General features: G+C 60.2%; 38 protein-coding genes. 17 read left to right on the forward strand and 21 right to left on the reverse strand.

From position 1 onward, the window contains the following. Positions 1–40 precede the first annotated feature (40 nt). The 3 genes from MHY87_RS18065 to MHY87_RS18075 all read right to left on the reverse strand — a co-directional run bounded on the left by MHY87_RS18065 (position 41) and on the right by MHY87_RS18075 (position 10,172). Positions 41–1,351: an HlyD family type I secretion periplasmic adaptor subunit gene (locus MHY87_RS18065; protein ID WP_239353965.1), complete on the reverse strand. Its 1,311-nt coding sequence runs from the start codon at positions 1,349–1,351 to the stop codon at positions 41–43. A gap of 15 nt (positions 1,352–1,366) precedes the next feature. After that, positions 1,367–3,106 (reverse strand): type I secretion system permease/ATPase, encoded by a 1,740-nt coding sequence (locus MHY87_RS18070; RefSeq protein WP_239353966.1) that lies wholly within the window; start codon positions 3,104–3,106, stop codon positions 1,367–1,369. A 136-nt stretch (positions 3,107–3,242) separates the two neighbouring features. Continuing rightward, a complete protein-coding gene (locus MHY87_RS18075; protein ID WP_239353967.1) occupies positions 3,243–10,172 on the reverse strand; it encodes a peroxidase family protein in 6,930 nt (2,309 codons plus the stop codon). 459 nt (positions 10,173–10,631) lie between these two features. Here MHY87_RS18075 and MHY87_RS18080 point away from each other — a divergent pair, with 459 nt between their 5' ends. From MHY87_RS18080 to MHY87_RS18095, 4 genes are all read left to right on the forward strand, one after another. Next, positions 10,632–12,011 carry a sensor histidine kinase gene (locus tag MHY87_RS18080; protein WP_239353968.1) on the forward strand — a complete coding sequence of 460 codons (1,380 nt, stop codon included), beginning with the start codon at positions 10,632–10,634 and terminating at the stop codon, positions 12,009–12,011. Next, complete coding sequence (locus tag MHY87_RS18085) at positions 12,001–12,666, forward strand: response regulator transcription factor (RefSeq protein WP_239353969.1); 666 nt, start codon at positions 12,001–12,003, stop codon at positions 12,664–12,666. The genes MHY87_RS18080 and MHY87_RS18085 overlap by 11 nt, the downstream gene beginning before the upstream one ends. A gap of 225 nt (positions 12,667–12,891) precedes the next feature. Beyond that, positions 12,892–13,638: a response regulator transcription factor gene (locus MHY87_RS18090; RefSeq protein ID WP_239353970.1), complete on the forward strand. Its 747-nt coding sequence runs from the start codon at positions 12,892–12,894 to the stop codon at positions 13,636–13,638. Between the two features lie 88 nt (positions 13,639–13,726). Further along, the gene (locus tag MHY87_RS18095) at positions 13,727–14,638 is read left to right on the forward strand and encodes a hypothetical protein (protein WP_239353971.1); all 912 of its coding nucleotides are present in this window, start codon (positions 13,727–13,729) and stop codon (positions 14,636–14,638) included. Between the two features lie 68 nt (positions 14,639–14,706). Here the strand turns inward: MHY87_RS18095 and MHY87_RS18100 are convergent, their stop codons facing one another. The 4 genes from MHY87_RS18100 to MHY87_RS18115 form a co-directional block, all read right to left on the reverse strand. Then, a complete protein-coding gene (locus tag MHY87_RS18100; protein ID WP_239353972.1) occupies positions 14,707–15,216 on the reverse strand; it encodes a single-stranded DNA-binding protein in 510 nt (169 codons plus the stop codon). A gap of 220 nt (positions 15,217–15,436) precedes the next feature. Beyond that, positions 15,437–15,712: a hypothetical protein gene (locus MHY87_RS18105; protein ID WP_239353973.1), complete on the reverse strand. Its 276-nt coding sequence runs from the start codon at positions 15,710–15,712 to the stop codon at positions 15,437–15,439. A gap of 30 nt (positions 15,713–15,742) precedes the next feature. After that, entirely contained in the window at positions 15,743–16,105 is a 363-nt protein-coding gene (locus MHY87_RS18110) for a hypothetical protein (RefSeq protein ID WP_239353974.1), read from the reverse strand. 56 nt (positions 16,106–16,161) lie between these two features. Continuing rightward, on the reverse strand, positions 16,162–16,767 hold the full coding sequence (locus tag MHY87_RS18115) for a hypothetical protein (RefSeq protein WP_239353975.1): 606 nt from the start codon (positions 16,765–16,767) through the stop codon (positions 16,162–16,164). 290 nt (positions 16,768–17,057) lie between these two features. On the opposite strand from MHY87_RS18115, the gene MHY87_RS18120 reads away from it, so the two are divergent. Genes MHY87_RS18120 through MHY87_RS18130 form a run of 3 tightly spaced genes read left to right on the forward strand, consistent with a single transcriptional unit; the run spans position 17,058 to position 20,178 of the window. Further along, positions 17,058–17,354 carry a hypothetical protein gene (locus MHY87_RS18120; RefSeq protein ID WP_239353976.1) on the forward strand — a complete coding sequence of 99 codons (297 nt, stop codon included), beginning with the start codon at positions 17,058–17,060 and terminating at the stop codon, positions 17,352–17,354. Next, positions 17,354–19,183, forward strand: coding sequence for an AAA family ATPase (locus MHY87_RS18125; RefSeq protein ID WP_239353977.1), 1,830 nt, complete (start codon positions 17,354–17,356; stop codon positions 19,181–19,183). The genes MHY87_RS18120 and MHY87_RS18125 overlap by 1 nt, the downstream gene beginning before the upstream one ends. Then, positions 19,180–20,178 carry a metallophosphoesterase gene (locus tag MHY87_RS18130; protein ID WP_239353978.1) on the forward strand — a complete coding sequence of 333 codons (999 nt, stop codon included), beginning with the start codon at positions 19,180–19,182 and terminating at the stop codon, positions 20,176–20,178. The genes MHY87_RS18125 and MHY87_RS18130 overlap by 4 nt, the downstream gene beginning before the upstream one ends. Here the strand turns inward: MHY87_RS18130 and MHY87_RS18135 are convergent. Further along, positions 20,175–20,825 (reverse strand): hypothetical protein, encoded by a 651-nt coding sequence (locus MHY87_RS18135; protein WP_239353979.1) that lies wholly within the window; start codon positions 20,823–20,825, stop codon positions 20,175–20,177. The genes MHY87_RS18130 and MHY87_RS18135 overlap by 4 nt on opposite strands. A 365-nt stretch (positions 20,826–21,190) precedes the next feature. Between MHY87_RS18135 and MHY87_RS18140 the strand changes: the two genes are divergently transcribed. Further along, positions 21,191–21,859: a trna delta -isopentenylpyrophosphate transferase gene (locus MHY87_RS18140; protein ID WP_239353980.1), complete on the forward strand. Its 669-nt coding sequence runs from the start codon at positions 21,191–21,193 to the stop codon at positions 21,857–21,859. Between the two features lie 203 nt (positions 21,860–22,062). Here the strand turns inward: MHY87_RS18140 and MHY87_RS18145 are convergent, their stop codons facing one another. After that, complete coding sequence (locus tag MHY87_RS18145; protein ID WP_239353981.1) at positions 22,063–23,952, reverse strand: glycosyltransferase; 1,890 nt, start codon at positions 23,950–23,952, stop codon at positions 22,063–22,065. A gap of 158 nt (positions 23,953–24,110) precedes the next feature. Between MHY87_RS18145 and MHY87_RS18150 the strand changes: the two genes are divergently transcribed. Both MHY87_RS18150 and MHY87_RS18155 read left to right on the forward strand, forming a co-directional pair. Then, a complete protein-coding gene (locus MHY87_RS18150; protein ID WP_239354001.1) occupies positions 24,111–24,908 on the forward strand; it encodes a transporter substrate-binding domain-containing protein in 798 nt (265 codons plus the stop codon). A 93-nt stretch (positions 24,909–25,001) separates the two neighbouring features. Next, positions 25,002–26,723, forward strand: a complete 1,722-nt coding sequence (locus MHY87_RS18155) for a lysine--tRNA ligase (RefSeq protein ID WP_239353982.1) — start codon at positions 25,002–25,004, stop codon at positions 26,721–26,723. Positions 26,724–26,787: 64 nt separating this feature from the next. Here the strand turns inward: MHY87_RS18155 and MHY87_RS18160 are convergent, their stop codons facing one another. Then, entirely contained in the window at positions 26,788–27,420 is a 633-nt protein-coding gene (locus MHY87_RS18160) for a helix-turn-helix transcriptional regulator (RefSeq protein ID WP_239353983.1), read from the reverse strand. A gap of 156 nt (positions 27,421–27,576) precedes the next feature. Between MHY87_RS18160 and MHY87_RS18165 the strand changes: the two genes are divergently transcribed. Then, complete coding sequence (locus MHY87_RS18165; protein ID WP_239353984.1) at positions 27,577–27,921, forward strand: DUF952 domain-containing protein; 345 nt, start codon at positions 27,577–27,579, stop codon at positions 27,919–27,921. Further along, positions 27,918–29,003 (forward strand): quinone-dependent dihydroorotate dehydrogenase, encoded by a 1,086-nt coding sequence (locus MHY87_RS18170; RefSeq protein WP_239353985.1) that lies wholly within the window; start codon positions 27,918–27,920, stop codon positions 29,001–29,003. The genes MHY87_RS18165 and MHY87_RS18170 overlap by 4 nt, the downstream gene beginning before the upstream one ends. Positions 29,004–29,041: 38 nt before the next feature. Here MHY87_RS18170 and MHY87_RS18175 read toward each other — a convergent pair whose 3' ends face one another. The 3 genes from MHY87_RS18175 to MHY87_RS18185 all read right to left on the reverse strand — a co-directional run bounded on the left by MHY87_RS18175 (position 29,042) and on the right by MHY87_RS18185 (position 31,903). Then, positions 29,042–30,169, reverse strand: coding sequence for an acyltransferase family protein (locus MHY87_RS18175; RefSeq protein WP_239353986.1), 1,128 nt, complete (start codon positions 30,167–30,169; stop codon positions 29,042–29,044). A gap of 123 nt (positions 30,170–30,292) precedes the next feature. Then, positions 30,293–31,627 carry an MATE family efflux transporter gene (locus tag MHY87_RS18180; protein WP_239353987.1) on the reverse strand — a complete coding sequence of 445 codons (1,335 nt, stop codon included), beginning with the start codon at positions 31,625–31,627 and terminating at the stop codon, positions 30,293–30,295. A gap of 15 nt (positions 31,628–31,642) precedes the next feature. Then, entirely contained in the window at positions 31,643–31,903 is a 261-nt protein-coding gene (locus MHY87_RS18185; protein ID WP_239353988.1) for a DUF6460 domain-containing protein, read from the reverse strand. A 96-nt stretch (positions 31,904–31,999) separates the two neighbouring features. On the opposite strand from MHY87_RS18185, the gene MHY87_RS18190 reads away from it, so the two are divergent. Further along, complete coding sequence (locus MHY87_RS18190; protein ID WP_239354002.1) at positions 32,000–32,941, forward strand: alpha/beta hydrolase; 942 nt, start codon at positions 32,000–32,002, stop codon at positions 32,939–32,941. Between the two features lie 69 nt (positions 32,942–33,010). Here MHY87_RS18190 and MHY87_RS18195 read toward each other — a convergent pair whose 3' ends face one another. The 4 genes from MHY87_RS18195 to MHY87_RS18210 all read right to left on the reverse strand — a co-directional run bounded on the left by MHY87_RS18195 (position 33,011) and on the right by MHY87_RS18210 (position 37,033). Then, positions 33,011–33,682 (reverse strand): response regulator transcription factor, encoded by a 672-nt coding sequence (locus tag MHY87_RS18195; RefSeq protein ID WP_239353989.1) that lies wholly within the window; start codon positions 33,680–33,682, stop codon positions 33,011–33,013. Positions 33,683–33,816: 134 nt separating this feature from the next. Continuing rightward, positions 33,817–34,269, reverse strand: a complete 453-nt coding sequence (locus MHY87_RS18200) for a secondary thiamine-phosphate synthase enzyme YjbQ (RefSeq protein ID WP_239353990.1) — start codon at positions 34,267–34,269, stop codon at positions 33,817–33,819. A gap of 2 nt (positions 34,270–34,271) precedes the next feature. Next, positions 34,272–35,993, reverse strand: coding sequence for a cisplatin damage response ATP-dependent DNA ligase (locus MHY87_RS18205; RefSeq protein ID WP_239353991.1), 1,722 nt, complete (start codon positions 35,991–35,993; stop codon positions 34,272–34,274). Continuing rightward, entirely contained in the window at positions 35,990–37,033 is a 1,044-nt protein-coding gene (locus MHY87_RS18210) for a ligase-associated DNA damage response exonuclease (protein WP_239353992.1), read from the reverse strand. The genes MHY87_RS18205 and MHY87_RS18210 overlap by 4 nt, the downstream gene beginning before the upstream one ends. A 75-nt stretch (positions 37,034–37,108) precedes the next feature. Between MHY87_RS18210 and MHY87_RS18215 the strand changes: the two genes are divergently transcribed. Continuing rightward, the gene (locus MHY87_RS18215; RefSeq protein ID WP_239353993.1) at positions 37,109–38,038 is read left to right on the forward strand and encodes a methyltransferase domain-containing protein; all 930 of its coding nucleotides are present in this window, start codon (positions 37,109–37,111) and stop codon (positions 38,036–38,038) included. A 3-nt stretch (positions 38,039–38,041) separates the two neighbouring features. Here the strand turns inward: MHY87_RS18215 and MHY87_RS18220 are convergent, their stop codons facing one another. Then, on the reverse strand, positions 38,042–38,860 hold the full coding sequence (locus MHY87_RS18220; protein ID WP_239353994.1) for an SDR family oxidoreductase: 819 nt from the start codon (positions 38,858–38,860) through the stop codon (positions 38,042–38,044). 140 nt (positions 38,861–39,000) lie between these two features. On the opposite strand from MHY87_RS18220, the gene MHY87_RS18225 reads away from it, so the two are divergent. Next, positions 39,001–41,661, forward strand: a complete 2,661-nt coding sequence (locus MHY87_RS18225; protein ID WP_239353995.1) for a ligase-associated DNA damage response DEXH box helicase — start codon at positions 39,001–39,003, stop codon at positions 41,659–41,661. Then, positions 41,658–42,359: a ligase-associated DNA damage response endonuclease PdeM gene (gene pdeM, locus MHY87_RS18230; protein ID WP_239353996.1), complete on the forward strand. Its 702-nt coding sequence runs from the start codon at positions 41,658–41,660 to the stop codon at positions 42,357–42,359. The genes MHY87_RS18225 and pdeM overlap by 4 nt, the downstream gene beginning before the upstream one ends. 4 nt (positions 42,360–42,363) lie before the next feature. Here pdeM and MHY87_RS18235 read toward each other — a convergent pair whose 3' ends face one another. The 3 genes from MHY87_RS18235 to MHY87_RS18245 form a co-directional block, all read right to left on the reverse strand. Further along, a complete protein-coding gene (locus tag MHY87_RS18235; protein ID WP_239353997.1) occupies positions 42,364–43,128 on the reverse strand; it encodes a TIGR02186 family protein in 765 nt (254 codons plus the stop codon). Further along, complete coding sequence (locus MHY87_RS18240; RefSeq protein WP_239353998.1) at positions 43,125–44,054, reverse strand: sulfite exporter TauE/SafE family protein; 930 nt, start codon at positions 44,052–44,054, stop codon at positions 43,125–43,127. The genes MHY87_RS18235 and MHY87_RS18240 overlap by 4 nt, the downstream gene beginning before the upstream one ends. 101 nt (positions 44,055–44,155) lie before the next feature. Beyond that, positions 44,156–47,200: a hypothetical protein gene (locus tag MHY87_RS18245; protein ID WP_239353999.1), complete on the reverse strand. Its 3,045-nt coding sequence runs from the start codon at positions 47,198–47,200 to the stop codon at positions 44,156–44,158. A gap of 367 nt (positions 47,201–47,567) precedes the next feature. On the opposite strand from MHY87_RS18245, the gene MHY87_RS18250 reads away from it, so the two are divergent. Then, positions 47,568–47,978, forward strand: a complete 411-nt coding sequence (locus MHY87_RS18250; RefSeq protein ID WP_239354000.1) for a MerR family DNA-binding transcriptional regulator — start codon at positions 47,568–47,570, stop codon at positions 47,976–47,978. Positions 47,979–48,717 lie beyond the last annotated feature (739 nt).

Genomic DNA, 48,717 nt, shown 5'->3' on the forward strand with positions numbered 1-48,717 from the left:
GGGACGCACACAGCCCGGGCAGACCTCAGGGGCGAGCGCCTTACTCCTCCCGGAACGCCCGAACCGCATGATCCACAACAGGCTTCGTGAGATACGACAGCGCACTGCGCGAGCTGGTTTGGATCAGGCCTTCGACCGGCATCCCCGGCACCAGCCGCAAAGCGCCCAGCCGCTCGCGCTCGCCCGGCGCCAGCGCCACCCGCACCGGATAATAGCGCTCCCCCGAGCGCGCATCGGTCACCAAATCCGCCGCTATCAAAACTACCGTGCCCATCAGCTCCGGCGTCGAGCGCTGCGAGAACGACGTCAGCCGCAGCACCGTGCGCAGGCCCGGCCGGACCTGGTCGATGTCCTGCGGCGAGACCTTCACCTCAACCGACAAATCGTCCGTCTCTGGCACAATCAGCATCATCGCCTCGCCCCCGCCAATCACACCCCCAACCGTATGCACAACAGACTGATGAACAACACCACTCTGAGGGGCGCGGATCTCGATCCGCTTCAACTGATCCAGCGCCGAGACCTTCCGCTCCACCAGCTCCGCAATCTTCGCCTGGACTTCACGCAGCTCCTGCGAGACTTCGCTCCTGAGATCCTGATCGATCTGGATGATCTGAAGCGAGGTTTCACTGATCCGTCCCTTAGCTTGCGCAACATTCGAGATGAGCTGACCGTGCTCGCCACGCAGACGGGTCTCCTCGCGTTTCAGTGCCGTGACGCGGGTGATGGGCACTAGGTTCTTGCGCCAGAGTTGATCGACACCGATGAGCTCGTCCTGGATGAGTTTGATCTCGTCGGCTTTCGCTGTGGCCTGAAGCTTGAGGCCATCGATCTGCTCCTGAAGCTGAGAGATGCGTTCCTTAAGCTGTGCCTGTTGCCCTGCCCGTGCCGCACGGCGCGTTTCGAACAGATGAATTTCGCCCTGGATGAGGCTTGCGAGCTCGATTTCATGCAGGCGCTCTTTCAGCTCAGACGGAAATGAGACACGCTCCAGGCTGTCGCGTTCCGCCTGCAATCGGCTCTGCCTTGCCGCCAGCTCGTCCAAGCTTTTGGCCACCATCGCGAGATTGGCACGCGCGATCGTCTCATCGAGCCGCACCACCACATCGCCGGCGCGGACATGGCTCCCATCTCGGGCAAGGATCTCGCCGACGACACCACCCGTGGGATGCTGGACCTTCTTGACGTGGCTTTCGACGACGATGGAGCCGGGAGCGACGACTGCTCCGGACAACTCCGTGACCGCCGCCCAGCCGCCAAGACCCCCGACGAGAAAGAGAGCGGAGGAAAGACCCAGCAACGAGTAAAAGCGGATGGCGGCCCTAGCGTTTGGCTTCTTCGAGGAGTTCATGGCGTGCTCCTTGGTCTAAACGGCTTTCAACGGTGCATTGACAGGTGCCCGCGGCTCGGCTGGCTGAGGTGCAGGCACGGAGCGCAAAACTTTGCTGAGGATCTCATCTTTCAAGCCGAAGCTCTGGACGCGTCCTTCCGACATGACGAGCACATGATCGACGCCGGCAAGGGCGCTTGGACGATGGGCGATGATGATGACGATGCCTCCGCGCGCGCGGATGTTCATGATCGCTGCGGTCAAGGCCTGCTCGCCTTCGTTGTCGAGATTCGAGTTAGGTTCATCGAGCACGACGAGGAAGGGGTCGCCATAAATGGCACGGGCGAGAGCGATACGCTGCCGCTGTCCGCCTGACAGTGTCGCTCCGAACTCACCGACCTGCGTCTCGTATCCGTCCGGCAGCTGGAGGATCATCTCATGGACATTGGCCGCTTTGGCGGCAGCAAGGATGGATTCGGATTTCGGGTTGGGATCAAAGCGCGCGATGTTCTGCGCTACGGTCCCGGCAAAGAGTTCGACGTCTTGCGGCAGATAGCCGATATGACGTCCAAGATCCTCCGGCAGCCATTGCTCGATGGCCGCTGCATCGAAGCGAACCTTGCCGCGCCATGCGGGCCAGACGCCCACGATCATGCGCGCAAGAGACGATTTACCCGAGGCGCTTGGACCGATGATGCCGAGCCCGCTGCCTGCATTCAGATCGAATGACACATCCTGGACGGCGAATCTCTGTCCGCCGGGGGCGCCCGTTCCCGCGTTCTCGAGAGACAGAAGCATGCGGGGGGCGGGAAGCTTCAGAGGGGCCTCCGCACGAGCATCGAATTCCAGAACGCTCTTCAATCGGCGCCAGCCCTGACGGGCGCTAACGAAGCCTTTCCAGTTGGCAATCGCCAGTTCGACAGGTGCCACAGCTCGGGAGGTGAGGATGGAGCTTGCGATCATGATGCCGCCGGTCGCCTGACCATCGATCACGAGATAGGCGCCGAGTGCGAGAACCGCCGACTGCAGCATCATACGCAGCACTTTCGACAAGGCTCCGAAGCCGCCTGCCACGTCCGAGGTACGCTGCTGATAGGATAGGTAGCGCGCATTGGCGTCGCTCCAGCGTTGCCCAATCCATTGGGCCATCCCCATGGCGTGAACGACTTCTGCATTGCGGTGCGCCCCTTCGGAAATACCGTTCCGTATCAGGGCTGCGCCAACGGCTGCCTTGGAGGCTTCGCGCGTCAGGAGCTCGGTCAGTAAGGTGATTACGACGAGAAGGCAGGCGCCGCCGAGCGCAACGGCGCCAATCCATGGATGGAAGGCGAAGCAGATGAAAAGGTAGAGCGGCATCCATGGAAGATCGAAGAGTGCGGAGGGGCCGCCGCCAGCGAGGAATGCTCTCAGTTGGTCGAGATCCCGCAATGGCTGCTGTCCATCACCGTCGCTCTTTCCTTTGAGAGGTGCGTTGATCTGGCCTTGGAAAACCTGCTGACTCAGGTCTTCATCGAGGGCCGCTCCAACACGGGCGAGGATACGGCCGCGAACCATCTCAAACAGGCCCTGGAAGAGATAGAGCACAACGATGATGATGGAGAGGCCGACCAGGGTTGGAATGCTTCGGCTCGGAAGCACCCGGTCATAGACCTCCATCATGAAGATCGAACCCGAAAGATAGAGCAGATTGATCAGCCCGCTGAGGATGGCGACACCCAGAAAAGCGCCGCGGCAGGAGGCCATGATGCTGGGACGTTTCTTGAATGAGCTGATCATCGCGTTTGCCTCAGAGAATTGCGTCGCTTCGGTGTTTCGCTGCTTCGGAAAATGCGCCTTGGCTTTCAAGGGATGATCCCGCCGGGAGGAGAGGGGGCTTCTCCCGGCGGGGCCAAACGATCTCAACGAGCCTGCATCAGAAGATGAAGTCGTTGCTGTCGAGATCGGATGCGTTGACACCCTTGAGGACGAGGATGTCAGAGCCGTGCTTGAGGATCGTATCGTGGCCCGACTGCGTGATGGAGAGATCCGAGATGCCATCGACGCCACGGAGTTGCCTCGCGTCGATCACGTCCTGGTCATGGCGGAAGTCCGTAACCGTGTCTCGTCCGCCACCTTTCTGGAAGACGAAGGTATCCGCTCCCAAACCGCCGCTGAGCTTGTCGTTACCGGCGCCTCCCTTGAGCACATCCTCGCCCCGGCCACCCTTGAGCTCATTGTGTCCGGCATTCCCGACGATGAAGTTGTCGAGGGTATTGCCGTGCCCTTTGATGTTGGCGGAGCCTGTCAGCACAAGGTTCTCTACGTATGTGCCGCCAAGGGAGAAAGACACGCTGGCTTTAACCGTATCGATGCCTTCCCCGCGAAGTTCATAGGCGCGCTCCGAGCGGTGATCGACGATATAGGTATCGTTGCCTTGACCGCCCCACATCTTGTCGATTCCGCGTCCGCCGTTGAGGGCATCATTGCCGCGACCACCATAGAGGCGATCATTGCCATCGTCGGCATAGAGACGGTCATTGCCGTCCTCGCCATGGATGTGGTCGTCGCCTGTTCCGGAAAGCATGGAGTCGTTGCCACGGCCGCCCCACATCCGATCTTCCTCGCCGGTTCCCCGGATCGTTTCTGATCTGGATGTGCCCCTCATGGATCCGCTCACGTTATGGACATCGAACCTGAAGGTCTCCTCCTTAACGTCCCCGTCGGATGCTGTGGCGACCACAGTTACCTCGTGAGCGCGCTGAGTTTCGAAGTCGAGCGCGACGCCGTGTTTGAGCACGATGTTATTGCCCTTGATCTCAAACAGGTTGCTCGATTCTCCCCGCAGCGCGAAGGTGACCATATCGGCCGTCTCCGGCGTGAGAGATGTCAGGCCCGCGACAGCCGTGCCTGCCGCTGCATTTTCCAGTAGAGCTGGAGCCTGTGATGTCAGGAGATTCACCACTGGACCGAACGATTGCGGGCCATTAGTGAGGCCGATGAAGTCGTTGGCGGTCAGGCTCACCAAACCCTCAAGGGCGATCTGGAACGTGGCGCTTCCCCCAAAGAGCGTTGCGTAACGACCTTCGATGATGGTTTGATTGCCCTCAAATCGATACCTAAGCTGACCGTTTGCTGTGAAGGCTGCGGTCCCGATGAATGTGAAGTCCTGATCGGAGCCAAGGCTGGTGAGTGAACGGTTCGCATCGATGGCATCGATGTTAATCCTGTCCGTCCCTTGGACGAAATCGACGATCACGTCTCGAGTTGCCGCGGTGCCTCCTGTCTCATCGTCATCGAAGAGGAAAGTATCTGTGCCAGTACCACCACTCATGCGATCGACGCCGCTTGCGCCATCTATGGTATCGTTTCCGATGCCTCCATCCATGACGTCGTTGCCGCTGCCGCCGTTGACGTTGTCATTGCCGACGCCGCCGTTCAGCGTATCGTTGCCACCATTGCCATTAAGAGTATCGTCGCCATCGAGGCCCGAGAGATTGTCTCCTGAGTTCCCGCTGGTGATTGCATTGTTCAGGGCGTTTCCGGTGCCCGTGAACGCACCGCCGCCGGTGTACTCGAGATTCTCCACGCCTGCGGTCAGCGTGTAGCTCGCAAGGGCTGTCTCCACCGTGTCGATGCCGCCGGAACCTGCCGCAGTTTCGTCCACCACGTCGCCTGCATTGTCGACGACGTAGGTGTCGTTCCCACCCAAGCCCCGCAGCGTGTCGGCACCTCCGCGCCCGTCGAGAAGGTTGGCAGCTCCATTGCCGATCAGGGTGTCGGCAGCGTTGCCGCCTCTAACATTCTCGATGCCGCTGATGGAGATGAAGCCCGAGGCCGTTCCTGCTCCCAGATCGACCGTCACGCTCGAGCTGGCAGTCGAGTATTCAAGCATATCGGAAGAGCCGCCACCAAGGTCAGCCACGACTCGCTCGACGTCAGCCCCAATGGTGGCTCCTTCGATGTGCGTCAGACGTGTCGTGAAGGTAACGCTCAGGGTTTCGCTGCCATTACCGTTCTCGTAGGCGTTGATCGTATCAATGTCGGCGCCACCATTGATGGTTGATGTCGCACCTCCACCGTCGATGTCGTACATGAAGACGTCATTGCCGACGCCGCCGTTGAGGATGTTGGTGCCCGACCCGCCGTCGATGGTGTCGTTGCCTTCGCCTCCATCGATGTTGTCGTTGCCGCTGCCGCCATTCAGGACATCGTTGCCGGACACGCCCGTGATGGTGTCATTGCCGGCGCCGCCATTGATCACGTCATCTCCATCGACGCCGGAGAGGGTGTCGTTGCCATTGCGGCCGTTGATCAGGTTCGGACCCGTGGTGCCCACATAATTGTCGCTGGCGTTGTTGGACCCGATCCGTGCCGTCATGACGGATGTCAGGGATTCCTCGTTTCCAGCGCCGTCCGTGAAGCTCACGACCACCCGGATGAACTGGCCGATCCGAGAGTCCGGGACAACATAGCTTTGCTGGTTCGCGCCCGAAATGGTGCTCCAGGTGTTCCCGCCATTGGTCGAGAATTCCCAGCGGTATCGGAAAGAGCCAAGCCCGTTGAGATCCGCGATGCTGCTCGTGTTGGCAGTGATCACGTTCTCGCTGCCTGTGAGGGTAGGCGCGCCCGTTGCAGCCCGCTGCGCGATCAACACATCCCGGTCAGTAAAGCGCAGATACTCGATGTTGAGAAGACGATCTGTTCCGGTGTCTCCATTGGTTAGGTCGATGTCTCTAACAGTGTAGCTACCATCGGCGTTGCGGTTGAAGGTGTAGCCGGATCGTGCTCCGTTGTAGACCGCGTAGTCATTGGCGGAGTTCGTTAAGTCGCCTTCCGCGATCTCGCGAACGATGGAGAGCTGGCCTGGATTGAAGGTGCGATCGAGCATCAGAGCCTGAAGGGTTCTGCCGCCGAATTGTGCCACTGCATCCGCGGCGGGAGCTCCGTTCGTATATTGCGACTCGAGGTATACCTTCCCTGTCATTCCATCCGCCGTATAGACCGTGTTTCCGGCCGTGATGCGGATGCGGACGTTAAGCCAGTTGTCGCCATCGATGAGATCGTTACCGCCGCGACCTTCGATGGTGTCGTTTCCGCCGCCGCCGAGGAGGATGTTTCCTGTATCGTAGGCAACAATTTTCTCAAGATCGCCCGATGTCGGTCGTGCTGCGACCATGTTGCCGAGCAGGGTGCGCAATCCCGCGATCCGGTCGATACCGGCATGGGTCAGTTCGTTGTTGGCGAAGGTGAAGTCCGCATTGGCTCCGCCAGCAGGTGGCTCGGCATTCGGATCTCCACGGTTATCGCCCTTCAGGAGGTCGTCGTGGATCCAACCGGACAGAGCCTCGACCTGATCGAAGCGATCGCGGAGGATATCCTGTTCATCCGTCGTGAAGATCGGGGTGAGCAGATCGGAATCTGCGGCTTCGCCGTTACCTTTGTGGATCGCCCAATCGAAGCCGAACATGCCCTCGTTACGCATGACGCTCTCGCCTTGAACCATGATGTCGTCGCCGGATTCGGCGTCGAAATCGTGTTCGTTTTGGCCGGCGAACATCACGTCGTGACCGATGATGGTCGAGTTGAAATTCAGCTCAGAGTTGTCGCCCGCAGTCGTATCGAACCCATTCCCGGCTTCGATCCAGTCGTCACCTTCGTTGCCGAGCAGGAAGTCAGCGCCGTCGCCGCCGAGCATGAAGTCGTTGCCCGTGCCGCCGAACATTTCCTTGCCGTCGGGGCCTGCGACCAGGAAGTCTTGACCTTCATTGCCAAACACGAGCGCCAGGCCGCTGCCGCCATGGATGACGTCGTTGCCTTCCTCACCATGCAGCATATCGACCTCGCCGATATCCGTGCCGTTGTTGGTGATGACATCATCGCCTTTGCCGCCATGCACGCGGTCGACGCCGTAGCCGGCTTCGATATCGTCATTGCCGTCGCGGCCCCAAACAGAGTCGTCGCCGCCGCCGGAAATGATGGTGTCGTTGCCGTTTGTTCCTTGGATCAGCACATGGTCGTTGGTGTTGACGCGGATATACTCGTCCTTTCCATCGCCATTGGCATCCCTGCGGACAATCATGGGAGAAATTGCCTCAAGCCAGGGGTCGCTCTGCGTCGGATCCGTGTGACCGAACTTCGTCATCATGGCGCGGTCCATGTAGAGAACATGGTCCGGCACGGAGAAGATATCGCCGGGAAGCGCATAGCCGGTCTCGCCGAGATCGGTATTGTTCAGGATCATCTTGGCGAGTGAATTGTTCTCAAGCTCGTTAAGGAAGTTCAATCCCTGGACACGGGATAGGTAGTAGAAACGGTCGGCATTCTGCAAATTCTCCATCTGCAGTTCGAAGATGAACGAGAAGGTCGAGCCCAGCATGCCGCCGAAGGCCATTTTCTTTTCGGCCATGCCGCCGACCCAGAGGTCGACATCCTCAAGGCCGCCGAGCTTGCTGGCGTAGATGCCTGTGCCGTTCAGGAATGCTTGACGATCCTCTTCATTGAGGCTGGCATGGCCGAAGACTAGATTCCAGGCGGCTGTACGCTTCGCTTCAAGGTTTGTTGCGCTAGTGATCGTCGCGTGAGTGCCATAGGCCGCGATGAAATTCACGATCGAAGCCGGGTTCTTCAGGTTCAAGGCGAAATCCGTCCAGCTCGTATACGCGGCAAGCTGCGTGTCGCCGTTCGCCATCTCCTGGAATTGCCGGCGGGCTTCGTTCAGCGGCGGAATTCCGGTGTCGCGTCCGCGGGCGATATTGATGGCTGCGAGATCAAGCGGGATGCCGACGAGCTGGTTGCGCAACACATGAGTCACGAACTCGTCGATCTCGTTGCCGACCTGGCTCGTCATGCCGCGAATGATGGCGCCTGCCGCCTCTTCGTGGTCGATGGTGCTGGAACCAAATGCCAGCGGGTTCAAGAATGCATCGAACAGATCCATGCTCGTGTCGTTCCCGTCCGCATCCGTGCTGGCTACCTGCTCTCGGAGCATGGAGTGGCCGAAGCGGTAGATGACATGAGCGAATTCTGCGAAGATTGCAGGATTGATGTCGACCGACGGATTGAACACGAAGGCATCAACGTCCGGCTGCATCTTGCGGGCGAATTCCTCGAACACGAGGTGCTGGTACTGCATCTCGGTCGTGAAGCGGGCCGCCTGGAACAGGCGCTCGCCATCCCAGGTGAGAGTCGCGGCAAAAGCTGCAACGGCTGCCGCATCACCGGCCGGCGGAAGGGCGGTTCCAGCCGGAAGATCGACGCGTAGCCATTCATTGAGGAAGGCGAGGTCGCCCGACTCGATGGCGCGCGCTTTTACTTGCTCGACCATGTTGTTGTGTTCGGAATGGAACACATGATGGACCGCGGAAAGACCGATGTTCTCGTTGCCGCGACCATCGCCCGTAATGTAGTGCGCGTCGAGCATCTCGTTGTCATAAGCAAGTTGCGTGCCGCGAGTTGGGTTGACCGGTCCGGCGGTACCGTCGGCATTCTTGTAGCCGACCGCGCTGTCGCCATCCTGCTGAAGAACGCCGTTGACGATGACCGGGACGGCGGCATGGGCGATGTCATCCAGGAAGGCATGTCCTGTGCGAACAGCGCCAGCCGTTGAAATCGGGTTTGCCGGATTTCCCTCTCGGAACACATCATCCCCGCCGCCGAACTTGCCGTCGGCGCCGAGGGAGACCACAAGCTGCGGATAGCCGTTGGAACCACGGACGAATTCACCATACTCATCCATGACGAAGAGGGGAATGTTGGTTACGTCAGCATCGGTAAGGTTGATGCCGAGCATCGTCCGAGCCTGCTCCTTGACGTCCGCCCAAGTGGCAAGACCGCGATCGCCTGTCAGCAGCCTGCCGGTCGAAACCGGATGGGAGTCGGGGACGCCATCGCCGTTCGAATCCACGGAGAATTCATACTCGCGCAGGAACAGCTGATGCGACGAATTCGAGGTGTAGGTCTGGTTCTGATCGACCCAAGGGGTCGTCTGGTTCTGAGCGCTCGTCGGAGCGCGCGTGAGCACCATGAAGTTGGTGTGCGGGCTGTCGGGATTATACAGCGGATCGTCCGGCTGAAGCGGGATGTAGATCGTACCGTTGTTGCCCTTCTGGACGAGATCGAGGCCATGGTCGAAGAACTGGCCGAACAGTGTGAACCAGCCATTGTAGGAAGCCGAGAGGCCTTCGTCCGGCGCGACGTTGGGAAGCACGATGCTTTCGCCGTCCATCTCCACTTCATACTTGGTCAGTGCCGTATCAAGCGCCGTCTGCGCGGCATCGATAGTCGCCTGAACCCCACCGGTCTTCGCGGCGTCGAGGGCCGTCTTGGCCGCGCGAATCTCGTTCAGGGCAGTCATCAAGTCAGGACCGGTTATGCCTGCATAGGTGAGCGCTGCGTAAATGGCAGCTGGGTTGTTGAGGGTCTGGTCAACGATGAGATTGGAGATGATGCGCGGGTCCGCATCCACCAGGCTTCCGCCTCCCAGGCCCATGGACCCGGGGGCAGGATTGCCCATTTCACCGTAGTTGCCATCGGTAAAGACAACTTCGTTGCCAGAGCCTTGTCCGAAGGTGATGCTGTCGTCGTTCTCATTCCGGTAATAGGGGTCGGTAATGCGAGGGAAGGGATTGTCCGCAGCACCCCATTGATCGCGTCCGGCGACGAGATTGTTGTAGCTGCCATCGACGGTGCGCAGACCATAGGGCGACAGGGTCGTGGGAACGGCGAGCGTACCGCTCGGATCGGTTGTGATGTTGCCCTGAGCATCGACACGGATCTCAGTCAGTGGAGTTCCTGCCGAATGGGCTTCAGCAATCTTGATCTGCTTCAGGATGAATTCGAGATCGTGCCGGACGAGATTTACCATTGTCGCCTCTCCCAGTTGTTGCCGCAATGCAGGCGGCTCTTGAACACATTCTGGGCAGAACACCCTGTCTGAAACTACAGGGTCTGAAGTCCTAGTATGGGCTTCGGTACCAAGGTCTGCTCATGGTCCTGCGACCATCCCGGACTTTGGTCGGCCTACCGACCTTGGTCTGATGTTTGAAGCAAAGTAACATCCGGCTAGAGCTTGCAAGCAACGCGCGAAATTACGCTAAGTCTTTGTAGATCATGGCGCTTGTCGCAATCGTCATAGACCACGCACTGCATGGAATGCAGGCTTCCGGCAAGGCTACCTCTTCCGGATAGGATTTACCCAGTTGAGGCATGGAGCGACCTTAGGCGATCTCCTGATCTTTAGTTCCATTCAGAAGGGCTATGATTCAGGAGGGGGAGTGCCGAAGTGTATTCTTCCTGTGATGCAAGGCTCGATATGTCCTCCGGGATGTCGCCTAAGCGCGGCATTAGTCTCATCGGACAGTTTTTGCTCATCGCTTTTGCCGTCATGATTGTCGGCATGCTTGCGATGGGGGTCTGGGTTTCATGGCAGGTGCGAGAGAACATCACCGGGGTGAAGGCTGCATCCATAGCGTTATCCATCAATAACTTCGTGGCTCCCCATCTTCAGGAACTCGCATTCGGGGACGTGCTCTCGGAGGCACAGATACGCGATCTGAACCGTACCATGGAGAGACCCGACTTCAGGGCCAGCATCACCTCTCTGCGCATCTGGAAGCCGGGAGGATTGATTGTCTACAGCAGCGAGAGAAATCTCATCGGCAAGAGATTTCCTCGCAATCCAAATCCTCAAAAGGCTTGGGCCGGATCGATCACGGTGGTCTTCGACGGCCTTGCCTATGAGGAGGATGCTGGCGAGCGCGCCATGAACATTCCTTTGCTTGAGGTTTTCGCACCCGTTTACGAAGCCGAGACAGGAATCGTCATCGCCGTCGTCGAGTTTCACGAGCGGGCGGATACACTGGAGGCGGAGCTTGACGAGTCGGAATGGCAAACATGGATTGCGACCGCTCTGATTACCTTGAACATGATGGGCTGTCTGTTTGTGATCGTCGCCAACGCAGGAAAGATCATCGACCGGCAGCGTGCAGCGTTGACGGAACGTGTCGCCCAATTGTCGGCACTGCTGCAGCAGAATCGCATTTTGCAAGAGCGGATCGAACGGGCCGCTCAGAATGCCACGGAAGACAACGAGCGCTTCATGCGGCGCATGGCCTATGATCTCCACGATGGAATAGCGCAATTGATAGGTCTTGCCCTCCTGCGCCTCGACAGGGTTAGGAGCAATCCGCATGATCATGAAAACCTGAAGACGATTCAAAAAGTTTTGTCAGATGCACTCAACGATACCCGAAATATCTGTAAGGGGCTTCTCTTGCCTGAGGTCGATAAATTGTCGCTCAAGGAAGCCCTGACGTTCATGATCCGTCAGCATGAACGGCAAACGGGAATGGCGATCAAGTGCAACATTTCCAACCTTCCGGAGCAGGCGCCGCAATTCGTCAAGATCGCCCTCTGCCGCTTTCTGCAAGAAGGCCTGAACAACGCCTTCAAACATGCCGGTGGTCAGGGATTGGGAGTAGATATTGCATGGGATGGCCTGGCGATCACGATTGAAGTTACGGACAAGGGTCCAGGTATGTGCAACCGGGACGAGAGTATCCGTGAACACGGCTTGGGGCTGTCTGGACTCCGTGACCGGATCGAGAGTATCGGCGGGATCGTGAGCATAACAAGCCAGCCTGGTTTTGGAACAAGCATCAAGGCATCTCTGCCACTGGCCTTGGGGGAAGCGAATGCAGCATAAGATCAGAGTTGCGGTCGTAGATGATCATCCTCTTTACAGAGACGGCGTCGTATTCGCTCTGGAATCGGAGCTGGACATGGAGGTTGTTGCTCAAGGGGAAACAGCCGGCGACGCCTTGCAAATTGCTCATAGTCAGATGCCCGATGTTCTTGTTCTCGATATGAATCTCCCAGGCGGGGGCTTGAACGCGATTACAAAGATCGGGCTTCGATGCTCATGGACAAAGATTCTGATGCTGACCGTCGTGGACGATCAGGATGAAGTCCGGACAGCTTTGAGAAAAGGTGCGCGGGGTTATCTTCTGAAGGGGACCGGCAGTACCGAGCTCGTGAATGCCATCCGTGTCGTGAGCAAGGGACAGAGCTACGTATCGCCTGGTTTTGCCGCACAGCTCATTCTGTCGAGAAAGACTGACGGCAGCGGCTCTATGGAAGCGCCTGATCGTTTTCCGGAACTCTCCAGCCGAGAGGAGGAGATCCTGATGCTCATCCTACGCGGCCTCAGCAACAGGATGATCGGAGACGAGCTGGGGGTCACAGAAAAAACCGTCAAAGGTTATGTGACGACAATCATGGAGAAGCTTCAGGTGCGAAACCGCGTCGAAGCGGCCATGGTCGCAGCCGAGCGCATGTCTCAAAGACAGGCGCCGGCTTAAAAGGAATTGCCGGTTTTCTTAGCCACGTGGACGGAACTTCCTTTAGGAGTAGTACGCATGAGGAGCTTATGACCCCCCTTCCTCACAACCAGAGATGTTGCCGAGCTTCGCATAAACTTATTATCCTACTTCCTGGATGATGCCTGCGAGGCACCATCAGACAGAGAATGACACTTTGTCTCGTGTTCATGCGCATCATGAGTGAATTGGAATGTGGGGGTTCCAATGGGCCAAACCATCCGCGTCGGCGTTGTCGACAAACATCCTCTATTCCGGGACGGCATGGTCTTGGCCCTGAACTCTCAACCGGATCTGGAAGTCGTCGGGCAAGGAGCATCGACCTGGGATGCGGTTCGGATCACCCAGGATAAAGAACTCGATGTGTTAGTCATTGACGCCGACATCATCGAACAACCCGAAGATGCTGAGATGCTCCGCCAGAAAAGTGCGACAATCGGGATCATCATTCTCGCCGACACGACGAATGAGGAACGTGTTCGAACAGCCTTAATGTGGGGAGTGCGAGGATTCCTGCTGAAAGGAACCAACAGGACGGAATTGGTCCAGGCTGTGCGCGTCCTGAGCCAAGGGCAGAGCTTCCTCTCGCCCAGCCTTGCGGCGAAACTTTTGAGGCACACAGGCGGTGCGGGTATCGGTGAAGCCGTCACCAGAGATCGTCTTCCGCGCCTCACGCCACGCGAGCAGCAAATTCTTTCGATCCTCGTTCAGGGGCGCAGCAACAAGGAAATAGGCAACACGCTTCACTTGAGCGAGAAGACGATCAAGCATCATCTCACTAATATTCTGCAGAAGATGCGCGCTCGCAATCGCGTCGAGGCTGCCCTCATCGCATCCAACAATATGCCGCCACAGCTTGCCGTTCTCGAGCCGAAAAAGCGTCCGCATCTCGGCTCCGGATCCGACACCATATCGGATGCAGGCAGCGATACGCTCCTCCTTCGACTGGCTTGAGTTTCCCGGCAGACGCGTCAGGATCCATTTCGGTCATCGTCTGTTGTTCTATTGGGGTTTCATGCTGCGAAGCTCCTAAGGAACAGTGATGGAGTTGGCATCCGCCTTTCAAGTTACGCTGTCGGATGGGGAAAAGCCTGGTGCCTACGCGGCCTTTCCCTATGACCGGGATCTCGTGCGCCGGTTTCGCGAGGCGTTTCCTCGCGCCCGTTGGAGAGGGGAGGAGCAAGGCTGGTTCGTGCCGGGAAAGACGGCCGTGCAACGGCTCAATGCCTGGATGGCGCAGGAACTCGCGACCTTGGACCGTCATGCGGATGCAAAAGGAAGAGACGCCTATCTCTTCGAGTCGCTGGAGAGTCCGTATTTGACCATTGCCGACGATCTAGAAATCCGAACTCCTTATTCACGCACTATTGTCGAGGCTTTACGATCCATTCCCTGGGCTCATTGGAACCCCGACAAGAAGATTTGGCATGTTCCGTTCCGCTCCTACGAACAGCTACGCCAGTTATGGCCCGGCATCGAGGAGGCGGCGCGGCGCAACGAACCGGCGGAGCGAAAGAAACGTCGTGAGAAACAGAGGAGGCTTGGTTCCGAGCCGCCCAATCCTATCCAGACTGAGCGCCGCCGCAGGCGTTATCCGGTTACGGGGGATGATCTTCCGCCTCTCAATACGCCGCTTGCCACCGTTTCCTGGGGCGTCGTGATATTCGAGGATGTCGATAGCCACGTGATCGAGGAGCCGTTGGAGAAAAGCGCCTATCCACACGTGAAGCATGGTCCTGAGCGCTATGTCTGGGCACGATGGCGGATGCCTGCCTTGCAGGAAGTTTATCGCGCGAAGGCTCTACGTGAGCCAGAGGATCGCGTTCAGCGCGAGAGCAGAGGGTGGTGGTGGCCCACTCGCGAGGAGCTACAGGAAAGGGCGCGAAAACTGCGTGAAATCGAGCGCGCGCAACGTTCGCGCGAGATGGTGCACAAGAACTCGGCCGGCCTGTGATGGGCTTCTAGGAATGAGCCATAAAAATCCGGGCGCGAGGGCCCGGATTTCCGATGGTGAAGAATCTTTTAGAATGGAATGTCATCATCGAAGTCGCTGCGGCGGGAACCTGCACCGGCCGGTTCGGGCCTGCGCTCCATGGGGGATGAGCGACCGAAATCGCCGCCGCGGCTGATCTGGCCGCCACCCTCCTCGTCGCCGCCGTATTCCGACGAAGAACCGCCCTGGCGCCCATCCAGAATCGTCAGCTCGCCGCGGAAACGCTGCAGCACCACTTCCGTCGAGTACTTCTCCACGCCCTGCTGATCGGTCCACTTGCGCGTCTGAAGCTGGCCCTCGACATACACCTTCGAGCCCTTCTTCAGATACTGCTCGGCCACCCGCGCCAAGTTCTCGTTGAAGATCACCACCGAGTGCCACTCGGTCTTTTCCTTGCGCTCGCCGGTGGCCTTGTCCTTCCAGCTCTCGGAGGTGGCGATCCGCAGGTTCACCACCGGCTCGCCGTTGTTCAGGCGCCGCACCTCCGGGTCACGCCCCAGATTGCCCACCAAGATCACCTTGTTCACACTGCCCGCCATCGGAGCCTCCTATCCTATCTCCCGAACATGGTTCGGGTCTGCTGCACTCTCCTGCCCGACAGGGGGCATCGCCTAATGTTCTATCTTTGTTCCGATGAAAATTCAAGAGGCAAGACGGAGGAGAGGGAGGAGGACAAAGGGAAGATTGGCGCAGGAGAGGAAAGGGGCAGAGCGATGCAAAAAGAGCGGCGATTGACTCGCCGCTCGTCAAAGTTCGCCGTTACTCGGCTGCCTGGAGATAGACCACTTTCGACTGCTCGTTCCGAACCTCGCGAAGGGTACGGGCCATATAGGCCAGTTGCTCGATGGCTTTGTCGAGATCGGTCTTCGTGCCTTCGCTGAGATCGTAAGCTTGGCGACCGCGGTAAAGCCGATTGACCTGGCTTTCCATATCGACGGCAGCCTCACGGAGGCGGTGGATGATATTGCCGGCGATGACATTCGCGTTGTCGTCGACAACGCAGAAGCCGACGTCACTTGCACGGACCTTGGACATTGGGTTGAACCTCTTCTTCTTGTTATCTCTTCAAGCGACAGCCTTATCGCGAAGCTCGGCATAAAGACCGAGGCGGCGCGCCAGGGAGTGTTTCGTCACAGGCCCAATCCAAGGCAGCGTATTCAAAAAGCGCAGCTTGTCGGAACTTGCGATGTAATCACGGAAAAGCGGTTCGCGCTCGCGCCAGATCCGGTCGATGGCCGCAGCCTTGGCCGGGTGCCGGAAGCCAACGCGGGATGTTGAGCCGACCTCAAGCGCGCGCATGCAGTGCTCGAAAGTGCGCCGGCCAACGCTTGCTGTCACGCTTGCATGGCAGATCGTGGCAATCACGCTGTGCGCAAAGTCCTCTGCCGTTTCAGGCCCAGAGAAATCCATGTCGGAAGCATCACGCATTGCGATGCTCCAACCGTCGAAGGACCTTTCACTGTGCCTTACGCTTGGCATTTCCCTCACCGTATGTTCCAGGCTGCCTGTAATAATCGAACGAGTTTGGTTCCCGTCCTGCGAATCCGATACGGCGCCTGCCATGCGGGGGGCGAGACGGCCTCCATGGTGTAGCGGGCGGAGCGGATACGTGTATTTGTCGAAAAAGGGCGCGTGCTCATTTGAGTGCGCATGCGCCTGCTATCGTCGGACTTACGAAAACCGTCATCCATCAAGGACTTTTCGGCACCCACCGACTGCAGAGAGATGGGTGTTTGAGCCTTGTTTCGCAAGGTCGGAGACACGATGGGCGTAGGAATTTTCAGGTCGTGTTCAATCTTCGGCCAAGCTAAAATGTCCTGGCGTGCGATCTTGAAAGTTTGCGCGAGTTCCGGCCCTGTGGCGACGTTGTAGACGGAAGCCGCGCAGGTGAACGCCTCGATGAAAGGCGCCATCGCGCACCAGCTTTTTTCTGCCATATGCAACGGCCAAGTCCACAAGCCATCCTCACGGCGTTGGCTTAAGCCATCGCGCTCGATGAAGTAGCCGGTTGTCTTGTGCTCAAGTCCTTCTTCGGTCACGAGCCATTCCTCGTTCTCGAAGATCGGATAGAGATCCATCATGGCGGTCATACCATTATCCTTCCGGCAGGAGGCTCGCAGGGCTTCCGGGAATCACGCCGAAGCAGTCACCGCTTGATGCGTGAACAAAACAAGAACATAATGCCGGACGGTAAGGTGTCAAGCAAAGTTCGTTGTCTGGGACTGTAATCTCGGAGTAACCGATATTATGTGGAGGTCTGAATGGCAGGATTGAAGAGATGGCCCTTAATCCAGAGGGAAATAAGGCAAAGACGTTGCGACGAAATATCGCCGTCCTAAACTGAAGCTAGACCATTCATCCGCAACGGAGCCCTTTTCTCATGACAAGTCAGACACGCCTGGAATCGGACAGCCTCAGGCGTCTCGAAGATATGCGCAAAACTTTCGACAAGCTTCGCGCAGAACGCATTCGCGCGGAAGGCGAGATGGAGCGTCTTGCGCGCGATCTGAATGAGGCAAAGGCCCTCGCCAAAGCTGAGCTTGGTACCGATGACGAAACGGAGATCCGGAACCTGATCGAGGCGGCCGCCGCGCAGAATGCGAAGCTCGTGGAAGAATTTGGCGCTGCTCTGCGCGACGTGGAAATGCGCCTGAAACAGCTCGGAGAGGAGCGTTGATGGACCGTTCCATCGACCACGATCTTGCCCGCGCCGAGTCGCTGCTGGCGCGGTTAGAGGGAAGGCGCGATGCGATTGCTCTGCGCCTAGCCGAACTGACGCGTGAGATTGAGCTCGCTAAAGGACGCCTCGCGGTTAAGGATGAGGTGGAGGCCTTCATCGAGGCGGTGCATGGCAGTGCCAACCGCCGCAATCTTGCAGCCTTCGAGACCTTGCTGACGGCTCTCGTGCAGGAGGTGCTGCCGGGCGAGAAACCTGTCGCGTTGGAGCTATCCACCGAGCGTGGCTTGGCCTCGCTCGATATTTGTGTGCGCCGTCCGGACGAGACGTTGGAAGACGTGTTGGAAGACAATGGCGGTGCGCTCACCAACGTGATCGGCATGGCGCTGCGGCTCATCGCGGTAGTGAAGGCGGATGTCGCACGCTTTCTTGCGCTTGATGAAGCCGATTGCTGGATCGCGCCGGACCGCGTGTCGTCCTTTTACAGGGTTCTGGAGGACGGCGCCGCGCGTCTCGGCGTGCAGTGCTTTGCGGTCTCCCATCATGACCTGTCGCAGTTCTCGGACAAGTTCCATATTGCGCGCATTATCGGTGAGCCTATCGGCGGCGTCGATGTGCAATCCGCCGATTGCAGCACGGCCTGGGACGATGCGCAGCCTGGACTGCGTTTCATCCGGCTCGTCAACGTACAGGCCTACAAAGATGCGACGCTCCACTTGAGCCCTGGCGTGAATGCGCTGATCGGACCGAACAACCGCGGCAAGTCCACCTTCATCCGCGCCCTGCGCGCTGTGTTCTATGGCGAGGCGCGCGACAGCCTCGTGCGGGCCAGTGCTAAATCCGCGATGGTCGAGATTGGCGTTGCAGGCAAGCGCACTTTACGCTTCACGCGACAGCCACGCCGTTCCCCGATCAACATCTGGTCTCTCCATGAGGCGGATGGCTCCGTGGTGGAAGAGAAGGGCATGCGCTACGAGACAGGCGGGCGCAACGTGCCGGATTGGGTGAGCGATCTTTTCCGCATCACAAAGGTGGAAGATCTCGACGTTCATATCGCGCACCAGAAATTCCCGGTGTTTCTGCTGGGCGAGACCGCTTCACGCCGCTCGGCTGTTCTCTCAATCGGGCAGGAGGCGAGCTACATCCGCGACATGCTGGTGATCCATCGCGAGCGCTGCACCCGCGACAACGCCATCGTCCGTAACGGCGAGCGGGAACTGGCCTCGTTGCAGGAGACGCTGGCGAGCCTGGAGGAGATCACTGTCCTGAAAGGCAGGATGAGCGCCCTTCGCGAACAGGCACGCCGGATTGAAACCGGGGCCGGGCATTTGCAGAACCTGCAGGATCATGCTGCGCGATTGGCGAGCCTCACGCGGCAGATCAGAAAGACAGAAGCGCGCATACAGGCGACGCACATACTGCCGCAGCCGGAGCGGATCGCTGATCTCGCGCGAAGGGTCGAGCATGCCCGCGAGCGCGAGCGCATCGGTCGTCAGGTTTTGCAACTGAGCCAAGATTTAGCGTCGAGCAGGACGCGTCTGGCAGCGCTTCAGGCATTGCCCGATGAGGCCCCAAGCCTTGAAAACACGGATTCCGCACAAAACATGCTGAAGCGTCTCACCGATCTTCGCAGCGCTGCTCTGATTGCCAAGAGCCGCATGGCGCAGATCGAGGAGGGCATAACATCCGTGCAGGCCGAGATGGCGCACTTCATGGAGGAGACCGGCGGGCTTTGCCCGACCTGCGGCTCTCCGGTGAGCGCGGAAAACCTTTTGGAGCATCATGCTCATTCCTCTCATCCCTCGCCGCCGGAGCGGCTAACCGCATGATCCTGTCCGGAGATCGTCTCCAGCCTGTCACCTGCAGCGGCCTTCTTGTCATCGGCGATCCGCATGTGGGTTCGCGGCGCCCGGGCCGGCGCAAGGATACGGTGTGGCCGCAAGCCGTCCTCGGTAAGCTCGAGCGTTGTGTTGCGATCGCCAACGAGCGTGGTCTCGCGCCGGTCATCCTGGGCGATCTCTTCGATCGGCCCGTAGAGCCGGACGAGGCACTAAAGAACCAGCTCATCCGTACCCTCAAGGGGTTTCATCATCGCCCCCTCGTGAATGTGGGCAACCACGACATCCAGCACATGACGCTTACTGACAGCGACACGCTGGCGCTTTTGGGGTTATGCGATGTGGTCGATGTGGTGGCGACATCCGCTCCCGTCGCCGAATTCCAGATCGGCACACGACGCTTGGGTGTCGGCATGACGCCTTATGGACAGTCGATCCCGACGGATGCGCGCGGCTCCTTCACGGGCGTCGATCTGCACACCTGGTTCACGCATCACGACATCGCCTTCGATGGCGGCTATCCCGGCGCGGTGCCTCCCTTCGCGGTCGAGGGCTGCGATGTGCTCATCAACGGGCACATTCATAAGACGCAGAAGGCTGTTCTAGCCGGACGCACGCGTTGGCTCAATCCTGGCAACATCAATCGCCAGTCGGTGGACTTGGCCGATCACGTCCCGCGCGCCTGGATTCTCGATGCGGGCGGTGAACTGGAGGCGCAGGAGCTGCCGCACGAGCGCAATGTGTTCGATCTGACGGGCCGCATTGTCGAGGCCGCCGATGGTGGTATGGTAGCCCGCGAGGTCGAGAGCGCCTTCGTCACGCTGCTCCAGGCGGAATCTTCGACCGAGCTGAAGCGCAGTGGCGACGGGTCTATTGTCCGCGATGAGATCGAGGCGAAATTCGTGGCGGACAACACGTCGGATGCGGTGCGTGCCATCGTCCGCTCGCTCCTGAGCGAAGCGGTGGAGCGGCACGCGGAGTCTTAAAACGCAAAGGGATCCGTATAGGGCAGGCGTCGTCGGCGCACCTGCGTTTCCGGCAGGATCGGGCGACTGATGTCGACGGCGATCAACCCCTCGCAGGCAAGCGCCAGCACGGCGGCGACCCCGTCCTGCGTATTCATGACGGCACCTGCGCAATCCACCAGCCGCATGGTGCCCACCTCGTCGAGCTGATGCAGAACGCGCACCCGGTCGCCTGCCGTCACAGGCGTGCGCCTGCAAGCGGTGATCAGGCGTAAGCTCGTGAAGCGTGGCTCGGCGCGGATGCTGGCTGCAGTCTCGATGGAAAAGTGGCGTCCATCCTCAGAGGCAAGGCCATGGATTGCTGCCGTGCGCAGCGGATGTGTGAGCAAGTCCTCGTCGGTCAGTACATCGACGAGAAGGGACTGGCCGTCGCGGGCGATCTCGAAATCGGCGATATGCTCGATAGTGCGATCCCCGATCGTGAACTCGGCTGGATCCGCCGGTGCCCGCAAGGACTCGATCTCTGGGTCGAGTTCACAGATCGCCAGGAAGTCGGCGATCAAGGTGTTGCGGGTCAAAGGTGCTGCGGGCCGCTTTTGAGCGCGGCGGGTTCCCTGGCGTCGCTCCGAGCGGCGGTCGGACAGGTCGAGGATCGCTGGTGCGGACATCGGGCCTCCAGGGTCAAAAAATGAATGAACAAGGACGAGGGCCATGCGGCTTAAACCGGATCAAATTCAGCCCCTCCAATGCGGAACAAATATGGAACATGCGATCTGAAGTCAAATCAAGAAGAGGCAATCCTTTCCTCGCGGAAGCCTTCGCGCCAATGATCTGCGGTGGGGCGTTGGGTCAAAATGACGCTCCAGATAAGAAGCTGATATAGAATGGCTTTTCCCCTCATTCACTCACTCTGTCATTGGACCCGCGAGGCGTAATCTGTTATAGAACAAACAACGAACGCGCCTGCTTTGGGAGAAGTCCCAAAAGAGCGTGAGACCGGTTTTGCGGGCATGTGAGAGAGAGACAGATCGAGATGAACACAGCAGACAAAAAAATTGCCGAGGTGCTTGCAAAATTCGACGAGCCGATGGCCGGTAATGTCTGGCGCGTCCAGGGCACCGCAGTGATCTATCACAAGACATTAGAGCGCATTGCCGCCCAGGCGAAGGTCAGCTTCGATGAGCCAAAGATTATCCGCGCCGAGCGTGATGAGGCGGTGATTCAGGTCACCGGCCGCATGGGCGAGCGTGTGGAATGGTCCATAGGCGAGGCCCTGATTGGCGTGAATTATCGCGTTTCCGGCAAGCAGGCGGCTTATGTTTATGCCATGGCCGAGAAGCGTGCGAAGGACCGCGTCATTCTCAAGCTCATCGAGCTTCACGGCTTCGTCTATTCGGAGGAAGAGGCTGACGAGTTCAAGCAGAGCCGTCCTGGCTATGCCGAACAGCATGTGGAGGCTGAGCGCACTGAGGTCGAAAAGACCAAGGTCGAGGTCACGGCCGACGGCAATGTGGAGGACGAGCTGAAACAGAAGATCAAGAAGGCGAAGACCATCAACGCCGTGACCGATCTCATGCTCCATGCCGACACCCAGAAAGTCCTCGCTGCGCTGCCGGAAGGCATCCGCGACGAAATCCGCGATTTCGCCAAGGCGCGCCTCGTGGAACTCGGCTGGCCGACCAAGAAGGCTGCGGCAGCCTAAATATTTCCTTCCAGGCGGGGCGGCTCCGGCCGCCTCGTTTTTTGTGCCGACTTAGCTTATGATGCGTTGTCTGACTATGACGCGGGTAGAGCCTTGATGAGCATCGGCACAGAACAAACCATTATCGAGCGGCGAACGGGTCGGGCCCTCATTCTGGCGGCCGTTCTATGCCTCATGGGTGCCGGTGGTCTCCTCTGGTGGCATCAGGGCGGCGCGATCTTCAATGATCTGGTTCTCACCACATTGGCATGGTGCTTTTGAAGCATCCCTGAGCGTGATGTGCGCGCCAATCCGTGACTAGTCTTGTTCCAGCGAGATGGCGCAACAATGAGCTCCCATAAACCGCGCCATGCTGCGAGGCTGACAAGCCCGTAGTAGAGCGGCAGCAGAATTGTCCAAGGCAGCAGTCGCCACAAGCGCCGGCGATGCAATGCGACCAGGGCTGGGATGAAAAGCGACATCATGCCGAACGTAAACAGGCTCAGGCTTTGTGCATGCATGATCCTATGCAGGGTCATGCTGCTCGACCAAGACGTCCCGGTGATCCATAGGGTGATTAAAAATCCCATGCAGAACGGATAAATGAGCGCGCTCAGCACCGTTCCCGCCATCAAGGCCATGCCCGCATAGAAGCGCCAGAAGCCGAGCTGCGATAACGTGGAAGTAGGATTGCGGCCATGTGCGATGCTGGTTTGCATGAAGCCTTTCATCCACCGCGTCCGTTGACCCATCCATTCCTTGAATGTGCCGGGCGCCTCCTCGAATGTTGACGATGGAAGATCGGCGACATCATATCCAAAGCGCGCGAGGCGGATGCCGAGATCTGCGTCCTCGGTCACGTTCCAGGCGTCCCAACCATGGATCTTCCTGATGATCGCGGTGCGGAAATGATTTGACGTGCCGCCAAGCGGAATGGGGCTGCCGATCTGGGCAAGGCCTGGATTGAAGACATCGAACAAAGCGGCGTATTCGATGGTGAAAAGTCGCGTGATCCAGGAATCGTCCGTGTTGTCGATGGTCAGCCGCGCCTGCAGGCAGGCCACATTCCGTGGCTGTCGTGAGAAGGCGGAGCAGGCCAGGCGCAATTGCGCTGGTTCGGGCATATCCTCGGCATCGTAGACTACCGTGTAGCGACCGCGAGCGAGCGGCAAGGCGACATTCAGAGCGCGCGGTTTCGTGCGAGGCTCTCCCGGCGGAGCAACGATGATCTCGACATTGGCCGGAAGACGAAGTCTGCGGAGTATGGATATTGTCTCGCCGTCGTCTGCTTCCAGCACGATCTTGATGTCGAGCTTGACGGTCGGGTAGTCGAGCCGTTTGAGCGCTGCGATCAGTCGCGAAGCAATGCGCCGTTCCCGATAAAGCGGAACGATGATCGTATAGATCGGCAGGGCGGAATCGGGCGCACGGGGAGGATACGTTATCGGCTGTAAGGGATTGCTCAGGATCGAGGCTGCCAAACGCAACACCACGAGGCAGAGAAAGAGTATGCTCAAGGTCATGCTGAGCGCCATGATCGTCGGGTTTGGGAACGCGACGAAGCTGGAAGACAGGATCAGCGCAGCCAGAGTCGTTCCTGCGATCTGCGCGATACTGGCGCCCTTATAGTTGGACAGGGCAGGGGCCGCGTGGTGCAGCTCAAGAGCGGCTCGATGGGCGATCATGCCGCTATGGATGCGGAAGACGGCATCTCTCAATAGAGATGGCGCGGTGACAGCAAGAGGAACTGCGAGAAACCGACCCTGAAGTATCCGCACGAGATCTCGGCCCCGGGGAGCCACGACAAAGCCGCCGCTTCTGACTGCAAGCGGTGCAAGGCCAGTCATGATGCTTTCAGGATGGCGGGCCGCCCGGGACAGGGGAGGGTTGGACAGAAAGGGAAGGCTCAGCTCGGCAGCGAGAGCACGGTAGAACTCGACTTCCCCGACCTGACCCGACTTGAGAAGCACTTCATCTGCAAAAACGCCTGTCAACTCGGCGATCATGGCCGCATCACGCAAGATACGTGGCGGATAGCCGTGGCGGGCCAGAAAGCCGATCTCGACCGGAAGCACGGTTGACTGCGAGGCTTGCTCCGCTAGACCCTGCTTCATGCGCGAGCGCCGTTCCGGAGGCGTATTCGTGAGTGATACAGGGCAGCTGACAAGAGAGTATCGTCTTTAAGATGAGTTATATCGTATCATTGGTTGCCTGCCTCGCGCGCAAGATCAAGAGTGCCCCAGGGGCATGGGCAGCTATTGCTCTTTCGGCAATGGGCGGGGCTGCTCAGGCTCAAACGGTTATGGTGCCCAATTTCTGGGATCCGAAGGCGCAGCTCGAACGCCCGGAAATTCCGACAACCCGCTCGATCCGCTTCCTCGTCGACGATGACTTTCCGCCCATGCATTTCCCTGGCCTCGATGGCACGCCGACAGGTTTCTCGGTCGAGCTGGCACGGGCGGCTTGCGAGAGGTTGGGGTTGACCTGCACGGTCCAGGTTCGCAGGTTCGACACTCTCCTCGGTGCCCTGGCGGAGAAGCAGGGGGATGTGGTTGCTGCCGCTATTCCAGTGACCACGGACCTGCGCCGGCGCTTTGCGGTAACTGCTCCCTACTTCAAGATCCCAGCGCGGCTCGCCACGAAAGTCGATCAGACGACCAAAGACATGCCGGCATTCTCGCCCAAGGTTCTCCAGGGCAAGACCATCGGCATTGTCGAGGGAACGGCGCATGAGGCTTTCGCCAAGGCCTTTATGCCCAATTCGACCCTCAAGCCCTTTACAGAGCTTACGGCTGCCGAGGCTGAGCTGAAGGCGGGCGGGGTCGATTATGTCTTTGCCGATGGGCTCAGCCTTGCTCTTTGGATCGGTGGCGAGGATGCCAACGGATGCTGCGTCTTCGCAGGCGGTCCCTATCTCGAGAGCCGTTTCTTCGGTGAGGGGATAGGGTTTGTGATGCGCAGCGAGGATGAAGCCCTGCGCCGGGCATTGGACTATGCCCTGCAGCAGCTCTGGAAAGAGGGCAAATACGCCGAGCTTTACCTGCGCTTCTTTCCCTTCAGCCCTTTCTGAGAGGGCAGGGCTGCTCAAGCCGCATTGACCCTAGAGGGTCTGATCCCTAGTGTGCCGCGCTTCAGGAAGCGTTTTTTCCCCAAAGCAAGGCCCATGTCCCGACCCATATCCCTCGATCCCGCTCTCGTTGAAGCCGCTCAGACCGCGACCGCTTGGCCTTTCGAAGAGGCCCGCAAGCTCGTGGAGCGTCTCAAACGCACGGGTAAGAAGGAGGCCCTGTTCGAGACCGGCTATGGCCCCTCGGGCCTGCCGCATATAGGCACCTTCGGCGAGGTGGCCCGTACCAGTATGGTGCGCCATGCCTTTCGTGTGTTGACGGGCGACATCATCCCGACAAGGCTTTTCGCCTTCTCGGACGACATGGACGGTCTGCGCAAGGTTCCGGACAATGTCCCGAACAAGGAGCTGCTCACGGCAGCCCTCGGCAAGCCGCTGACGCAGGTGCCGGACCCGTTCGGCACGCATGAGAGCTTCGCTCATCACAACAATGCGCGCCTGCGCGAATTCCTCGATGCCTTCGGTTTCGATTACGAGTTCAAGTCGGCGACCGAGTGCTACAAGACAGGCGTCTTCGACAAGACTCTGCTGACCGTGCTCGAGCGCTATGACGCGGTGATGGCGATCATGCTGCCGTCCCTGCGCGAGGAGCGTCAGCAATCCTATTCGCCCTTCCTGCCGATCCATCCGAAGACGGGCATCGTGATGCAGGTGGCCATCGACGAGCGCAAGCTCGACGCAGGCACTATCGTGTGGCGCGATCCGGAAACGGGCGAACGTTTCGAGACCCCGGTGACGGGGGGGCATGCCAAGCTGCAATGGAAGCCTGATTGGGCCATGCGCTGGGTGGCGCTTGGTGTCGATTACGAAATGGCGGGCAAGGATCTCATCGACAGCGTGAAGCTCTCGGGCGAGATCGCCAAGGCGCTCGGCGGCCTGCCGCCGGAGGGTTTCAACTACGAGCTTTTCCTCGACGACAAGGGCCAGAAGATTTCCAAGTCCAAGGGCAACGGCCTCACCATCGACGAGTGGCTGACCTATGGCACGCCGGACAGCCTGGGCCTCTTCATGTTCAACAAGCCGCGCGAGGCGAAGAAGCTCTATTTCGACGTGATCCCGCGCCAGGTGGACGATTATCTGACCTTCCTGGAGAAGTATCCGGCGCAGGACGCGAAGGCGCGTCTGATGAACCCTGTCTGGCATCTTCATGCAGGCGAGCCGCCGGCAGCGGAGCTGGTCTCATCGGCCGGTTCCAACCAGCCCGGCACGACAATCTCGTTCTCGATGCTGCTCAACCTCGTCGCCGTGGCGAATTCCGAAGATCCGGCGGTGCTCTGGGGCTTCATCCGCCGTTATGCGCCGGGCGTTTCGCCCGAGACCCATCCGCGCCTCGACAGCCTCGTGAGGGGCGCTGGGCGCTACTTCGAAGATTTCGTGAAGCCGCAAAAGACCTATCGTCTGGCCGACGATGTCGAAGCCGCTTCCCTGAAGCGTCTGAGCGATGTGCTGGCCTCGTTCGAAACGGGCGAGCGTCCTGCAACGGCGGAAGCGATTCAGGAAGAGATCTACAATGTCGGCCGTACCGAGCCGCGCTATCAGGATTTCAAGGCCAAGGGTGCTACGCCTGAGCGCCCGGGCGTATCCATCGAGTGGTTCAACACGATCTATCAGGTGCTGCTGGGCGAACCGCGCGGTCCTCGCTTCGGTTCATTCACCGCGCTCTATGGCGTGAAGGAAACGCGCGCGCTGATCGCGAAGGCGCTTGCCGGTGATCTGGTGCGCGAGCACGAAGAATTCCTGAAATCGCGGGCAGCCTAAAAAATATTGGCCCCAAAAGTGATCGCACTCTTGGGGCCAATCCGATGCGTTTTTGATAAAGCCTCTACTGCCGTGCCCACATGACGCGCGCGATCCAGGCGATTTCCTCTGCGGGAATGATCCGGTCTTCGCTGTCCTTGGTGAGGGAGGACAGCTCCAGGGTCTTGGCCGAGCGGCGCTTGAGTTCCTGGGCAAGAATTTCGCCTGTCGTCGTGCACACGACCACGCGATCGCCCTTGCGAGGACTTGCCGTCGGAGAGACGATGAGGACGTCGCCGTCGCGGTAAAGCGGCGCCATGGCATCGCCGGTCACCTCAATGGCAAACACCTTCTCCTGACCGAAATCGGGAAACTCGATCTCGTCCCAGCCCGGGCCGCCGGCAGGGGCGCCTTCATCGGTGACTATCTTGCCGGCACTGGCTTGCGCCATGCCGATCATGGGGATCATGGAACGGCGCAGCGAACCCGAGGGCTCGACGAGACGCAGAAAATCCTCCAACGTCGCGCCCGTGGCGCGAAGGATCTTCGAGATGGATTCCGTCGAGGGCCAGCGCTCCCGACCTTCTGGGCTGACACGCTTCGATTTGTTGAAACTGGTGGCATCAAGGCCTGCTTTGCGCGCCAGCCCGGATGCGGTCATTCCGTGCCGAGAAGCGAGTGCATCGATAGCGGCCCAAACGCGCTCGTGGGATAACATTGTATGAACCTTCGCACAAAAGCGAAATATAATTGAAAGCGAACTTATGCCTAGGAATTAAGGTTGTTCTATGGCTCGTGCAACAGACAAAAATGCATTGAGACATTATGTCTAATCGGGGTTGCTCCGGAAGCAGCGTTGAGTGTCGGTAGTTTAATGCGCATCATCTACAAAATCAGCCCAGAAAGCCTTTGGCGTGAAGCGGAGAGGCTCAATTCCTTTGGGGGAGCGCCCATCGATATACAGGATGGATACCTCCATTTTTCCACGGAAAATCAGGTTAGAGAAACTGCGACCAGGCATTTTGCAGGACAAGGCGATCTTTTGTTGATCGCCATCGATGCTGACAAGCTCGGTTCGGCCTTGCGCTATGAGCCGTCGCGAGGAGGCGATCTTTTCCCGCATCTTTACGCGCCGCTTGCCTTGTCAGCGGTCCTGTGGGTAAAGCCGCTGCCACTCGGTCCTGATGGCCGCCACGTTTTTCCGGATCTCGATTCATGATCGGTGCTCTCTTCTCCCTCGCCAAACCCGCGCTGCATGCGCTCGATGCGGAGACGGCGCATCAGCTGACAATCCGCGGCTTGGCATTGATGCCGCTAGCCCCCGCACCGAAGGATGATGCCCGGTTGTCCGTGGAACTGTTCGGTCGGCAATTCCCCAACCCCGTTGGGCTTGCTGCAGGCTTCGACAAGCAGTGCGAAGTGCCCGACCAGCTTCTCTCTCTCGGTTTCGGTTTCGTGGAGCTTGGCGGGGTGGTGCCGAAGCCGCAAACCGGCAATCCGCGCCCGCGCGTGTTCCGACTTGTGCAGGACGAGGCCGTCATCAACCGCTTCGGGCTCAACAGCGATGGGTTGGAGGCCGCGCGCCAGCGCCTCGCAAGTCGCCTTGGACGCCCTGGAATCGTCGGCGTGAATATTGGCGCGAACAAGGATTCGACGGATCGCATTGCCGATTACGTCACCTGCATACAGTCGCTTTGCGGGCTCGTGGATTTTCTCACGATCAATGTGTCCTCGCCCAACACGCCTGGGCTTCGCGACCTGCAAGGTGAGGCGTTCCTCGACGATCTCCTCGCCCGCAGTATCGAGGCCCGCAACAAGACCGATGACGGCCGCAGGAAGACGACCATCCTGTTGAAGATCGCACCCGACATCTCGCTCGAGACGCTCGATGCCATCGTAGCGACTGCGCTCAAGCGCGGCATCGACGGCCTTACCGTTTCCAACACGACGGTTGCACGGCCCGAGACCTTACGGGAAAAGGCGCTTGCAAGCGAGACAGGCGGGCTATCGGGCAAGCCGCTCTTCGTTCCCTCCACCAAGATCCTCGCGGAAACCTATCTTCGCGTCGAGCGCAAGCTTCCGCTTATTGGAGTCGGCGGCGTCGATTCAGCCGAAGCCGCTTGGGCAAAGATTCGCGCAGGCGCGAGCCTCGTGCAGCTTTACTCCGCGATGGTCTACAAGGGGCCGGGTCTGATCGGCGACATCAAAAGCGGGCTCCTGCAGAAAGTGGAGAAGGAGAAGACATCGCTCGCGCAAGCGATCGGTCGCGATGCTGCGGAGATTGCGAAAGGCCTCTTTTAGAGGCTCAATGCTAGCCACTAAGGCCTGGATGAATTTCTCTAGGGCTGTTCGGGGCTAACGCTTTTGTTCTCGTCAGTTCTGCCGATGTGAAAGAGCGCTTGCCTCTGGATTGCCGCGAGCCATTGTCCTTTCCTCGCCTTCTCCAAAATGCGCGCTGCCAGGACAGGAGCCGCGATTCCAAGCGCCAGATAAAGGATAATGAAATGCGGGCGGGTAGGCTTTACCATCGTAAAAGCATTGACGGCTGAGGGTGAAACCAATCCCAGAACGGCAAAGACGAGATTGATGCTCGCGAAAACCGTCATGTGCCATGACATGATGGGCTTACTGTAAATTCCCAGTGTCTTAAGCCAGGACAAAGATTGAAGTCCCTCCGCCGCGAACAGCACCATGGCAATACCCAGGAACGCCAGGAAGGTGTGAACGAGAAAGCCGGACTTGTAGAGGCTAAATGCCATGCTCATCGGGACTGTCGTGAGCAGATGGGAGATCACATAATAGACAGCATAAAGAAGCACTGCCGCCAGTAGACAAGGCAGTAGACCGGGCAGCCGCAACTTGTTCTGGGCGACGTGTCCGAGGAGACAGAAGAAGGCTCCTACAAAGACCTGGGACAGCACGTTCCAAAGCCAAAACTTTGAACTTGCAAGTTCAGAGGCGAAGATCTGCATGCCGAGGAAACCCATGCAGGTTGCGATGATGATCTGAAGCACAAGCCCGAACCGTTCCGGCAATTGCGCGAGTCCCTTGAGAATGAGCACGCACAAGAGACGAACGAAAAAGAGGGCGATGAGAAACCAGGCAACGAGAAAAAGGATCACATGGTGGCTGTTGGCGGTGAAGGGCTTGGTGAAATAAGTCTGCCAGTCCAGCGGCGAGGAGGTCCTGAGATTCAACCCCATGGGTTGAAAGACCAATACGGTCAAAGTCGCAAAGATCCCCACATGCACCAACGTGTAGAACAGCAGGGACTGACTGTCGCGCTTCAGGAGAGATGCTACAGGCAATGAAGCAAGAAGAGACATGCCGCTTAAAAAGAAGAAAAGCGGCATGTGAAATCCGTATGGATGTACGAAGAAAGGGTCCTGCGTGGTCATGTGGCCGCGCACGACGAAAATAATGCCGAGCCCCCGAGCGACAGCGAGAGCATTTTTATTCAAAAGCATGTCAAAGGCCGGGGTTAAAACACGATATTCCCGGCGATCGTTATAGAAATGTAATAGTGTTAATCAAGAATATTCTTGTCGCAGACACGGTGGATCAATAGGCGACGCTCGCGCTCAACAACTTCACAAAGCCGTAAATGTCTTTCTCGCCAGACGTGGATAGAGCAAAGCCTGGCCGGTGCCCCGTGTTCCCAGGAAGATGAGCAGCGCAATCCAGAGTGCGGTGTTGCCGAAGCTGCTGGACATCAGCAGGATGGCGCCGTAGACGGCGAAGGCGATGACCATGAGGTCACGCATCGGCTTGGTCCAGGTCGCTCCCGTATAGATGCCGTCGAAGGCAAATGCCGTGGCGCCGATGAACGGCGTGAGAGCTGCAAACACCAGATACTCGCGTGCATAGGTGCGCACTTCAGCGTTGGTCGACACGAAGTCGATGAACATCCCGCCGCCGATCAGGAAGATCGCCGATACGGCAAAGCCGAATCCCAGGCTCCAGCCTAGGCTCAAGTGAATGGCACGGCGGAAGCCGCGCTCGTCACGCGCGCCCAGGCTTTGACCGCAGAGCGTTTCCGCTGCGGTGGCGAAACCGTCCAGGAAATAGCCGCCGATCAGGAACATGTTGTAGAGCACCGCATTCGCGGCAAGCGTGACATCGCCTGAGCGGGCACCGAGCGCGCTGAAGATCCAGAAGGCGAGGATCAGTGCCACGTTGCGGATCATGATGTCCCGGTTCATAGCGAGCGTCTGCACGATCGCGGCGCGGTTCAGCACTTCGGCCCAGGTCACGGAAAGCGGGTTCGATCCGAGACGGCGCAGCACCAGAATGCCCAGGCCGACGCCTAAAACTTCTGCAATCGCCGTGCCGATGGCCGCACCCGCGATGCCAAGATCGAAGAACAGCACGAGGCCTGCCGTGAGCAGGATGTTCGCAACGTTGATGGCAACCTGTAGAAACAGGCCGAGATCCGTGCGGCCGCGTCCCAGCGTCGAACCAAGGATGACGTAGTTCGCCAGCGTGAACGGTGCCGACCAAATGCGGATGAAGAAGTAAGTGGAAAGCGCCTCCGTCACCGCCTCGCTCGCGCCGGCCGCATGAAACGCGAGGGTTCCGATGGGCCATTGCAGCAGGATCAACAGAAGGCCGGTGATGCCCGCCACCAGGAAGGCACGGGCAAGCGTCAGGTCGACCTCGCGCTTGTTGCCGGCGCCTGTCGCCTGCGCGGTCAGGCCGGCTGTCGCCATGCGCAAGGAGCCGAAGCTCCAGAACACGAAGTCGAAGATCACGGCACCTAAAGCCACCGCGCCGAGGAGATGCGCTTCGCCAAGCCGTCCGATCACCGTCGCATCGACGAGACCCAGGAGGGGTGTCGTCATGTGCGACAGGGTCATCGGCAGAGCAAGAGCCAGCATCCGCCGATGGGAAACCTCAGGGCGATAGGAATCGAGAGTGCCGTCCATGGAAGAGACGTCCGATCAACGCTGGCCGAAAAGCCGGGACAGGAGCCAGAGCGGCACCACGATCACCGCGCCATAGAGGATCCAGAGACCGACCTCCTTCACCGTATCCAGGCTGAGATCCAGAACAGAGCTGATCCAGTTGAACAGGCCCTCGATCAAACCAAGGGGCGTGATGTCGAGGAAAGCCATGAAGGCGCCGACGAGGAGCGACAGGAAGATGAGCTTGGCGAGCACCGAGCCGGGCGAGCCACCGAGGAACCGGGACAGGTTGGACATATCGTCAATCTCGTCAGAAAGCGTAACTGGACGTGCGGAGTCGCCTGTGCTTCATCGCAAGGGCTGATGATGAACGCAACCCTGCTCGAGCCCCTCATGATCGATCCAGCTCTCTTCGACCCCGCCGCTATCAGCGAGGAGATCCGCGCCCAGAACGCGGATATCGTGGCCAAGCTCGCGGCCCTTCCGGACCCCATGTCGGTGCCTCCGGCTCTTGTGCGTGAGCGCCGCCGCCAGGGCCTCGGGCCGTTTCCCCTGATGCCTTCGAGCCCGAAAGCCCAGGTCATTGAGATCGACGGGCCCGCAGGGCCGATTCCGTTGCGGATCATCGCGCCCGAGACGCCGCGCGGCGTCTATTTCCACATTCATGGTGGCGGCTGGACCTGGGGCACCTCGGACGAGCAGGACCCCTGGCTCGACCGTCTGGCGGAGCGCTGCGGCCTTGCGGTGGTGTCGGTGGAATACCGGCTCGCCCCTGAAAATCCTTATCCGGCCGGTCCTGACGATTGTGAGGCGGCGGCCCTGTGGGTCCTCCGCGAGGCGGAAAGCCGCTTCGGCACCTCCCGCCTATTCATCGGCGGCGAATCGGCTGGCGCCCATCTGTCTGCCGTGACCATCCTGCGCCTGCGCGACAGGCACGGCCTGAAGCCGTTCCGGGGCGCGAACCTCTTTGCGGGTTGCTATGACCTGAATCTGACGCCCAGCGTCCGGCACTGGGGGGCTGAGCGATTGATCCTCAACACCAACGATGTGCGGGTTTTTGCCAACAACTTCGTCGGCCATGTGGATGACCGGACCAATCCGGATATCTCGCCGCTTTACGCCGATCTGAAGGGCCTTCCGCCAGCCCTGTTCTCGGTCGGCACGAAGGACATGCTGCTCGACGACACGCTCTTCATGGCGTCGCGCTATGCGGCTTCCGGCAACAAGACCGACCTCGCCATCTGGCCGGGCGGCTGCCACGTGTTCATCCGCTTCGACAGCGCCATGAGCGAGAAGGCGCTCTCGCGGATCGACGCTTTCATCGAGGCTCTCTAAGCCTTCATCCCAAAAGAAAAGCCCTCGTCCTGAACGCCAGGGCGAGGGCTTTTGCTTGAGACGAAACTTTTAATCCGCGCTGGCCTGCGAGGGGCGTTGGGTCACGCCGATCTTGGAGGCCGCGATGACCGCCTGGGTGCGGCTGTCGACGCCGAGCTTATCGAGAATGGCCGAAACGTGGGCCTTCACGGTGGCTTCCGACACGCCGAGCTCATAGGCAATCTGCTTGTTAAGCAGGCCTTCCGACAGCATGGTCAGCACACGGACCTGCTGCGGGGTGAGGGTGCCGAGGCGTCTGACGAGATCGGCGGTCTCCACGTCCTCGGCGGCGGAGAGATCCACATCAGGTGGGGTCCAGGTATCGCCAGCGAGAACTGCTTGGATGGCGCCGCCGATGCTGTCGATGTCGATGGATTTGGGAATGAAGCCCGAGGCGCCGAAATCCATGGCTCGGCGGATCACATTTGGCTCCTCCGTGGCGGAGACGATCACGACCGGCAACTCGGGATATTGCGCCCGAAGCGACATGAGGCCCGAAAAGCCCTGCACGCCCGGCATTGTCAGGTCGAGGAGGATGAGGTCCACATCCCGTTCCTGAGAAAGGGAAGTATTGAGATCGTCCATGCCGCTGGCTTCGATCACCCGTGCCTGGGGCATGATGGAGGCGACCGACTGCCTCAGTGCGCCACGGAACAGCGGATGGTCATCTGCGATGATGATCGTGGTGTTTTGACCCTGCACTACTGCCTTCTCCCACGAGAGCTTTTGTGAGCCTTAGCCGCATCTCTCATGAAATAGCAAGGCGGCAATCAAAGACTACGCCTATTCTAGGGTAAAGTGAGCAAGATGGTATACGGTAACATACGGAATGTGGATTAAGCCCCGATCAGGTGCAAGATGACGTCGCGGCTATGCGGCTGGTCGCGATGCTCCGCTAGGTAAAGCCCCTGCCAGGTGCCGAGGGCCATCTGTCCTTCCAGCACGGGAATGCTCAAGGAAACGCCCGAAAGCACGGTGCGAATATGGGCCGGCATGTCGTCGGGGCCCTCCACAGAGTGGATATAGGCCACATCTCGAGGAGCCAGACGGTTAAAGGCCGTCATCAGGTCGAGACGAACGTCGGGATCGGCATTCTCCTGGATCAGCAGGGAGGCCGAGGTGTGGCGGCAGAAAACGGTCAGCAGCCCATGAAGAATGCCGGTGCCGAACACCCAGCGGGATACGGCTTCCGTGATCTCCACAAGCCCCTGGCCTTGTGTATCTACCAGAAGCCGCCCGTTGATCTGTTGGGTCACGCTGCCCTCGGAGAGGGTTTCCACATTCAGCATCGTCAGGCCTCCTGATTCTTGAGGGGATGAATTTCCTTTTCGCCCCGCTCCAAAATCTTTTCCAGGGTCTCGATGCGGTCAGCCTCGGCCGAGGGCTTGTCCCAGCGGATGCGGTTGATGCGGGGGAAACGCATGGCCACGCCCGATTTATGACGCGTGGAGCGCTGTAGACCCTCGAAGGCGACCTCCAGCACGAGGCCGCGATCCTTGCCGTATTCCACCTCGCGCACTGGGCCGAAACGATTAACCGTGTGATTGCGGACATAACGGTCGAGCTTCACGAGCTCTTCGTCGGTGAAGCCGTGATAGGCTTTGCCGACTGGTACCAGCTCCTCGCCATTCGGTCCGTCACGCCAGACACCGAAAGTGTAATCTGAATAGAAGGACGAGCGCTTTCCGTGGCCGCGCTGACCGTACATCATCACCGCGTCGACCAGATAAGGATCGCGCTTCCACTTGTACCAATAGCCCTTCGGGCGGCCGGGAAGGTAGGGACTGCTCGCGCGCTTGATCATGCAGCCTTCGATCGCATCCGCGTCGGGGCCTGCGCCGATTGAAGCCGGATTGGCGCGGGCAGTCGCGAGATCATCCCATGTCTCGAACGTCACCATGGGAGATAGATCTATGCGCGGATCGTCGATGCGCGCGACGAGTTCTTCAAGACGTTTTCGGCGCTCGCGGAGCGGACGGTCGCGCAGATCCTCGTCCCCTTCGGTGAGAATGTCATAGACGCGCAGGTGCGCGGGAAATTCCGCGATGAGTTTTGGCGTCACGGCTTTGCGGTTGAGGCGTTGCTGTAGCACGTTGAAGCTCTGGACGAGCCCGTCGCGCACGATCAGCAATTCGCCGTCGATGGCGCCTTCGAAATTCAGGGCTTCCACGAGATCGGGGAATGCGCGGGAAACATCCTCGCCCGTGCGCGAATAGATGCGGCGCACCGGGCGTCCATGACTATCCTGGCCAGAGACGGCTTGCAGGCGAATGCCGTCCCATTTCCATTCGGCGAGAAAATCCGATGCATCAAGCTTTTCAAAATCCTCGTCCTCAAGCGGATGCGACAGCATCGGCGGACGAAACGGCGCGGGGTTGCTGGATTCGGGCTTGGAGCCACGCCCCTCGACCCAGGCGAAGAGATCTTCATAAGGCGCGTCCAGCCCGTGCCAAATCAGCTCGACCTCATCGGCTTCAAACCCTCCGAGCTGCGCCACCGCAGTTTTCGCCAATCGCGCCGAAACACCCACGCGAAGCTCGCGCGTGATGAGCTTCAACAAAGCCCAACGTCCTGTCTCATCGAGCGCATTGAGCCAACCCGCGACCTTCGCAGGCAGGTCGCTTTTGCTCGTGGTCGCAAGCGTCTCCACCACCTCCGTCAAGGTCGGTACGTGAGGCGGCGGATTGTTATGGCCGATGGTCGGTGCGTCACCATCGGCAGGTGCAACGCTCTCATGTCCCGGCGCAGGCCAGATCAGCGCTACCGTTTCCGCGAGATCGCCCACATAGTGATAGGACATGCGGAAGAGTTCCGGGTCGGTGCGCTCTTCCACGAGACCACGGATCAGGCCGGGCTTCGCCTCCTTGAACATCAGGGCATTCGTCATGGCCGCCAGCGCATAACCGCGCTCGGGATCGGGCGTGTGGCGGAAGTAATCCATGATGAGCCGCAGCTTCGCATTGCGGCGCGGCTCGTAAGAGAGACGGTCGAGGAGAGCGGCGAAGCGGTTCATGCCTCGTCTCCTGCGGGGGCTGCTTCTTCCACCTCACCCTCGTCGCCATAACCCAGCATATGCAGTGGACGCGCCTTGATGCCGTGCGTGGTGCACCAATGGACGAGTGCATCCTCCTGGCCGTGTGTGACCCAGACTTCGCCTGCGCCGGTTTCCTGGATCGTGCGGCACAAATCGTCCCAATCGGAATGGTCGGAGATCACGAGCGGCAGCTCCACGCCCTTCTGTCGGGCTCGCGCCCGCACGCGCATCCAGCCGGAGGCGAAGCACGTGACGGGATCGGGAAAGCGGCGCGACCAGAGATCCTGGATGGAAGAGGGCGGGCAGATGACGATGGCTCCTCCGAGCTTCGAGCGTTCGGATGCGGCAACCTTCGGCGTTTCGCCTAAAGGAATGCCCTCGGATTTGTAGAAATCCGTCAGCCGCTCCATGGCTCCATGCAGATAGATCGGCAGGTCATATCCTTCCTCCCGCAGCAGGGCCATGACCCGTTGCGCCTTGCCGAGCGCATACGCGCCGACGATGTGCGTGCGCTCTGGAAAGAGTGCGACGGAATCCATGAGCTTGCGCACTTCTTCGCGCGTATCGGGATGACGGAAGACGGGCAGGCCGAAGGTGGCCTCCGTGATGAAGATATCGCAGGGCACCAGTTCGTAGGGCAGGCAGGTGGGATCTCCCGCGCGCTTGTAATCGCCCGAGACCACGACGCGGGTTCCGCCTGCTTCGATGGCGATCTGCGCCGAACCCAAGACATGTCCTGCGGGCGTGAAGCGCACGGTCACATCGCCGAGCTTCATGCTCTCGCCGAGGGCCGCTTCCTGTGTGCGCACGGCAAAATCCTCGCCATAGCGCACCGCCATGATAAGCAATGTCTCCCGGGTGGCGAGCACCGCCTTGTGACCGGAACGGGCATGGTCGGAATGGCCATGGGTGATGAGCGCCCGTTTCACGGGCCGGACCGGATCGATATGGAAGTCGCCGAGGGGACAATAGAGCCCTTGCGGGGTCTGGGTGAGGATGTCGGTGGAGCGCAACGCCATGGTAAGAATATAGGGTGTCCAGGCTTAAATCCGAGTCGCATTGACAGGTTCCCATCTCTGCCTCATGGCAAAGCTATGTCATTGACTTCCTCCTTCCGTTCCTCCGGCGATGTCCTGGCCGACCGCCGCTATGAATATGCCAGCGCAGCTTTCGAAGAGCGCGATTTCGATGCCGCCGCCGATCTGGCGCGGCAGGTGTTGGAGCTTACCCCCAATTTCGCTCCCGCCCAGGCCATGCTGGGCCGTTCGGCTGCCGAACTCGGAATACACGACGAGGCCGTTCAGGCCCTCACCCGAGCCTTGGCGCTGGAACCCGAGGATGCCTTGGGCGTGCGCCTCGATCTCGTCCGTCTTGGCGCGCTGCCAGCCGAAGAGGCGATGACCGATACTTATGTGCGGGCGCTATTCGACGAGTACGCGCCCAAATTCGATCAGCACCTCACCAAGAGCCTGGCCTATCGCGGGCCCGAACTGATCGCCGATGCGCTTCGGCGCGCCTGTTCCAAGGATACCCGCGACTACCGGTTCGGTCTGGCGCTTGATCTCGGATGTGGAACGGGGCTGATGGGGCAGGTTCTCGAAGGGTTGTGTGAAGCCCTTGTCGGCGTCGATCTCTCACCGCGCATGCTGGACAAGGCGGAAAAGACGAAGCTCTATGACGAGCTGCATGAAGGAGAACTTATTTCCTTCCTGAAAACACGCGGGGAGGCGGAGGCCGATCTGGTCGTCGCGGCAGATGTGTTCGTCTACATGGCGGCGCTCGATGAAACCTTCCGCGAAGCGCATCGGGTGCTGAAGCGTAAAGGGCTCTTTGCCTTCACGGTGCAGGCGCATGAAGGCGAAGGCTTCGCTCTTGGAAGCGATGCGCGCTATGCGCATGGCGCAAGCTATCTGGGTAAGCTTGCCGAGGATAATGGTTTTGCGGCCATTGTCTTCGAGCGCGTATCGACCCGGGAAGATCGCGGCGTACCGGTTCCCGGGTTTCTTGTGGTGTTGCGGCGCTAAAGTTTAAGCCACAGGCGTCGACGGGTGCGGCGCATTTTCGTAGCAGCCGACAACCGATTGATCGAAGTCAATGATCGAGCCCGTCATCATGCCGGATTCCGTGCTTGTGAGGAACGCGACCGCGCGGGCGACTTCCCTCGGGTCGAGCAGGCGGCCGAAAGGCTGTTCCTTCTCGGCCTTCTCGAGCCATCCGTCCTCAGCGCCGTGATAGAGCCGCACGATCCTGTCCTCGCCCGGCGTGTTCATCCAGCCGATATTGAGGCCGTTCACGCGGATGCGCCAGGGCATGAGGCTGAAGGCGGCGTTTTTCGTGAGTGTCGCAAGCGCGCCCTTCGAGCCGCAATAGGCTGAGATAAAGGGCTGGCCGCCATGAGCGGACATGGACAGGATGTTAACCATCGCGCCTTCGATCTTCTCGCGGCGCATGATCTTGGCAGCGTCCTGCATGAGAAAGAACGGCGCGCGCACGTTGACCGCGAACATGCGGTCGAAGAGTTCGGGACTCGTGTCGAAGATCGTGCCGCGGTCGGTGATGCCGGCGGCATTGACCAGCACATCGACGCGTCCGAACGCGCTGTCGGCGCGGGCGACAACTTGTCGTGTGTCGTCCATGTTCGAGAGGTCGGCTTTCACGAATTCCGTGCGGCAGCCCTGCGCCGTGATGTCCCGCGCAACGGCTTCGCCCTTTTCCGTATTCCGCCCGCAAATGACGAGCCCGGCAGCGCCTCGCTCGGCGAGGGTGCGGGCGATAGTCTCTCCAAGGCCTTGGGTGCCGCCTGTGACCACGGCGATGGCGTTTTTGAACTGGGTTGGTTGGCTCATGGCGTTTCCCTTTATGATTGTTCAGCTGAGGCATGCTGAAGGCATCATGAGAGGAATGGCAAGCCGGCAAAGAATTGAGTTCACACCCCAAATCGGCCTGCGGTGGTGAAACTCTTCCTCGCCTCCTATCTTAGGATAGCATGTCCAAAGCGTTCGTATCCCTTCTCCCCAAAACCTTCCGGGACTGGTTCAAGAGCCGAGGCTGGAAGCCCCGTGAGCATCAGCTGGAGCTTCTCGCCAAGGCGAAGGCAGGCCGCTCCGTGCTGCTCGTGGCGCCCACAGGCGCGGGCAAGACGTTGGCTGGCTTTTTGCCAAGCTTAGCGGAACTGGCGGAACGTGGTCCGAGCCGGGGGACGGCCAAGGACAAGCGCGGGATTCACACCCTCTACATCTCTCCCTTGAAGGCGCTCGCCACGGACATCGCACGGAACCTCGAGGCTCCGGTGCAGGAAATGGGCCTGCCGATCCGCATCGAGACGCGCACGGGCGACACGCCGTCCCACAAGCGCGCCCGGCAGATTGAGCGCCCTCCAGACATCCTTCTGACGACGCCCGAGCAGCTCGCGCTCCTGCTCGCCCATCGCGAGGCGACGGATTTCTTCAAGGATTTGCGCCGCGTCGTTCTTGACGAGCTGCATTCGCTGGTGACGTCGAAGCGCGGGGATCTGCTGTCGCTCGGGCTCGCGCGGCTAATGAGCCTTGCTCCGCAGGCCACCGCCGTCGGTTTGTCCGCGACCGTGCGCGAGCCGGACGATCTGCGGCGGTATCTCGTGCCGCAGCGAGCTTCCTCCACCTTCCCCCTGAAGGGGGAGGTCGCGCCGGAGGCGCGGGAGGGGGTGGGAAGCGCGACTTCTGAGGCCGAGACGCTGCCACCCCACCCCGGATCGCTCACGCGCTCCGACCCTCCCCCTCAAGGGGAGGGTGAAGAATGGGGACCTACTAACCTCGCCGATCTCGTCGTTGTGAAAGGCGGAGCGCAGCCCGACATCCGCATGCTCGAACTGGACGAGCGCCTGCCACTCGCCGGGCACACGGCATCTCTCTCGATGCCGGTGATCTATGATCTGATCAAGGACCACAAGACCACGCTCGTTTTCGTCAACACGCGTCTGCAAGCGGAATACACGTTCCAGGAGCTATGGAAACTCAATGACGATGGTCTTGCCATCGCGCTTCATCACGGCTCCCTCGATGTCGCGCAGCGCCGCCGCGTGGAGGAGGCGATGGCGGAGGGAAAGCTGAAGGCCGTGGTGTGTACCGCAACCCTCGATCTCGGCATCGACTGGGGCGATGTGGATCTCGTGGTGAACGTAGGCGCACCGAAAGGCGCCTCCCGCATCATGCAACGCATCGGCCGCTCCAATCATCGCATGGACGAGCCGTCGCAGGCTTATCTCGTGCCCGCCAACCGTTTCGAGATTCTGGAATGCCGTGCGGCGTTGGATGCCGTGCATGAAGCGGCGCAGGATACGCCGGATGCCCGTATCGGTGCGCTCGATGTGCTCTGCCAGCACATTCTCGGCATGGCCTGCGCCGATCCGTTCAAGCTCGAAGATCTTTACGAGGAAATACGCTCGGCAGCACCCTATGCGGATCTGACATGGGAGGATTACGAGGCTTGCGTGGCCTTCGTCGCGACGGGAGGCTACGCTCTTCGTGCATACGAGCGCTTCGCCAAGATCGTGAAGGGCAACGATGGGCTGTGGCGCGTGCGCGACGGCAAGATCGCGCAGCAATACCGCTTGAATGTCGGCACCATCGTCGAATCCACCATGATCAAGGTGCGCCTCGGCAAGGCATCGCGCTCCCGCCCCGGAACGGTGCTGCCGCGTGGGCGCATTCTCGGCGAGATCGAGGAATATTTCGCGGAGACGCTGACGCCAGGCGATACCTTTCTCTTCGCGGGCGAGGTGCTGCGGTTCGAGGGCATCGCGGAAGACGAGGTGCTGGTGACACGCGCGGCTTCCGGCACGGACCCGATGATCCCGTCCTACGAGGGCGGCAAGTTTCCGCTTTCCACCTTCCTCGCTGCCCGCGTGCGCGAAATCCTGGCCGATCCCTTCGAATGGGATCGCCTGCCGCCGCAGATGACCGAATGGCTTTTGCAGCAGCGCCGCCGCTCCATCGTGCCGGGCGCGCGCGATCTTCTTGTCGAGACGTTTCCGCGCGGCAACCGCTTCTACATGACCTGCTTTCCCTTCGAGGGGAGGCTCGCGCACCAGACCCTGGGCATGTTGCTCACGCGACGCATGGAACGAGCGAAGCTGAAGCCGCTGGGCTTCGTCGCCAACGATTACGGCATCGCTGTCTATACGTCGGGCGACATCGCCGCACTCGCGATGCGCGATCCGGGTTTCCTCGATGAGCTGTTCTCGGAGGACATGCTGGGCGACGACCTGGAGGATTGGCTCGCCGAATCCGCCCTCATGAAACGCACCTTCCGCCAATGCGCCGTGATTGCCGGGCTGATCGAGCGCAAGTTTCCGGGGGAGAAGAAGACCGGCAGGCAGGTCACGATCTCCACCGATCTCGTCTATGACGTGTTGCGCAAGCATGAGCCAGACCACGTGCTGCTTCGCGCCGCGCGAGCTGATGCGGCAACTGGACTCCTGGACGTGAAGCGCCTCGGCATGATGCTTGAGCGCATCCGGGGGCGAATCATTCACAAGCCGCTCGACCGGGTTTCTCCTTTGAGCGTGTCCGTCATGCTGGAGATCGGTCGCGAGCGCGTTTATAGCGACAATGCGGACGAGATTCTGGCCGAGGCGGAAGCAGCGCTTCTCGACGAGGCTTTGGCGTGACGGCATTGCGGAAGAACAAAGAGACAACGCACGAAATCGAGCTGGCGGGGCAGCTGGCGCTCCTGGATCTTTCCGGGGGCATGTACCTGCCTGCGCACGATGCTCTGCTTGTGGCCGACCTGCATTTCGAGAAGGGGTCCTCCTTCGCGCGCCGCGGCATGATGCTGCCGCCCTACGACACGCGCGAGACCCTGAGCGCCCTGTCCGATGTGGTGTCGCGCTTCAACCCGCGTGTCGTCATCGCGCTGGGCGACAGCTTCCACGATATCGGCGGGCCCGAGCGGCTCGGCGATGAAGAGCGCTCGACCCTGACGAATGCTCAGGCCGGCCGCGACTGGATCTGGGTGACGGGCAATCACGACCGCATCCTGCCGGACAGCATCGGCGGGCAGGTGGTGGAGGAGATGAATCTCGGCTCCCTCACCCTGCGCCACGAACCGGAGTCGGGCGCGCAGACGGAGATCGCAGGCCACCTGCATCCGGTGGGTAAGGTGGTGATGCGAGGCCGTGCCACACGCCGCCGCTGCTTCCTGACCGACGGCAATCGCTGCGTCATGCCCGCGCTCGGCGCCTATGCGGGTGGCCTCAATGCCTGCGATGCGGCCTTCAAGCCGCTCTTCCCGAAAGGCTTCACCGCACACCTAATCGGCACGGAACGCATCTTCGCGATTGCGAAGTCTATGCTCTGCCGGGATTGATGGTTTAGTCCCGCCTGAAGATCATGTTGGCGAGCCAGCCGAAGAAGATCGCGATCAATGCGGTGGCGAGACCGTAGAACAGGGACCAGTCGCGGGCGACGGAGCCCACCTGTTCCTCGAAGCCCGTCTTGACCAGCTCGAAATGGGTGATCGTGCTCGCCAGGATCACCGTGTCGGCGAAGAGGGTCACTTCCACGTTGTATTCGCCAGGCGGGGCTGTTGCGGGGAGGGGGATGCTCGCCCGAAAGAGGTTGGGCGTCAGGAAAGTTACCCCGCGCTCGTCCTCGAGATAGAGCCCCTCCTGCGCCTTCAGGCGATAGAGCGCCTCGCGGAAGTCCCTGTCCGCTCCTTCCCCGCGCTCGTTGGTGAAGGTGGGAGAGTTGATGATGGCTCGAAGGCCAATCCTCTGGCGCTGGCGCAGCTGAATGCTGGTGATCTCGTCGATAGCCCGTGAGGTCAGGACGCTCAGATAGGCAGGGGCCTGCGGAAACTTCTGCTGCTCCTGATTGATCCAGACCGGGCCGACGCGTTGCCTCTCACGCACCACCAGGAACTGGCGTGGGCCACGAACGGTGACGACCACGTCGTAGCCCGTGGCGCGGGCGACCGTCTGCGCATCGCGCTCGATGGCGCCGAAAACGGCAATCGATGTCCCGGTATAGTTCGAGTTGATGAGGACACGGTGGTTCGACAGGGACGTGATCAGGGTCTCCGCCGAGGCGGAACTCATCGAGACCAATGCGGCCAGGAGGAACCAGAGCGCTCTCACTCGCGCAGCTCCTGCACCGTGATCGAGAAGGGCTCCTCCGGCTGGACGACGAGTTCGAGTGCAAAGCGCAGGCCCACCGCCAGCAGCAGGATGGCCAGCAGGAAGCGGAACAGTTCCGCTCTCAGGTTCCGGCCCATGCGCGCACCGAATTGGGCGCCGAACACGCCGCCGATGATCAGCAGGATCGCCAGCACCATGTCCACGGCCTGGTTCGTCACAGCGTGAAGAATGAGGGCGACGAGGGTCGTGCAGACGATCTGAAGTTGGGATGTTCCCACCACCACATTGGTGGGAACACGGAAGATATAAAGAAGCGCAGGCACCACGATGAAGCCGCCGCCGATGCCGAGGAGCGCGCCAGCGAAGCCGATGAAGAGCGAGAGCAGCAGGATCGGGATTACACTCACATAGAGCTTGGAGCGATAGAAGCGCATCCGCAGCGGCCAACCGAGATAGGCCGCGTGCTCGCCCGCCTGCCGCCGCAGGCGCACGGTGCCGCCTTTCCGCTTCGTCCAGAATTCTCGGATGCTCTCTTTCAGCATCAGGCTGCCGACCACGGTGAAAAGGGTGACGTAGGAAACGACGATCACGAGGTCGAGCTGGCCCGCTCTTCGGGCGGCTGCGAAAAACCAGACGCCGAGCGCGGAGCCGACAAAGCCTCCCGCGACCAGGATCGCGCCGAGCTTGTGGTCGAGCGCATCGCGCCGGATCGCGCCGAGCACGCTGGTGGTGGAAGAGGCGACGATCTGGGCCGATTGGGTGGCTACGGCCACGGCCGGGGGAATGCCGAGGAAGATTAGGAGCGGGGTCATCAAGAAGCCGCCGCCGATGCCGAAGAGGCCTGAAATGAACCCGACCGCCGCACCCATCCCGAGGATGAGCAGAACGCTCACAGGCATTTCAGCGATCGGCAGATAAATTTGCAATCCGGGTCCCCCTGGCCCGAGCAGCCATGGTTTTTACAGCGATGCGTGGAGCGATTTAAAGGACAAGCGATGAACGTAAGCTGACCGCTTTGGTTCAATCATCAGCTTTTGCTTCCTTGAGGCTGCTCCAAGATCGCCGTCTGTCCGCTGGCCGGGATGGGCTCTGCATTGGCTGTCGGGTCGACTGGGCGGGGATGCCACTGCTCAAGGGCGGATTGCACAGTCTTCATCTCGGTGGCGCTGAGGCGTCCGGCAAGCTCGTCGCGTTTCTTGGCGGCGTCCTGATCGCCCTGCGCGGCGGCGAGGGCGAACCACTTGTAAGCCTTGGCCGGATCCGCCTTGGTGCCGATTCCGCGGGTGAGGAGAACGCCCATGTTGAACTGGCTGTCCTTGAGGCCGGACTCGGCCGCCTCGTTGTACCAGCGGAGGGCTGACACATAATCCGGCTTGCCGTTCGAGCCCGAGGCCAGAAGGGTGGCGAGGTTGTGCATGGCACGGATATTGCCGCCCTGCGCCGCCCGCTCGTACCACATGGCGGCCTGCTTGGGATCGCGTGGGGTGCCGATACCCTTCTCCAGGATCATGGCGAGCCTTTCCTGAGCCGGAGGCAACCCGGCCTGGGCAGCGCGCTCGTAGAAATGGATCGCGAGCGGCATGTCCTGCGGAATGCCGCGCCCTTCGGCAGCGCGGGCGGCGATGTCGTAGATCGCTGTCGCGTCGCCTGCCTGAGCAGCCTGGCGGAGCGCGGCTGGAACCATAGCCGGGATCTCGCCCACCGTCGCGGGGTCAATGAGGAATTTCGGAGCAATGCTCGTCAATGGCGCGGCAGGTGTCGTTAGGCTTGACGGCTGGAAGAGGTCGGTCCTGTCGGAGGTCTCCGTAATGCTTCCGGTCTGCGCGGCATCCCCTTGAGGCGCCGCTTTGACGAGAGGCACTGGGTCCGCTTCCGAAGCTTCGCCAATCTTGAACAGCGTCAGCGGGGAAGGAACGAGACCGCTGGACATCACCTGCGCCGTTCCTGTCGCCAGGATCACGAGGCCGAGACCGATGAGCAACGAGCGGCGATGTGCATCGAGGCTTTTGCGGATGCGCTCCATGAGAGAAGCTGGAGCACAGGTCGCGACTTCATCCGCATCGGGCACTTCGATAGGATCGGTGGTCTCTTCGTCGTCAGTAGGGGAAATCTGATCCGCTTGCGCGGCGCGGCGGGCGGCAGCGATGAAGCCTGCGCGCACATTGCTGAGTTCTGTTTCATCGATGGCGGGCGCGGTCACGACGATCTCGGATGCCTTCTCCGCATCGCCGGGACGAAGTGTTGCGACCTCTTCGATCTGTGACAGGGTGACCGCGTGCAGGCGGCGCACCGCTGCTTCCAGCCGGTCAGCCGGTGGCATCTCTTCAGGCGATGCGCTGAGGATCGCCTGGGAAATTGCGCCGGTCTGCGGCGCTGCCGCTGCGCCCTGCTCGGGGAAGCGGGACACGAGCGTCTCCAGGGCGCTGTGGACGGCATGCAGCGTTTCCTGCGTTTTCTTGTCGGCACGGCTCTGCAGAGCCTTCAGCTCCACGAAGCCCTGCTTCAAGGCATCGAGATCGTCGGCGTCCGGCAGGTTCGGCTGCAGATCCTTCAAGGCCGCCTTCGCAGCGCGCTCCGCGATGCCGGCCGCGTCGTTCTGAAGATTGCGCAGATGGCTCGTGGTTTCATCGAGCACTTTCTGCAAGGGCTCGTCGGATTTCTGTGCCAGCCGTTCCGCGAGCGAAGCGATCTGATGCTCAAGCGCGTCCAGGCTCAAGGGCTTGAGCGGAACGCGGTCGAGCTTCTCGTCGATATTGCGCAGCATGTGCTGCATGGACGATGTGTCCGCTTTCTCCCCGACCTGACGCAGCTCCTCCTCGATCTTGTCGAAGCGCTTCAACAGCGGTTCCTGCGAGGGAGCTTCCTTGTCGGCGACGGCCTGAACCTGCGCGGAGAGGCGCTCGATCATGGCGTTGAGCGCATCGTTCTGCTGAAAGCGGTTTTCCGAGACCGTCGCCATGCGCTCGGTCAAAAGCGCCAGCTGCTCGGTGATCGGATCGAGATCCATGGGTTCCGGCGCGGGACGGCTCGTCAAGGCCGCGAGATCGCGGCTCATGCTGTCGAGGCGCGCGGGCACGTCGCTCGCTTCCTGCGCGGCGACGGTTTTGTCGAGAGCGGCGCAAACGCTCTCGAGCGAGGTCTTGAGCGCGGAGAAATCGTTGCGTCCGACCTGATGGATGCGCAGATCGGCGATCTGGCGCCCGAGCGCGGTCACTTCCTCGGACATCCGCTCGATCAGGCGCGGCTCGGCGCGCTGGGAGAGGTCGTGACGCATGTCCACGATCTGGCTGCTGAGGAAGTCGATCACGGTGCGGTCGACACCCGTCTCGGCCATCCGCTCGATCCTGATCTTCAACTGATCGATCTCGCCGCCGATGCGTCCGTGCAGGCCCTCGTTCACGTCTGCCGAAAGGGCCTGGATCTGGCGATAGACCGCTGCTGTGGACTGGGCGAGGATAAGAAGATCCTTGCTGGCTCCGCCTTGGCCCATGTCCTTGGCAATGTCTTTGAGGGCATTGTCGAGGGACGCGATTTCTTCCCGCGTCGCGAGACTGTCCATGCTTGCGCGAAGGCGCTCGATCTCGGCGCTGATCGTACCGACGGCGGGCATCCAGGTTTTGTCGGGCTGGGCCTGCCGCTCGACTGAGTCGAGGCGGCCCTTCAGGGTGGAAAGAGCCTGCGAAAGAGCAGTCGCCATGCGGTCCTGCTGGCCTGCCGAGGTACGGGCGGTCTCGTTCAGGCGCTCCTCGGTCTGCTCGATCCAGCTCGCCATGGATTCAAGGGCGATCGCGGTGCGTGAGGCATGGTCCTGGGCCTGGCGCTCGCTCTCGACTGAGACGGCGGACATGAGGGCTTCGAAGGTCCGCTCCAGCTCCGGGCGGGACGCTTGGGAAGGCCTGCGCTCGGAGGCAAGGGATATCTGAGGAGAGGGCGCGGGCTTCTCGTCCTTTGCCGCCAGAACGGCTGCCGCCCATTCCTCAAGGCTCATTCCGGCCTGACGGGCGGCGGCTTTCGCCATCTCGCGGACGTTAAGGTCCAGCTCGTCGAGGTTCGAAAGGACGGTTCGTCTCATGGCCGCGCTCGCGGGGGAATACACTGAACACTCGGCCAGCTGAAGGCCCCCTGCCTCACGCCCGCCGTGGCGGCCCGGAACCTAGGATTGAGGCGAATCACTTGGCCTCTAGGTCAGCCCGACCGACGGCGCAGCTTTCGACGATCGTAGTAAAAAAGCCGTTAAGCGCTGGGAGGTTAGCAGGAAGAGCCCTCTCTGAACGGGCAGTTTTCCCTTAGGTAGCGGTCAAGAAAAAGCGCTTTGCTTTGCTTATCGCTGATACGTGCTCGCAAGCACTTGCAACCAACATATTGTATGTTCTATCATAACGTTACGAATAGAGGTGCTGGGGCACCATATCAAAACGAAGAAAAGACGGGGGCATTTAATGAACCAAGATCTAGCTGGTTCCAATCCTAATGAAGTGGGTGAGGGCGCGAAGTTTTACACGATCGGGGATCTTGCCCGTGAGTTCGGAGTGACCCTGCGCACCTTGCGTTTCTATGAGGATCGCGGCCTTCTCTCGCCCCGTCGTGACGGCACCGCCCGCATCTACGATGCCCGCGACCGTGAACGCCTGTCGGTCATCCTGAAGGGTAAGCAGCTTGGCTTCACCCTCACCGAGATCCGCGCCATGCTCGCCGAAGAGCGTTCGGCGAATGGCCAGGCCATGAACCTCAAGCTCTCCCTCGATCAGGTTGAAGACCAGATCCGCCATCTTGAGCAGCAGAAGATCGAGATCGAGGAAGCGCTTCAGGAGCTGAAGGCGCGCCGCTCCAGCCTGGCTGCCGCAGCCTAAGAGCATTACTCCAGTTTCATGAAGCGCCTGGATGGCCTCGGGAGTTCCCGGCGCCCTCCGGGCGCTTTCTTTTTCAGGATACGGTTTTCCTGGCCGCGGAGCCTTAAGCCCGCGACGGTGAGGGCTGAGGCCAATGTGCCATCCTGAAGGCCTGGCCGAAAATTCATTGATGCCCCCTCCTGCATCATCACGGGCCTCGTGCTGATGATCCCGATAGGTTGATGCGCAGCGCTCATCCAATCGGGATGGCCGGGACACGCCCGGCCATGACGGAAAAGGGGGGCGATTTATCGGCCAGAGGCTCAGGTCGACCCGCAGGCGAGGGGGTACGACCGGGCGCAGCGCCATTATTCCCTTCCACTCCGCTGCGCTGACGACACGCTGCACATCAGCGCCGGCTTTGTGCCGTGAGCGTGGTCAGATGGAGCCCGGCGCTTTTCTTTATCGAGATGGTCTGATGATCCCGAGACGAGTCCAGGGCGGTCATAATGTAATGGGCGCCAGACAAACGTAGATCCAAAGGTTGTCAAAGAGCGCGCGGGCGAAAGCATACGGGAGCGACCTCGCGAGCTGATGGCTGCGAGGTTTTGGTGTCGAGGGAGGCGCGAGGAGGCGTCCGGCTCGATTGTTGAGTGTGTGAAGAACCCGACGGCTCCTCGCGCACGGTTCTTTTAGGCGTACACCGTGTCTTTCAACGATGGGCCTCCCGCCGACAGGTTTGCGAAACCTGACACAGGAC

It is taken from the genome of Microvirga sp. ACRRW (genome assembly GCF_022346925.1).
Lineage (GTDB): Bacteria > Pseudomonadota > Alphaproteobacteria > Rhizobiales > Beijerinckiaceae > Microvirga.

Excerpts from the sequence above, each read along its gene's own strand:
- MHY87_RS18210 (WP_239353992.1), bottom strand. The coding sequence starts at position 37,033 with ATGGCGTTGCGCTCCACCGACATCCTCACCCAGACCCCGCAAGGGCTC.
- MHY87_RS18090 (WP_239353970.1), top strand. The coding sequence starts at position 12,892 with ATGGGCCAAACCATCCGCGTCGGCGTTGTCGACAAACATCCTCTATTC.
- MHY87_RS18125 (WP_239353977.1), top strand. The coding sequence starts at position 17,354 with ATGGACCGTTCCATCGACCACGATCTTGCCCGCGCCGAGTCGCTGCTG.
- MHY87_RS18110 (WP_239353974.1), bottom strand. The coding sequence starts at position 16,105 with ATGCGTGATGCTTCCGACATGGATTTCTCTGGGCCTGAAACGGCAGAG.
- MHY87_RS18145 (WP_239353981.1), bottom strand. The coding sequence starts at position 23,952 with ATGAAGCAGGGTCTAGCGGAGCAAGCCTCGCAGTCAACCGTGCTTCCG.
- MHY87_RS18070 (WP_239353966.1), bottom strand. The coding sequence starts at position 3,106 with ATGATCAGCTCATTCAAGAAACGTCCCAGCATCATGGCCTCCTGCCGC.
- MHY87_RS18160 (WP_239353983.1), bottom strand. The coding sequence starts at position 27,420 with ATGTTATCCCACGAGCGCGTTTGGGCCGCTATCGATGCACTCGCTTCT.
- MHY87_RS18140 (WP_239353980.1), top strand. The coding sequence starts at position 21,191 with ATGAACACAGCAGACAAAAAAATTGCCGAGGTGCTTGCAAAATTCGAC.
- MHY87_RS18220 (WP_239353994.1), bottom strand. The coding sequence starts at position 38,860 with ATGAGCCAACCAACCCAGTTCAAAAACGCCATCGCCGTGGTCACAGGC.
- MHY87_RS18065 (WP_239353965.1), bottom strand. The coding sequence starts at position 1,351 with ATGAACTCCTCGAAGAAGCCAAACGCTAGGGCCGCCATCCGCTTTTAC.
- MHY87_RS18100 (WP_239353972.1), bottom strand. The coding sequence starts at position 15,216 with ATGGCGGGCAGTGTGAACAAGGTGATCTTGGTGGGCAATCTGGGGCGT.
- MHY87_RS18080 (WP_239353968.1), top strand. The coding sequence starts at position 10,632 with ATGTCGCCTAAGCGCGGCATTAGTCTCATCGGACAGTTTTTGCTCATC.
- MHY87_RS18215 (WP_239353993.1), top strand. The coding sequence starts at position 37,109 with ATGTCATTGACTTCCTCCTTCCGTTCCTCCGGCGATGTCCTGGCCGAC.
- MHY87_RS18150 (WP_239354001.1), top strand. The coding sequence starts at position 24,111 with ATGGGCGGGGCTGCTCAGGCTCAAACGGTTATGGTGCCCAATTTCTGG.
- MHY87_RS18175 (WP_239353986.1), bottom strand. The coding sequence starts at position 30,169 with ATGCTTTTGAATAAAAATGCTCTCGCTGTCGCTCGGGGGCTCGGCATT.
- MHY87_RS18115 (WP_239353975.1), bottom strand. The coding sequence starts at position 16,767 with ATGACCGCCATGATGGATCTCTATCCGATCTTCGAGAACGAGGAATGG.
- MHY87_RS18170 (WP_239353985.1), top strand. The coding sequence starts at position 27,918 with ATGATCGGTGCTCTCTTCTCCCTCGCCAAACCCGCGCTGCATGCGCTC.
- MHY87_RS18190 (WP_239354002.1), top strand. The coding sequence starts at position 32,000 with ATGATCGATCCAGCTCTCTTCGACCCCGCCGCTATCAGCGAGGAGATC.
- MHY87_RS18225 (WP_239353995.1), top strand. The coding sequence starts at position 39,001 with ATGTCCAAAGCGTTCGTATCCCTTCTCCCCAAAACCTTCCGGGACTGG.
- MHY87_RS18205 (WP_239353991.1), bottom strand. The coding sequence starts at position 35,993 with ATGAACCGCTTCGCCGCTCTCCTCGACCGTCTCTCTTACGAGCCGCGC.
- MHY87_RS18130 (WP_239353978.1), top strand. The coding sequence starts at position 19,180 with ATGATCCTGTCCGGAGATCGTCTCCAGCCTGTCACCTGCAGCGGCCTT.
- MHY87_RS18135 (WP_239353979.1), bottom strand. The coding sequence starts at position 20,825 with ATGTCCGCACCAGCGATCCTCGACCTGTCCGACCGCCGCTCGGAGCGA.
- MHY87_RS18075 (WP_239353967.1), bottom strand. The coding sequence starts at position 10,172 with ATGGTAAATCTCGTCCGGCACGATCTCGAATTCATCCTGAAGCAGATC.
- MHY87_RS18105 (WP_239353973.1), bottom strand. The coding sequence starts at position 15,712 with ATGTCCAAGGTCCGTGCAAGTGACGTCGGCTTCTGCGTTGTCGACGAC.
- MHY87_RS18095 (WP_239353971.1), top strand. The coding sequence starts at position 13,727 with ATGGAGTTGGCATCCGCCTTTCAAGTTACGCTGTCGGATGGGGAAAAG.
- MHY87_RS18185 (WP_239353988.1), bottom strand. The coding sequence starts at position 31,903 with ATGTCCAACCTGTCCCGGTTCCTCGGTGGCTCGCCCGGCTCGGTGCTC.
- MHY87_RS18120 (WP_239353976.1), top strand. The coding sequence starts at position 17,058 with ATGACAAGTCAGACACGCCTGGAATCGGACAGCCTCAGGCGTCTCGAA.
- MHY87_RS18165 (WP_239353984.1), top strand. The coding sequence starts at position 27,577 with ATGCGCATCATCTACAAAATCAGCCCAGAAAGCCTTTGGCGTGAAGCG.
- MHY87_RS18180 (WP_239353987.1), bottom strand. The coding sequence starts at position 31,627 with ATGGACGGCACTCTCGATTCCTATCGCCCTGAGGTTTCCCATCGGCGG.
- MHY87_RS18155 (WP_239353982.1), top strand. The coding sequence starts at position 25,002 with ATGTCCCGACCCATATCCCTCGATCCCGCTCTCGTTGAAGCCGCTCAG.
- MHY87_RS18200 (WP_239353990.1), bottom strand. The coding sequence starts at position 34,269 with ATGCTGAATGTGGAAACCCTCTCCGAGGGCAGCGTGACCCAACAGATC.
- MHY87_RS18085 (WP_239353969.1), top strand. The coding sequence starts at position 12,001 with ATGCAGCATAAGATCAGAGTTGCGGTCGTAGATGATCATCCTCTTTAC.
- MHY87_RS18250 (WP_239354000.1), top strand. The coding sequence starts at position 47,568 with ATGAACCAAGATCTAGCTGGTTCCAATCCTAATGAAGTGGGTGAGGGC.
- MHY87_RS18245 (WP_239353999.1), bottom strand. The coding sequence starts at position 47,200 with ATGAGACGAACCGTCCTTTCGAACCTCGACGAGCTGGACCTTAACGTC.